Source organism: Metasolibacillus sp. FSL K6-0083 (assembly GCF_038630865.1).
In the GTDB taxonomy this organism is placed as follows: Bacteria; Bacillota; Bacilli; order Bacillales_A; family Planococcaceae; genus Metasolibacillus; species Metasolibacillus fluoroglycofenilyticus.
Genome location: NZ_CP152046.1, coordinates 1,268,774 through 1,326,444, shown reverse-complemented (window position 1 = coordinate 1,326,444; position 57,671 = coordinate 1,268,774). Strand labels below are relative to the sequence as shown.

Annotated in this window: 52 protein-coding genes and 1 pseudogene (2 of these 53 running past the window's edge); 40 read left to right on the top strand and 13 right to left on the bottom strand. The window is 38.5% G+C overall.

What is annotated here, in order from left to right:
* The 13 genes from MHB51_RS06360 to MHB51_RS06300 form a co-directional block, all read left to right on the top strand.
* Nucleotides 1-384 carry the end of a methyl-accepting chemotaxis protein gene (locus MHB51_RS06360; protein ID WP_342472824.1) on the top strand. 1,137 nt of this gene lie to the left of the window's left edge, so only the last 384 of its 1,521 coding nucleotides appear in the window; its start codon lies beyond the left edge, outside the window; it ends in the stop codon at nt 382-384.
* 35 nt (nt 385-419) lie between these two features.
* Nucleotides 420-773: a 2-oxoglutarate ferredoxin oxidoreductase subunit beta gene (locus MHB51_RS06355; RefSeq protein ID WP_342559247.1), complete on the top strand. Its 354-nt coding sequence runs from the start codon at nt 420-422 to the stop codon at nt 771-773.
* Between the two features lie 512 nt (nt 774-1,285).
* Nucleotides 1,286-2,824: a tRNA (N6-isopentenyl adenosine(37)-C2)-methylthiotransferase MiaB gene (gene miaB, locus MHB51_RS06350; RefSeq protein WP_066170255.1), complete on the top strand. Its 1,539-nt coding sequence runs from the start codon at nt 1,286-1,288 to the stop codon at nt 2,822-2,824.
* Nucleotides 2,824-3,258: a RicAFT regulatory complex protein RicA family protein gene (locus MHB51_RS06345; protein WP_066170257.1), complete on the top strand. Its 435-nt coding sequence runs from the start codon at nt 2,824-2,826 to the stop codon at nt 3,256-3,258. The genes miaB and MHB51_RS06345 overlap by 1 nt, the downstream gene beginning before the upstream one ends.
* 311 nt (nt 3,259-3,569) lie before the next feature.
* A complete protein-coding gene (locus MHB51_RS06340; RefSeq protein WP_066171246.1) occupies nt 3,570-5,747 on the top strand; it encodes an EAL domain-containing protein in 2,178 nt (725 codons plus the stop codon).
* A gap of 363 nt (nt 5,748-6,110) precedes the next feature.
* Nucleotides 6,111-7,532: an aspartate ammonia-lyase gene (gene aspA / locus MHB51_RS06335; protein ID WP_066171243.1), complete on the top strand. Its 1,422-nt coding sequence runs from the start codon at nt 6,111-6,113 to the stop codon at nt 7,530-7,532.
* A gap of 97 nt (nt 7,533-7,629) precedes the next feature.
* Nucleotides 7,630-8,205, top strand: a complete 576-nt coding sequence (gene cotE, locus MHB51_RS06330) for an outer spore coat protein CotE (protein WP_066171240.1) — start codon at nt 7,630-7,632, stop codon at nt 8,203-8,205.
* A 270-nt stretch (nt 8,206-8,475) separates the two neighbouring features.
* Nucleotides 8,476-11,034: a DNA mismatch repair protein MutS gene (gene mutS, locus MHB51_RS06325; protein WP_342559246.1), complete on the top strand. Its 2,559-nt coding sequence runs from the start codon at nt 8,476-8,478 to the stop codon at nt 11,032-11,034.
* A gap of 6 nt (nt 11,035-11,040) precedes the next feature.
* Complete coding sequence (gene mutL, locus MHB51_RS06320; RefSeq protein WP_342472822.1) at nt 11,041-12,891, top strand: DNA mismatch repair endonuclease MutL; 1,851 nt, start codon at nt 11,041-11,043, stop codon at nt 12,889-12,891.
* Nucleotides 12,892-12,912: 21 nt separating this feature from the next.
* Nucleotides 12,913-13,830 carry an alpha/beta hydrolase gene (locus tag MHB51_RS06315; protein ID WP_342559245.1) on the top strand — a complete coding sequence of 306 codons (918 nt, stop codon included), beginning with the start codon at nt 12,913-12,915 and terminating at the stop codon, nt 13,828-13,830.
* Nucleotides 13,811-14,725: a tRNA (adenosine(37)-N6)-dimethylallyltransferase MiaA gene (gene miaA, locus MHB51_RS06310; protein WP_342559244.1), complete on the top strand. Its 915-nt coding sequence runs from the start codon at nt 13,811-13,813 to the stop codon at nt 14,723-14,725. The genes MHB51_RS06315 and miaA overlap by 20 nt, the downstream gene beginning before the upstream one ends.
* Before the next feature lie 126 nt (nt 14,726-14,851).
* A complete protein-coding gene (gene hfq / locus MHB51_RS06305) occupies nt 14,852-15,079 on the top strand; it encodes an RNA chaperone Hfq (RefSeq protein ID WP_066171225.1) in 228 nt (75 codons plus the stop codon).
* A 56-nt stretch (nt 15,080-15,135) separates the two neighbouring features.
* Nucleotides 15,136-15,438, top strand: coding sequence for a rhodanese-like domain-containing protein (locus tag MHB51_RS06300; RefSeq protein WP_107942324.1), 303 nt, complete (start codon nt 15,136-15,138; stop codon nt 15,436-15,438).
* Between the two features lie 426 nt (nt 15,439-15,864).
* Here MHB51_RS06300 and MHB51_RS06295 read toward each other — a convergent pair whose 3' ends face one another.
* Complete coding sequence (locus tag MHB51_RS06295) at nt 15,865-16,470, bottom strand: trimeric intracellular cation channel family protein (protein ID WP_066171219.1); 606 nt, start codon at nt 16,468-16,470, stop codon at nt 15,865-15,867.
* Between the two features lie 160 nt (nt 16,471-16,630).
* On the opposite strand from MHB51_RS06295, the gene MHB51_RS06290 reads away from it, so the two are divergent.
* From MHB51_RS06290 to glnA, 3 genes are all read left to right on the top strand, one after another.
* Nucleotides 16,631-17,875, top strand: a complete 1,245-nt coding sequence (locus MHB51_RS06290) for a methionine gamma-lyase family protein (protein ID WP_066171216.1) — start codon at nt 16,631-16,633, stop codon at nt 17,873-17,875.
* 181 nt (nt 17,876-18,056) lie between these two features.
* A complete protein-coding gene (locus MHB51_RS06285) occupies nt 18,057-18,431 on the top strand; it encodes a MerR family transcriptional regulator (RefSeq protein WP_107942326.1) in 375 nt (124 codons plus the stop codon).
* 33 nt (nt 18,432-18,464) lie between these two features.
* A complete protein-coding gene (glnA, locus tag MHB51_RS06280; protein ID WP_066171211.1) occupies nt 18,465-19,799 on the top strand; it encodes a type I glutamate--ammonia ligase in 1,335 nt (444 codons plus the stop codon).
* Between the two features lie 12 nt (nt 19,800-19,811).
* On the opposite strand, the pseudogene MHB51_RS06275 reads toward glnA, so the two are convergent.
* Nucleotides 19,812-20,153 (bottom strand): annotated as a pseudogene (locus MHB51_RS06275) (sulfite exporter TauE/SafE family protein); the annotation flags it as partial.
* A 473-nt stretch (nt 20,154-20,626) separates the two neighbouring features.
* On the opposite strand from MHB51_RS06275, the gene MHB51_RS06270 reads away from it, so the two are divergent.
* The 5 genes from MHB51_RS06270 (at nt 20,627) to MHB51_RS06250 (ending at nt 25,642) form a co-directional block, all read left to right on the top strand.
* Nucleotides 20,627-21,037 carry a helix-turn-helix transcriptional regulator gene (locus tag MHB51_RS06270; protein ID WP_342559243.1) on the top strand — a complete coding sequence of 137 codons (411 nt, stop codon included), beginning with the start codon at nt 20,627-20,629 and terminating at the stop codon, nt 21,035-21,037.
* A 12-nt stretch (nt 21,038-21,049) separates the two neighbouring features.
* Nucleotides 21,050-21,757, top strand: a complete 708-nt coding sequence (locus tag MHB51_RS06265) for a DNA alkylation repair protein (RefSeq protein ID WP_342472814.1) — start codon at nt 21,050-21,052, stop codon at nt 21,755-21,757.
* A 91-nt stretch (nt 21,758-21,848) separates the two neighbouring features.
* Nucleotides 21,849-22,391, top strand: coding sequence for a 5'-3'-deoxyribonucleotidase (locus MHB51_RS06260; RefSeq protein WP_342559242.1), 543 nt, complete (start codon nt 21,849-21,851; stop codon nt 22,389-22,391).
* 422 nt (nt 22,392-22,813) lie between these two features.
* Nucleotides 22,814-24,922 carry a DUF2339 domain-containing protein gene (locus MHB51_RS06255; protein ID WP_342559241.1) on the top strand — a complete coding sequence of 703 codons (2,109 nt, stop codon included), beginning with the start codon at nt 22,814-22,816 and terminating at the stop codon, nt 24,920-24,922.
* 111 nt (nt 24,923-25,033) lie between these two features.
* Nucleotides 25,034-25,642 (top strand): PD-(D/E)XK nuclease family transposase, encoded by a 609-nt coding sequence (locus tag MHB51_RS06250; protein WP_342559240.1) that lies wholly within the window; start codon nt 25,034-25,036, stop codon nt 25,640-25,642.
* A 785-nt stretch (nt 25,643-26,427) separates the two neighbouring features.
* Here MHB51_RS06250 and MHB51_RS06245 read toward each other — a convergent pair.
* From MHB51_RS06245 to MHB51_RS06235, 3 genes are read right to left on the bottom strand one after another with little or no spacing between them, the layout of a single operon-like run.
* Nucleotides 26,428-28,011 (bottom strand): pilus assembly PilX N-terminal domain-containing protein, encoded by a 1,584-nt coding sequence (locus MHB51_RS06245; protein ID WP_342559239.1) that lies wholly within the window; start codon nt 28,009-28,011, stop codon nt 26,428-26,430.
* Nucleotides 28,008-28,448: a prepilin-type N-terminal cleavage/methylation domain-containing protein gene (locus tag MHB51_RS06240; RefSeq protein WP_342559238.1), complete on the bottom strand. Its 441-nt coding sequence runs from the start codon at nt 28,446-28,448 to the stop codon at nt 28,008-28,010. The genes MHB51_RS06245 and MHB51_RS06240 overlap by 4 nt, the downstream gene beginning before the upstream one ends.
* 1 nt (nt 28,449) lies before the next feature.
* A complete protein-coding gene (locus MHB51_RS06235) occupies nt 28,450-28,908 on the bottom strand; it encodes a prepilin-type N-terminal cleavage/methylation domain-containing protein (RefSeq protein WP_342559237.1) in 459 nt (152 codons plus the stop codon).
* A gap of 590 nt (nt 28,909-29,498) precedes the next feature.
* Between MHB51_RS06235 and MHB51_RS06230 the strand changes: the two genes are divergently transcribed.
* From MHB51_RS06230 to MHB51_RS06185, 10 genes are all read left to right on the top strand, one after another.
* Nucleotides 29,499-30,764: a VanW family protein gene (locus tag MHB51_RS06230; RefSeq protein WP_342559236.1), complete on the top strand. Its 1,266-nt coding sequence runs from the start codon at nt 29,499-29,501 to the stop codon at nt 30,762-30,764.
* An 18-nt stretch (nt 30,765-30,782) separates the two neighbouring features.
* The gene (locus MHB51_RS06225; protein WP_342559235.1) at nt 30,783-32,453 is read left to right on the top strand and encodes an ATPase, T2SS/T4P/T4SS family; all 1,671 of its coding nucleotides are present in this window, start codon (nt 30,783-30,785) and stop codon (nt 32,451-32,453) included.
* Between the two features lie 12 nt (nt 32,454-32,465).
* Entirely contained in the window at nt 32,466-33,509 is a 1,044-nt protein-coding gene (locus MHB51_RS06220) for a type IV pilus twitching motility protein PilT (protein WP_107942337.1), read from the top strand.
* Nucleotides 33,506-34,711, top strand: a complete 1,206-nt coding sequence (locus tag MHB51_RS06215) for a type II secretion system F family protein (RefSeq protein WP_066171175.1) — start codon at nt 33,506-33,508, stop codon at nt 34,709-34,711. Before MHB51_RS06220 ends, MHB51_RS06215 begins: the two co-directional genes overlap by 4 nt.
* A 100-nt stretch (nt 34,712-34,811) precedes the next feature.
* Nucleotides 34,812-35,249 (top strand): prepilin-type N-terminal cleavage/methylation domain-containing protein, encoded by a 438-nt coding sequence (locus MHB51_RS06210; RefSeq protein WP_342559234.1) that lies wholly within the window; start codon nt 34,812-34,814, stop codon nt 35,247-35,249.
* Between the two features lie 450 nt (nt 35,250-35,699).
* Nucleotides 35,700-36,677, top strand: coding sequence for a pilus assembly protein PilM (gene pilM / locus MHB51_RS06205; protein ID WP_342559233.1), 978 nt, complete (start codon nt 35,700-35,702; stop codon nt 36,675-36,677).
* Complete coding sequence (locus MHB51_RS06200; RefSeq protein ID WP_066171168.1) at nt 36,674-37,273, top strand: hypothetical protein; 600 nt, start codon at nt 36,674-36,676, stop codon at nt 37,271-37,273. Before pilM ends, MHB51_RS06200 begins: the two co-directional genes overlap by 4 nt.
* Nucleotides 37,273-37,959 (top strand): potassium transporter, encoded by a 687-nt coding sequence (locus tag MHB51_RS06195; RefSeq protein WP_342559232.1) that lies wholly within the window; start codon nt 37,273-37,275, stop codon nt 37,957-37,959. Before MHB51_RS06200 ends, MHB51_RS06195 begins: the two co-directional genes overlap by 1 nt.
* 169 nt (nt 37,960-38,128) lie before the next feature.
* Nucleotides 38,129-38,884 carry a prepilin peptidase gene (locus tag MHB51_RS06190; protein ID WP_342559231.1) on the top strand — a complete coding sequence of 252 codons (756 nt, stop codon included), beginning with the start codon at nt 38,129-38,131 and terminating at the stop codon, nt 38,882-38,884.
* A 64-nt stretch (nt 38,885-38,948) separates the two neighbouring features.
* Nucleotides 38,949-39,641 carry a gamma-glutamyl-gamma-aminobutyrate hydrolase family protein gene (locus MHB51_RS06185; RefSeq protein WP_107942343.1) on the top strand — a complete coding sequence of 231 codons (693 nt, stop codon included), beginning with the start codon at nt 38,949-38,951 and terminating at the stop codon, nt 39,639-39,641.
* Nucleotides 39,642-39,867: 226 nt separating this feature from the next.
* Here the strand turns inward: MHB51_RS06185 and MHB51_RS06180 are convergent, their stop codons facing one another.
* Together MHB51_RS06180 and MHB51_RS06175 are read right to left on the bottom strand one after the other, a co-directional pair.
* Nucleotides 39,868-41,235, bottom strand: coding sequence for an MFS transporter (locus MHB51_RS06180; RefSeq protein ID WP_342559230.1), 1,368 nt, complete (start codon nt 41,233-41,235; stop codon nt 39,868-39,870).
* Nucleotides 41,236-41,778: 543 nt separating this feature from the next.
* The gene (locus MHB51_RS06175) at nt 41,779-42,582 is read right to left on the bottom strand and encodes an IclR family transcriptional regulator (protein ID WP_342559229.1); all 804 of its coding nucleotides are present in this window, start codon (nt 42,580-42,582) and stop codon (nt 41,779-41,781) included.
* 393 nt (nt 42,583-42,975) lie between these two features.
* Here MHB51_RS06175 and MHB51_RS06170 point away from each other — a divergent pair, with 393 nt between their 5' ends.
* The 5 genes from MHB51_RS06170 (at nt 42,976) to MHB51_RS06150 (ending at nt 49,225) form a co-directional block, all read left to right on the top strand.
* Complete coding sequence (locus MHB51_RS06170) at nt 42,976-44,271, top strand: lyase family protein (RefSeq protein ID WP_342559228.1); 1,296 nt, start codon at nt 42,976-42,978, stop codon at nt 44,269-44,271.
* A complete protein-coding gene (locus MHB51_RS06165; RefSeq protein ID WP_342559227.1) occupies nt 44,268-45,776 on the top strand; it encodes an aldehyde dehydrogenase family protein in 1,509 nt (502 codons plus the stop codon). The genes MHB51_RS06170 and MHB51_RS06165 overlap by 4 nt, the downstream gene beginning before the upstream one ends.
* Nucleotides 45,777-45,801: 25 nt before the next feature.
* The gene (locus MHB51_RS06160) at nt 45,802-46,914 is read left to right on the top strand and encodes a Zn-dependent alcohol dehydrogenase (protein WP_342472796.1); all 1,113 of its coding nucleotides are present in this window, start codon (nt 45,802-45,804) and stop codon (nt 46,912-46,914) included.
* A gap of 34 nt (nt 46,915-46,948) precedes the next feature.
* A complete protein-coding gene (locus MHB51_RS06155) occupies nt 46,949-48,349 on the top strand; it encodes an aspartate ammonia-lyase (RefSeq protein ID WP_342559226.1) in 1,401 nt (466 codons plus the stop codon).
* A gap of 351 nt (nt 48,350-48,700) precedes the next feature.
* Nucleotides 48,701-49,225 carry a DUF2179 domain-containing protein gene (locus MHB51_RS06150; RefSeq protein WP_107942349.1) on the top strand — a complete coding sequence of 175 codons (525 nt, stop codon included), beginning with the start codon at nt 48,701-48,703 and terminating at the stop codon, nt 49,223-49,225.
* A gap of 355 nt (nt 49,226-49,580) precedes the next feature.
* Here MHB51_RS06150 and lexA read toward each other — a convergent pair whose 3' ends face one another.
* Nucleotides 49,581-50,204, bottom strand: coding sequence for a transcriptional repressor LexA (gene lexA / locus MHB51_RS06145; RefSeq protein WP_066171139.1), 624 nt, complete (start codon nt 50,202-50,204; stop codon nt 49,581-49,583).
* Nucleotides 50,205-50,553: 349 nt separating this feature from the next.
* Here lexA and MHB51_RS06140 point away from each other — a divergent pair, with 349 nt between their 5' ends.
* From MHB51_RS06140 to tkt, 4 genes are all read left to right on the top strand, one after another.
* Complete coding sequence (locus MHB51_RS06140; protein WP_066171133.1) at nt 50,554-50,883, top strand: LysM peptidoglycan-binding domain-containing protein; 330 nt, start codon at nt 50,554-50,556, stop codon at nt 50,881-50,883.
* Nucleotides 50,883-51,539 (top strand): recombinase family protein, encoded by a 657-nt coding sequence (locus MHB51_RS06135; RefSeq protein WP_066171130.1) that lies wholly within the window; start codon nt 50,883-50,885, stop codon nt 51,537-51,539. Before MHB51_RS06140 ends, MHB51_RS06135 begins: the two co-directional genes overlap by 1 nt.
* 99 nt (nt 51,540-51,638) lie before the next feature.
* Nucleotides 51,639-51,875: a DUF896 domain-containing protein gene (locus MHB51_RS06130; RefSeq protein WP_066171129.1), complete on the top strand. Its 237-nt coding sequence runs from the start codon at nt 51,639-51,641 to the stop codon at nt 51,873-51,875.
* A 143-nt stretch (nt 51,876-52,018) separates the two neighbouring features.
* Nucleotides 52,019-54,013, top strand: coding sequence for a transketolase (tkt, locus tag MHB51_RS06125; protein WP_066171127.1), 1,995 nt, complete (start codon nt 52,019-52,021; stop codon nt 54,011-54,013).
* A 291-nt stretch (nt 54,014-54,304) separates the two neighbouring features.
* On the opposite strand, the gene MHB51_RS06120 is transcribed toward tkt, so the two are convergent.
* The 5 genes from MHB51_RS06120 to MHB51_RS06100 all read right to left on the bottom strand — a co-directional run.
* On the bottom strand, nt 54,305-54,937 hold the full coding sequence (locus MHB51_RS06120; protein WP_342559225.1) for a response regulator transcription factor: 633 nt from the start codon (nt 54,935-54,937) through the stop codon (nt 54,305-54,307).
* Complete coding sequence (locus MHB51_RS06115; protein ID WP_107942353.1) at nt 54,930-55,955, bottom strand: sensor histidine kinase; 1,026 nt, start codon at nt 55,953-55,955, stop codon at nt 54,930-54,932. Before MHB51_RS06115 ends, MHB51_RS06120 begins: the two co-directional genes overlap by 8 nt.
* The gene (gene liaF, locus MHB51_RS06110; RefSeq protein ID WP_066171117.1) at nt 55,952-56,629 is read right to left on the bottom strand and encodes a cell wall-active antibiotics response protein LiaF; all 678 of its coding nucleotides are present in this window, start codon (nt 56,627-56,629) and stop codon (nt 55,952-55,954) included. Before liaF ends, MHB51_RS06115 begins: the two co-directional genes overlap by 4 nt.
* Before the next feature lie 111 nt (nt 56,630-56,740).
* Nucleotides 56,741-57,394, bottom strand: a complete 654-nt coding sequence (locus MHB51_RS06105) for a PspA/IM30 family protein (protein ID WP_107942354.1) — start codon at nt 57,392-57,394, stop codon at nt 56,741-56,743.
* Between the two features lie 20 nt (nt 57,395-57,414).
* Nucleotides 57,415-57,671 carry the 3' portion of an ABC transporter permease gene (locus MHB51_RS06100; protein WP_066171112.1) on the bottom strand. It continues 85 nt past the right edge of the window, so 257 of the gene's 342 nt are visible here — the last part of the coding sequence; its start codon lies off the right edge, out of view; the stop codon is at nt 57,415-57,417.

The window sequence follows — 57,671 nt, the reverse complement described above, 5'->3', positions numbered from 1 at the left end:
GCAATTGTTAAAACGATACAGGAAGATACAAAAGATGCTGTAGGAATGATGGAAGTGGCAAATGAAGCAGTTCATTCAGGAATTCAAGTAACAACACAAACGGCTAATAATTTCCGAACAATCGCAGCGCGTATCGAGCATATTGAGCCACATATCGCAGATGTCTCTGCCACAATTGAAAAAATGTCACAATATGCTCAAAACGTAGCAGACCAATCAAGGGAGCTAACGCAAATATCTGAAGAAAATAGTGCGCAAGTGGAACAAATTGCCCAGCAAACAGCACAACAGCTAGAAATTACAACAAATATGAATGAGCAAATTAAGCAAATTTCTAGAAATACACGCTCCTTATCGCATGCACTAAACAAATTCATTGTATAATAAAAGCTATAGCAATGAATTGAGGTGTGATGGAATTGACGAACGTTATAGATTTTATTACAAGGTACGAGCAAAAGGAATTGACCCAATTACAGCGTTCAGTGGAAGGCAGCTATTATAAGGCACAGCAATTAGAACGTTTAATCAATAAGCAGCAGCTCCAAGTCAAGGACCACACATTATTTTTAGGCTTTTTAGTTTACTTGCAGGAGCGGGGCATTGATGCACTAACCATTTTTAAAGATGTCTTTTCAATGTCACGCTACAAATTTGAGCATCATTATAATATGAAATGGTGGTCAGTTGTCCAACTCGGCTTTACATTTTTAGCGATTTTAAAGGACAACAAACCACAGGAATACAAGCGTTTTTGGGGGAACGAGGAATAAACCCAAGAAACGGAGTTGTGCGAAAGGTCCATTTTGTTTTGACACCGCATTGAAATAAATGTTTTCATCGCTTCCCCTTTACTGAATCTCTTGCCGTTTGTGTAGCTTCCCTGTCAGTAATATGAACAAAGTCTGCAATTAAATTTTTATCTAATAGTGGCAAGTCCATTAAATAGCCACCGCCTTGGATTTTGTGATTTTGATTCGTTAATGGCCTGCCAGAATAAAACGCTGCGGAATCGGATTCTACTAAATAGCAACGAATATTTTAAAGTGAAAAGTGAAGATTCGATTATTTTTGTCGGAGCTAGCCAACATATATATAGGAATAATGGAAAAGACACTGTAAAATGCACTGTTTTAATACATTATGCGTAGTGTATAAACCAAAAAATTCACACAAAGTCCTTAACAATTGAAGCCTGAATAGTGTTCTTTCTTAGGAAATTCGTTATAATAGTGTAATGGATATTCGTATGCACGAAATCAATTGAAAGGAGTATATGGGCTCGATGAATGAGGAACAACGATTAGCAGGCAAACAAGTAAATCAACCAAAGCCAGCTGCTGAAAAGGATTATAGCAAATATTTTGAAAAAGTATTCACAGCTCCTTCTTTAAAAGATGCGAAAAAGCGTGGTAAAGAAGAGATAAAATATCATAAGGATTTTACGATTGACGAGCAGTTTTTAAATATGGGTCATGGGCGCAAATTTTATATTCGCACATATGGCTGTCAAATGAACGAGCACGATACAGAAGTAATGGCAGGTATTTTCATGCAACTTGGCTACGAGCCGACAGAGAACATTGAAGAAGCTGATGTCGTATTATTAAACACTTGTGCGATTCGTGAAAATGCAGAAAATAAAGTGTTTGGTGAGCTTGGCTTCTTAATGAAATACAAGCGCCGCAATCCAGAAATGCTAATCGGCGTGTGTGGCTGTATGTCACAGGAGGAATCGGTCGTTAATAAGATTTTAACGACGTATCAACATGTGGATATGGTATTCGGTACGCATAATATCCATCGACTACCAAACATTTTAACAGAAGCGTATATGTCGAAGGAAATGGTCATTGAAGTTTGGTCAAAGGAAGGCGATGTAATCGAAAACTTACCGAAGCAGCGTCTTGGTTCGATTAAAGCATGGGTTAATATTATGTATGGCTGTGATAAATTTTGTACGTACTGTATTGTACCATACACACGTGGGAAAGAGCGCTCTCGTCGACCAGAAGAAATTATTGCAGAAGTGCGTGAATTAGCAGCAAGTGGCTATAAAGAAATTATGCTACTAGGTCAAAATGTCAATGCCTACGGTAAAGATTTCACAGATATTGACTACCGTCTAGGTGATTTGATGGACGAGCTGCGGAAAATTGATATTCCACGCATTCGCTTTACGACAAGCCATCCACGTGATTTCGATGATTATTTAATCGAAGTTTTAGCGAAAGGTGGCAATTTAGTAGAACATATTCACTTACCTGTACAATCAGGTTCGAATGAAATTTTGAAAATTATGGCACGCAAATATACACGAGAGCATTTCCTTGATTTAGTGCGTAAAATTAAAGAAGCGATGCCAGATGTTGCTTTATCCACAGATATTATTGTTGGCTATCCGAATGAAACGGAGGAGCAGTTCCAAGAGACGCTAGACTTATATCGCGAAGTAGGCTTTGAAATGGCCTACACGTATATTTATTCGCCACGTGAAGGAACACCTGCTGCGAAAATGGTTGACAATGTACCTATGGAAGTAAAAAAACAACGTTTGCAGCGTTTAAATGCAGTTGTTGAAGAGTTTTCGAGTGCAGCATTGCAAAAGCTTGAAGGTGAATTTGTTGAGGTGCTTGTAGAAGGTAGCAGTAAAAAACGCGATGATGTGTTAGCTGGTTATACACGTAAAAATAAACTTGTAAACTTTGAAGGTCCTATGGATTTAGTAGGGCAGTTAGTAAAAGTGAAAATTATGGAAGCAAAAAGCTATTCATTACGCGGAGAGTTTGTAGAAATTGTAAAACGACATGAGGTGCATAGTTAATGACAACATATTATACAAAAGATGAAATCGTCGCAAAGGCAAAAGAGATTGCCAATATGATTGCCAATACAGAGGAAGTAGAGTTTTTCAAAAAAGCAGAGGCACAAATCAATGAAAACCAATTTGTGCGAGAAAAAATCGCTTCATTAAAAACATTACAAAAGCAAGCTGTAAATTTCCAACATTTAGGTAAAGAAAAGGCGCTAAATATGATTGAAGGTAAAATTGAGGGCATTGAGCAGGAAATCGACGAAATCCCTGTAGTGCAACAATTTAAGCAGTCACAAATGGATGTAAATGATTTGCTGCAATTAGTTTCCAATGCTATTGCCAATGAGGTAACAAACGAAATTATTGCCTCAACAGGCGGCGATTTACTGCGCGGTGAAACAGGCTCAAAGGTTGAAAATAGCGTGCCGGGTAGTTGCTCATAATAATATAGTATATGTGTAAAGGGATACGAGAAAGGCAGAGGAAAATCTGTTTTTATCGTATCCCTTTGTTTTTATTCATAAATTGTCATCAATAATGCAGGATAGTACATAATTAATTTCAAATGGTTTGTCGAACAGAGTGGAACATGTTATAAATAAGTAAAATGGACTAATGAAATTTGTGGAAGTCTGATACATTTATCTTGATTCAGCGAAAAATGGATGCTCGCTGGGAAGCTTTTCGAGCTCGGAAAAAATCTAATCATAATTATGTAGAGGCATAATTGATTAAACGAAAAGAAGGGTAGCCAATGTATATAAATAACAATAACACAGTTGATAGAGGACAATTGTATTTTGGGTTATGCCAAGTAGCAAAGCAATTTGAATCAGGATTAGTTATTTTAGATGCACAGCAGCAACATCGGATTATATTTGCCAATAATATTTTTGTGAGTATGACTGAATATAGTCATGATGAGCTCATTGGCTCTACATTAACAATACTGAAAGGTCCATTAACAGATGCAAACAGTGAGGCACTTATTTTAGAAAGTCTCCAACTAGGTTTATCGTTGAAATTATCAATATTCCATTATCGCAAGGATCAAACGGCCTTTTGGAATGAATTATCCATTCTCCCTATAAGAGATAATGAAAGTGTTGTACAATTTTACATAGTTGCTACTAGAGATATTACAGATTCTATTAATGTAGAGGCTTTAATTGCTGTTGAGCGTGAGGCTTATTCAGAGCTAGAGCAGGGGGCGAATATTGCAGAGGTTTTTGAGCATCTTTGCCGACATATTTCTACAACATTACAAAAGAAAAGTTATACATGTATATTTTTAATTGAGGATAACCGTTTGAACTTAGTGGCTACAAATACATTGCCGAAAAAAATAAGGAAAATTTTTAATTCGGTCGATCAAATGAATTTAGACTATAGTCATTTTCTGCAAAATATTATGACAGAGCGTTATGTTATTCAAGATTTAACGAAGCAATCAGGTGACTGGGTAAATATATTACGACAAAATGGGGTAGAAGCAATTTGGCATCAGGCAATCAAAACGCCTGAAGGAGAGCTTGCAGGCATATTCTCGTTATTTTTTATCGAGCCTATAAAGTTTCCGCGTCCAAATGAGCTTAAATTTTTAGATAGAGTGGCACCAATTGTTACACTTGCATTGAAATATTTCAATCAAAAAAAGGAAATTTTACAGCTAGCCTATTATGATGAAAAGACAGGATTACCAAATTTTACACTGTTCCAAAACGAGTTGAATCAATTTTATCATGAAGACTACAATGGGGTTATTTGTATCATCGAGCCGGGGGAGTATCAGAGAGTTGTAGATTTATACGGAAGACAAGGGGGCGATGCGCTATTATTGCAACTGGCGCAACGAGCAATGCTAATACCCGCATTTGAAAATGCACTCATTGCCCGATACACGAACTCTTCCGTTATTTTAGCAAGCAAATATGCAATCGATGATGAGCTAGACAAGCTTTTACAGGAAATCATTGTGGAGCCTTTTACAATTGAAGGGAAAAGCGTTTATATTACATTGAAAATTGGCACATCCAACTATGGTAAAACTATTTTAAGCACCGAGGCGGTAAAGCACGCGGATACGGCCTTATCTGTTGCTTTAAAAAGTGCAGGTACAACGATGAAAGTGTATGATGAATCTCGCGTGCAAACGCTACAACTTGAAATGGACGTTCTTTCATCTTTTTCATATGCATTAAAAAATCAAGAATTTATGCCTGTACTTCAGCCAAAGATAAATATTCAAACAGGGCAAATTGAAGGCTTTGAAGCATTAGCTCGATGGTTTTCAGAAAGCCTTGGCTTTGTATCGCCTGCAATATTTATTCCTGTTGCAGAAAACACCGGTAATATTCATAAAGTCGACCGCCTAATTTTAAGAAGGATTTTAGCTTGGCAAAAAGCGAGACAAGATGCAGGTAAAAAAATGTATCAAATTGCAGTTAATATATCACCAAGCCATTTTTATGATCCGTATTTTGTAGAAAACATGAAGCAACTTATTACTGAATATGGCGTCGAGCCACGCTACATTAAATTTGAAATTACCGAAAGTGTAGAGCTTGAAAATATGATGCGGGCGAAGAAGATTATTAACGAGCTGAAATCTTTTGGTATTGCGATGTCAATTGATGATTTTGGTGTAGGCTATTCATCTTTAGGCTATTTAAAAGAACTGCCATTTGATGAAATAAAAATCGATAAAAGCTTTATCGATCATTTATCAGATGAAAGAATGAATGCAGTTGTGCGTACAATCATTCAATTATCAGCAAATTTATATATGAAATCTGTTGCTGAAGGGATTGAAACAGAGGAGCAACATTTAGAGCTACAAAAAATAGGTTGCCAAGTAGGACAAGGCTATTATTACTACAAGCCGATGACTTTAGCAGAGGTAGAGCAACTGCTAGATTCACAGGAAAACTAAGAGAAGAGGTGTCTGAAGGGCGTGCGAATGCATTGCTTTTCAGGCAATTTTTTTGAAAAGACTCATCTTTGAAATTTTGCGAACACTGATTTAAAACGACAATTTCAGTTGTGGCTGCCTATAAGGTCACTGGTTTTGAAGGAGGACCAGTGTAATGCAGGTTAGTAGGGCGTGACGGTTCCACCGAACAGCTCAAAAAAATCTAGACGCAATTATACCTCGGTGTAATTGTTAATGCGTACAAAAAATTACGAATTAAAGCGAAATACTGTTTACAACGTAATAAAAATTGGCTACTATCATGTTAAATAGATATCAAAATTAGATGAAACAGATATCGAAATTAGATAAAGGGGATACTTTATGGAACAGCAAATGCGTGTAGAGAAAGATTTTCTAGGAGAACGTGAATTACCGAGAGATGCGTACTATGGCATCCAAACATTACGTGCAACCGAAAACTTTCCTATTACAGGTTTATCACTACATACTTCGTTAATTCGTGCAATGGGGATTGTCAAAAAAGCAGCAGCTTTAGGTAATATGGAAGTTGAATTATTACCAAAGGAACTAGGTGTAGCCATCGTTGTGGCTGCAGATGAGGTTATCGAAGGAAAATGGGATAAGCAATTTATTGTAGACCCAATTCAAGGTGGAGCCGGAACGTCGATTAATATGAATGCCAACGAAGTAATTGCGAACCGTGCATTGGAGATTTTAGGTAAGGAAAAAGGCGATTATGCAACGATTAGTCCGAACAGCCATGTCAATATGTCACAATCGACAAATGATGCCTTCCCAACAGCCATTCATATCGCAATTTTAAGCTTAATTGAAGAATTACTTGCAACAATGCAGCATATGCAAAATACATTTGAAATGAAGGCTGAGCAATTCGCACATGTCATTAAAATGGGACGTACACATTTACAAGACGCCGTTCCAATCCGACTTGGACAAGAGTTTGAAGCATATAGCCGTGTGATTAGCCGCGATATTAAACGTATTGCTGCAACACGTGAGCATTTATATGAAGTGAATATGGGAGCAACAGCAGTAGGAACAGGCTTAAATGCTGTGCCTAATTACATTTTAGCTGTAGACCGCCATCTGGCAGAGCTTTCTAGCTTCCCATTAACAGGTGCAACACATTTAGTTGATGCAACACAAAATACAGATGCGTATACAGAAGTATCAAGCGCATTAAAAATTTGTATGGTTAATATGTCGAAAATCTCAAATGATTTACGTTTAATGGCTTCTGGACCACGTGCAGGGCTTGGCGAAATCTTTTTGCCAGCACGCCAGCCAGGCTCTTCGATTATGCCGGGTAAAGTGAATCCAGTTATGCCAGAAGTATTAAACCAAGTAGCTTTCCAAGTCATTGGTAACGACCATACAATTTCAATGGCTTCAGAAGCTGGACAATTAGAATTAAACGTAATGGAGCCAGTATTAGTATTCAATTTAATCCAATCATTAAGCATTATGAATAATGTATTCGAAGCATTCACGGAGCATTGCTTAAAAGATATTAAAGCCAATGAAGAGCGCATGAAAGAATATGTAGAAAAAAGCGTCGGTATTTTAACAGCGGTGAATCCACATATCGGTTATGAAACAGCAGCCCGCCTAGCGAATGAAGCAATTTTAACAGGGCGTTCTATTCGCGAGCTATGTATTGAAGCAGGTGTATTAACGGCTGAGCAACTCGACCTTATTTTAGACCCGTATGAAATGACACATCCAGGTATAGCGGGCTCAAGTATTTTGAAACATCGCTAAAGAGAATTTTCAAAATGAACATTTCCCCCCTTCCTAGCACCATTTAGGCGAGTGCCGCATAAACTATGGCGAGCCACATAGGAAGGGGGATTTTTCGTTGAAACGATTACGTCAAATTGTGACAAAGGCTGTTGTAGCGAAGGGAAAGAAGCGTACTGAGAGTGTTGAAACGCTATGTCCGCCAAATGTTCCAACGAGTATTTTAGGATGCTGGGTAATCAATCACCATTACCAAGCGAAAAAGAATGGAAATTTTGTTGAGGTGTCAGGGAAATTTGATATTAATGTATGGTATGCTTACAATCAACATTCGAAAACGGCTGTTTACACAGAAACAATAACATATCGTGACCGCATTAAATTACATTATCGCGATGAAAAGGTGCAGGACACGAATGATGTTCATACACATGTGTTACAGCAACCAAACTGTGTTGAGGCAATTATTGTAAGTGGTGATAAGTTCCAAGTAACAATTGAACGGGAGTTTTTAGTCGAGCTAATTGGTGAAACGACTGTCTGCATCCATGTTCATCCATTAGAGTTTGAGGATGAATGGGAGATTGCAGAATCATCCTCCTCTAGCTCATCCTCCTCAAGTTCATCATCATTGCTAGGAAGCTCAAGCTCCTCACACATCCGTCACATAAAAGAATCATCATCTTTCCAATAAACGAAGTAGGGAGGCTGTTTGAAAAGTAGGCGAATATGCCACTTTTCAAACAGCCATTGTTTGTTTTTTGAAGCATTTAGTTGTGGAAAATCGCAGATAAGTCATGAAAATTTGCAAAAACCATATAAAAACCCCTTCCCTCTATACTCCAACCTCAACAGATAATCGTGCATTTTTCTTCTTAATAAAGGGGTGAGCATGCACAACAGATGTTTTTTTTATATAATAGAAGTAATGACTATAGAAATTGATTAAAAGAGGGTTTTTTACATGACTACATACACGCCGATGATGCAACAATATTTAATGATAAAAGAAGATTATAAGGACGCGTTTTTATTTTTTCGCTTAGGCGATTTTTATGAGCTGTTTTTTGAGGATGCAGAGAAGGCATCACAATTATTGGAAATTACGTTGACGAGCCGTGATGCGGGGAGTAAGGAGCGAATTCCAATGTGTGGTGTGCCCCATCATTCTGCTAAAAACTATATTGAAACACTTGTTTCAAAAGGTTATAAAGTAGCGATTTGTGAACAGACAGAAGACCCCAAAGTAGCTAAAGGTGTCGTGAAGCGAGAGGTTGTCCAGCTTATTACACCGGGGACAATTACAGAGGGAAAAACGATTGATGGTAAAACGAATCATTTTATTGCGGCAGCAGAATATATAACGGAGCAGCAAATTGCCTTTGCGACATTAGATATTTCAACAGGTGAGTCGACAGCGACAGTTATTGAAGGCGATATTAAAGCATTATTTCAGCAACTGCAATCCTACGCGATTCGTGAATTAATTGTCGGAGAGGCTTTGAATTTAGAGGCTGCTGAAATGGCGCAAACTTTAAATATTGTGCTATCCGTTGAGCATGAGGAAATGCAACAGGCGGAGCAATTTACCGCAGGTTTACCGCAAAATGTGAAGCCTATTGCCAGCAAGCTTTTACGCTATATTGAACGCACACAAATGCGTTCGCTTACACATATTCAATCATTCCAATTTACTGAAATGAATCATTATTTATCGATTGATGCGAATTCAAAGCGTAATTTAGAGCTTATGCAATCAATCCGTGGGGGCGACCAAAAGGGTACACTTTTATGGTTGCTTGATGAAACTGTCACTGCGATGGGGGGGCGGAAATTAAAGCAATGGCTGCATCAGCCCCTTGTTCAGCGGGCTAAAATTGAGAAGCGTTTAACAATTGTAGAGCATTTATTAGAAGATTTTTTCATCCGTGAGGAGCTGCGGGAGCGTTTAAAGCTAGTGTATGATTTAGAGCGTTTAGCGGGGCGCGTCGCATTTGGTAATGTTGGTGGACGAGATTTAGCACAGCTACGTGAATCATTGCGCCAAGTACCCGCCATTCGTGAACAGCTATTGGTAAGTACAAAGGAGCCGTTACGTCAGCTAGGTGAAGCGCTTGATTTATGCGAGGAAGTGGAGCAGTTACTAGGAGAAGCGATTACTGACCATCCACCGATTGCCATTAAAGAGGGGGATGTTATTCGGGATGGCTACAATGAAAAGCTAGATGAGTTGCGCTATGCTTCACGCAATGGCAAGGATTGGATTGCTCAGCTTGAGCAAAAGGAACGTGAGCTAACAGGGATTAAAAACTTAAAAATCGGCTATAACCGCATTTTTGGCTATTATATTGAAATTACGAAATCGAATTACAGCAATGTTGATTTAACGCGCTATGAGCGCAAGCAAACATTAGCGAATGCAGAGCGTTATATTACGCAGGAGCTGAAAGAAAAAGAGGCTTTGATTTTAAATGCTGAAGAGCAAAGCTTGGCGCTCGAATATGATTTATTCGTTGCATTGCGCGACGAATTAAAGGCATATATTCCACGTGTACAAGCACTGGCGGCTGAAATAAGTGAATTAGATGTATTTATCAGCTTCGCCCTTATTTCTGAAAAATACCATTTTACTCGTCCGACATTCCATGACGGGCGCGCATTGACAATTAAAGAGGGACGTCATCCGGTTGTTGAAAAAATGTTGAATAAGCAATTATACGTGCCGAATGATTGTGTATTGCCAGATGCACGAAATATGATGCTTATTACAGGGCCGAATATGTCTGGTAAAAGTACGTATATGAGGCAAGTTGCCATAACCGTTATTTTGGCGCAAATGGGCTGTTACGTACCAGCAAAAGAGGCACATTTACCGATTACTGACCAAATTTTCACGCGTATCGGTGCAGCGGATGATTTAGCAGCAGGACAATCGACCTTTATGGTAGAAATGCTGGAATCTCAATATGCCATTACCCATGCAACAAAAAATAGCTTGCTATTATTTGATGAGATAGGGCGTGGGACATCAACATATGATGGTATGAGCTTAGCACAGGCAATGATGGAATATATTCATCGGGAAATCGGCGCAAATACACTATTCTCGACACATTATCATGAATTAACAGAGCTCGAGCGTGACTTAGAGCGTCTACAAAATGTCCATGTAAGTGCGACGGAGCGCGATGGTAAAGTGGTCTTTTTGCATAAAGTTAAAGAAGGAGCGGCAGATAAAAGTTATGGTGTGCATGTCGCAGAATTAGCAGAAATGCCTAAGCCTATTATTGAACGCGCAAGAGTGCTACTAACACAATTTGAGGCACAGGAAATAAACGCGGTGAAGGAGGAAGTTGCTACGCCACCAGTAGTAGCAGAGCAGTTATCGCTTTTCATAGAGCAGCAGGAAGAACAGGAAGTGCTAGAAACGTTAGCTAAAGTAAATATAATGGGGACAACCCCGCTACAAGCAATGACATTATTGCATGAATTACAACAAAAATTATTGAATAAGCAGAGGTGAGCGCGAATGGGGAAAATCCATATTATGGATGAATGGCTGTCCAATAAAATTGCGGCGGGGGAAGTAGTAGAGCGTCCTGCATCTGTTGTCAAAGAGCTTGTAGAAAATGCGATTGATGCGGGTGCAACAACGATTGAAGTGTTTTTAGAGGAGGCTGGATTAACGTCAATCCAAGTCGTCGATAATGGCAGTGGGATGAATGAGGAGGACGCGTTGAAATCCTTCCAGCGACATGCTACCTCAAAAATCGAAAAGGAGCAGGATTTATTCCGCATTCGCACACTTGGTTTCCGTGGTGAGGCATTGGCCTCTATTTCATCTGTTTGCAAAATGACGATGAACACATCTGACGGTCAGAACGGGGCACAATTATATATTGAAGGTGGACATATTAAAAGTCAGCAGCCTGCGGCATTACGACAAGGAACTGATATTACAGTAGCGCAATTATTTTACAATACACCAGCACGATTAAAATATTTAAAAACTGTGCAAACGGAGCTTGGTCATTCGCTTGATTTGTTAAATCGCTTGGCCTTAGGTAATCCACATATCGCCTTTAAGCTTGTGCATAATGGACAAGTACAGCTACAAACAAATGGACGAGGGCATGTTCAACAGGTGTTAGCGGCAATTTACGGGGCGCATAATGCGAAGAAAATGTTTGCGTTCAAAGGAGAAACAAATGATTATAAAATTTATGGCTTTGCTACATTGCCAGAGCTGACACGCGCTTCGAAAAACTATATTTCAGTATTTGTAAACGGGCGCTGGGTTAAGCATTATTTAGTACAGAAGGCAGTCGTTGATGCATTTCACACGTATTTACCTATCGAACGCTACCCGATTGCAGTATTATTCATTGAAGGTGATCCGCAGCTAACAGATGTCAATGTTCACCCAGCAAAGCATCAAATTCGTTTAAGTAAGGAAGCTGAGCTTTTACAATTAGTGGAGCAAACAATCCGTGAAGCAGTGCGTGAGGTTGTTCGTGTTCCGTTGGCAACAAAGCCGAAAAAACTTGAAAAATTACCTAGTGAGCAGTTGAATATGTGGAAGCCAGCTCCGTCATTTAATGAAGAAAAGATGGCGGCAATTGTAGGTCAATTAAATGACAATAGATTGGAGCAGGCTCCATTAAAAGGCGAACCTATTCAATTGAAGGAAAGTCAGGAGCCCTTAACAATAGAGCCAGTTATAGAGGAGCATATAACAGAGTTAACGATTGAAGAGCCTGTAGTGGAGCTGCAGCTACCTAAAGAGGAAAAGACACCGTTTCCGCAGCTTGATGTTATCGGGCAAATCCATGGCACATATATTGTTGCACAAATGGAGGACGGCTTTTATTTAATTGACCAGCATGCTGCTCAAGAGCGAATAAAATATGAATATTATCGAGAGAAAGTAGGCGAGGTCAATGCTAATGAGCGTCAAGCACTACTTCTACCATTAACCTTTCATTATTCAGCGGATGAGGCGCTACGTTTAATGGAGCATCAGCAAGGCTTACAGGAAATCGGTATTTATTTAGAGCCGTTTGGGCAAAATTCCTTCGTAGTGCGTGAGCATCCGACTTGGTTCCCTCAAGGCTTTGAGCAAGAAATTATCGAGGAATTAATCGAGCAAGTGCTTACGACACGTAAGGCAGATATTAAAAAATTGCGTGAGGAAGCAGCCATTATGATGAGCTGCAAAAAGTCGATTAAAGCAAACTATTATTTAACAAATGAACAGATGGTCCAGCTGTTGCATGATTTAAGAGAGGCGGAAAATCCATTTACATGCCCACATGGACGTCCTGTCTTAATTCACTTTTCGACATATGAGCTAGAAAAAATGTTCAAGCGTGTAATGTAATAATTAACAAGGGGGAATTTTATGGAACAGCAACAGCGATTTTTAACGATGCGAGATGGGCAACAAATTTTCGTTCGTACATTTGAGCCAGAGCATGTCATTGGACATGTCCATATTTTACATGGGATGGGTGAACATTCAGGACGCTATGAGGAGTTTGCCAAGATGCTTTGTACAGAAGGTTATTATGTGTCAATGCATGACCACAGGGGGCATGGACACACGGCACAAGGTACTTACGGGCATTTTGCGGATGAACGTGGCTTTCACCATGTTGTTGTAGATGTACTAGAGGTGCTACTAATCTTACGCAAAACAGTTACAGCGCCACTTACGCTATTTGGACATAGCATGGGCTCGTTTATTGCACGCCGTTTTATTCAGCTATATAGCGACCAAATTACGGCTTGTATTATTTGTGGAACAGGTGTTACATCAGCAACACATTTAGCAGGCAATCAGCTTGCTAACACGCTAGCGAAGGCACAAGGAAAGCAAATAGCTAGCCCTTTAATGAATAGCCTTAGCTTTGGTAGCTTTAATAAAGCATTTTCGGATACGACAACGGAGTTCGACTGGCTTTCTCGTGACATAGACGAAGTGCAAAAATATATCGAGGATGAAATGTGTGGCTTTATCCCATCACATCAATTTTATGCTGATTTAACAGAAGGTCTATTACTTATTCATCGCAAAGATGAGATGGCACGCACACGTACAGATTTACCTGTGCTATTTATTAGCGGCAGCGATGACCCAGTTGGTAATTTCGGTAAAGGTGTATTCAAAGTTGCTAAAAGAATGGTAGAGGTCGGAATGGAAAATGTAACGGTGCACCTATTCGAAGAAATGCGTCATGAAATTTTAAATGAAAAAAATAAACAGCATGTACACGATGTTGTTTTACGGTGGTTAAAAAATGTTGAAAACAAACTATGATGTTGTCGCAATTATTGGTCCGACAGCATCGGGCAAGACAGCATTAAGTATTCGATTAGCTAAGTTAATAGATGGAGAAATTATTAATGGTGACTCCATGCAAGTTTATAAAGGGCTAGATATAGGAACAGCTAAAATTACAGCGGCTGAAATGGAGGGAATCCCCCATCATTTACTCGATATAAAGGAGCCGACAGATCGTTTTTCAGTTGCGGAATATCAGCAGCTCGTGCGCGCTAAAATTGCAGAAATTGCAACGCGCGGCAAAGTGCCAATTATTGTAGGTGGGACAGGCTTATATGTGCAATCTGTGCTCTATGATTTTCAATTTATAAAAGAGGAAGTAAATGAAGAGGCTCGCACCTCCTACTACAAGGAACTAGAAAAAAACGGCCCTGATGCGATGCATGCCAAGCTAGCAGCCTTAGATGCAGAAACAGCCAGTATGATTCATCCGAACAATACAAGAAGGGTCATTAGGGCATTAGAAATGCTAGAGCTAAGTGGTACATCAAAGGCGGCTGAGGAGCATAACAGGGGGCATATCCCATTATACAATCATTTAATTATCGGTTTAGATATGGAGCGTGAAAAATTGTATGAGCGTATTAATTTGCGCGTCGATTTGATGATTCAACAAGGCTTAGAGCAAGAGGTCAGAGGTTTATATGACGCGGGTATTCGTGACGTGCAGGCGATGAAAGCAATCGGTTACAAGGAGCTATGTGCTTATTTTGACGGGCTCCTTTCATATGAGGACGCAGTGCAGCAAATTAAACAAAATTCGCGCCGCTATGCTAAACGTCAGCTCACGTATTTCCGCAATAAGATGGAAGTTCATTGGATTGGTACGGACTGGGAGCAAGTCAAAGCATATTTTACTGAAGGTTTTTGAAAAAATAGAAGGGAATTTAGAAGATATACCGAATACTTATTAATGGTTATAAAATAACTTGGTATTGGTCAAAGCTATGTTAAGATAAAAGCAAATACCATATAAATGACAAGGGCGGGTGCTTACGTGAAACCAATTAATTTGCAAGATACGTTTTTAAACCAACTACGCAAAAATAATATATTTGTAACGGTCTTTTTATTAAACGGCTTTCAACTCAAAGGTTTAATAAAATCATATGATAATTTTACCGTATTGTTAGAAGTAGAAGGTAAGCAGCATTTGATTTATAAACATGCGATTTCCACATTTGCTCCAGCAAGTACTGTAGATATTACGAAAGAAGATGCATAATTCGATATTAATCATATATAATAGCGAATGAATGGATAAATCGGAGGTTTACTGCAATGAAAACAATGACAACAGAAGAACTAATTAATTTATTAGATGCAAACGAAGATTTACACATCCTTGATGTACGTGAAGACTTTGAAGTGGCAGAAGGTGTAATCCCTGGTGCAGTGCATATTCCACTTGGGGAAATTCCAAACAGCCTAGAGCAGCTTGACCAATCAGTACAATACATCGTTGTATGTAAAGGCGGTGTGCGCAGTGCAAATGCCTGTGAATACTTAGCAGAGCAGGGCTACGACGTAACAAATCTAGAGGGCGGCATGTTAGCCTATGATGGAGAATTAGAATTTAACTAAGTAGAGGCGTCCAAAAGGCCGTGCAGTTGCCGGCTTTTTGGACGCTTTTGGTGTTATTTTGGTAAAATGTTTGCCGATTAAAATAGAGAAGGCTTTCTTTGAAAAGGAGGAGGCTGTCTGAAAAGTATATTTTGCTTTGACGACGCATTGAAATAAAAGTTTTCATCTCTTCTCTTTTATCTGGCGAGAGCACTGAAAAACTATAGGAAAAGTATTTTTCGCAATATAAATCCTTTCTTTCCATCGAATTTAGCTACAAAAAAATCGATTTGTAACACGTTTGTAGGAAATTGATTTTTTCAGTGTCATTTTTTCATCATTCATTATAAATGAAATTGATAGCTCAAAAGTGGAAACCGCAAATACCTCAGCGAAAATCACAGATGACCTCGCAGAAACCGTAAATAAAGACTCTCGGATGTCTATTTATTTCACTGATAATTTTTTACGTGGTAAGCGCCAGCCGCGTAAATAAGATAAAATCCGCAAAGCAGTAACTGCTGCGAACATTACATATAAAAACAAATCGCCTGTAAAAATTTGAAGCCCAATAATTAAGCCAGCACTAGCTGCCCACATCGCGTAAATTTCATCGCGCAATACGGTTGGTTTACGACGTGCGAGCAAATCTCGCACGATGCCACCACCAGAACCAGTTAGCACCGCGGCAACAATAACTGCGCTAAGAGGGAGCTCTAATTTAACTGCAAACATCGCCCCTTGTACTGCAAAAGCAGCGAGACCAATCGCATCAGATAAATTGCCCCAGCGATTCCAATGTTTCATAAATCGATAGGGCACTAAGAAAAACAATGTAATTGCTGCAAGCGCAATTTGAAACATCATTTCTTGACTCCATAAAGTAGTTACCGGTAAGCCAATTAATAAATTGCGGATAGCTCCACCGCCGAATGCCGTTACAACGCCGAGTAAATAAACCCCGAACAAATCATACTCCTCTTCCATTGCAACAATGGCGCCAGACAATGCAAAGGCGATTGTCCCGATAATACTAAAAACTTCCCAAGCCATTTTCAAACTCCTTTAAACGTATGTAATAAATATTTTAGTTAGCAAAATCGAGCATAACAATTAATGAAACAATAGTAAAGGGTAAATAGTTGACGTGATAAATATAGTTGATAAGATGGGAGAGGACTAAAAACTATCAATGAAAAATAAGGAGATACCTATGTTTACGTCAAATTTAACAGAACAAACATTAACGCTTGCTGCGCAAATTGAAAATAAAGTAGCAGCATTTCATAAACACGCAGACGAAAATGCTTTTTTTAATCAACAAAAGGTATTAGCGGCCTTTAAAGAAAATCAAGTATCTGATTATCATTTACAGCCCTCAAACGGTTACGGCTATGATGATGAAGGGCGTGATAATTTAGAGCGTGTATATGCTCAAGTATTCGGAGCAGAGGCGGCGATTGTACGACCGCAAATTATTTCAGGGACTCATGCCATTACACTTAGCTTATTCGGCGTTTTGCGTCCGGGTGACGAACTTCTGTATATTACAGGTAAGCCGTATGACACGCTTCAATCCATTGTTGATGGTGGCGATAAGGATACGGGCTCATTGAAGGATTTTGGCATTAAATATAGTCATATTGATTTAATTGATAATAAAGATATTGATTGGCATGGTGTGCGCCAAGCAGTAAATGAAAAAACAAAAATGATTGCGATTCAGCGTTCAAAGGGATATGCAAGCCGTCCATCGTTCACAGTTGCTGAAATTGGCGCAATGGTGGAGCAAATTCGTCTAGTTGCACCTCATGCAGTCATTTTTGTAGATAATTGCTATGGGGAATTTGTTGAACAGCTTGAACCGACAGAGGTTGGTGTTGATTTAATGGCGGGTTCCTTAATAAAAAATCCTGGTGCTGGGCTTGCGAAAATTGGTGGTTACATTGCAGGGCGTGCTGACTTAGTAGAAAAATGCGCGTATCGCATGACATCTCCGGGTATCGGTGCAGAGGCGGGTGCAACACTAAATACGTTAGCAGACTTTTACCAAGGCTTTTTCCTAGCGCCACATACTGTTGCCCAAGCATTAAAAGGAGCCATTTTCACTTCCGCTATGCTAGAGGAAATCGGCATGACAACATCGCCGCATTATAGCGAACCACGTACAGATTTAATTCAATCTGTTTCATTCCAAACAGCCGAACAAATGGTGGCATTTTGTCGTGAAATTCAAGCGGCATCCCCAATTAATGCCCACTTTGCTCCAGAGCCGGCTTATATGCCGGGCTATGAGGATGATGTAATTATGGCAGCAGGGACGTTTGTTCAAGGTTCGAGTATTGAATTAACGGCGGATGGTCCGATTCGTCCACCATTTACAGCCTTTGTGCAAGGCGGTTTAACATATGAGCACGTGAAATATGCGATATGCAGTGCTGTTCAAAAATTAGTATAAGCAAGAAAGAGGCGTCTGAAAAAACATTTCGAGCCAAGGTTCGTTACAATACCGCATAAAACTGCCCGAAAAAGTATTGTTTTCGGGCAGTTTTTTTAGAAAAAAACCATGTGAGGTTTCCTTACATGAGCGTTGACATGAAAAAAAGGGAGGCGTATTATAAAAAACGGAGGTGAATTAAATGGGTAGTGAAATTCGACGAACTATGCCAGTGTTACCAATTAGCATTGTGATGCAGCTAACCGACTTAACAGCGCGCCAAATCCGCTATTATGAAGAGCACAATTTAATTCAACCACATCGCACAGAGGGAAATAGACGAATGTTTTCATTAAATGATGTTGATGTATTGTTAGAAATAAAAGAATTGCTTGAGCGAGGCACGAATATGGCAGGTATAAAAAAAGTATTCGAGAGAAAAAACCAGCTTACTTTAGAGCAAAAGGAAATTTCAGATCGTGAATTACGCCGTATTATGCGAGAGGAGATGCTCCAAGCACGTAGCATGCAAAAAACATCTATTCGTCAAGGGAATTTTTCGCGTTTTTATCAATAGGTGGGGATAAACTAATTTAGGAGAGTGGTACATTTGGGTAAGTACACAAAAGAAGACATTAAAAAACTGGTACATGAGCAAGAAGTAAAATTTATAAGATTACAGTTCACTGATATTTTAGGAACAATTAAAAATGTTGAAATTCCAGTTAGTCAATTAGATAAGGCGTTAGACAATAAGATGATGTTTGATGGCTCTTCAATAGAAGGCTTCGTGCGCATCGAGGAGTCAGATATGTATTTATTCCCTGACTATGATTCGTTTATGATTTTCCCATGGACTGCTGAAAAAGGGAAAGTAGCACGCTTTATTTGTGATATCGCAAACCCAGATGGTACACCTTTTGCTGGCGACCCACGCTCAAATTTAAAACGTGTATTAAAAGAAATGGAAGAAATGGGCTTCACTAATTTTAACTTAGGACCAGAGCCAGAGTTTTTCTTATTTAAGCTTGATCAAAGAGGCGAGCCTACTTTAGAGGTAAATGACCATGGAGGTTATTTTGATTTAGCACCAACCGATTTAGGTGAAAATTGTCGTCGTGACATTGTGCTTGAACTTGAGGGAATGGGCTTTGAAGTTGAAGCATCCCACCACGAAGTAGCACCGGGCCAGCATGAAATCGATTTTAAATATGCTGATGCTATAAAAGCATGTGATAATATCCAAACGTTTAAATTAGTAGTTAAAACCATTGCCCGAAAGCATGGCTTACATGCAACGTTTATGCCAAAGCCACTATTTGGTGAAGCGGGTTCAGGCATGCACTTTAATGTTTCTTTATTTAAAGGAAATGAGAATGCCTTTTATGATGAAGCGACGACGCTTGGCTTATCCGAAACAGCGATGCAATTTATGGCAGGTGTGTTAGAGCATGTACAAGGCTTCACAGCGATAACAAATCCAACTGTTAACTCTTATAAACGTCTAGTACCAGGCTATGAAGCCCCTTGCTATGTTGCATGGTCAGCGCAAAACCGTTCACCATTAATTCGTATTCCATCATCACGTGGCATTTCAACACGTATAGAAGTACGTTCTGTCGACCCATCAGCGAATCCATACTTAGCAATGGCTGTTATTTTAGAAGCTGGTTTAGAAGGCATCCGTAAAAAAATGACACCACCAGCAGCGGTGAATCGCAATATTTATGTGATGACGGAGGAAGAGCGCCAAGCAAATGGCATTGTAAACCTACCCGCTGCATTAGACGATGCACTCACATTACTAGCAAAAGATGCGGTTGTACAAAAAGCATTAGGCGAGCATATTTATGCAAACTTCAAAGAAGCGAAAGAAATCGAATTTGAAATGTATCGCTCCACTGTGCACCAATGGGAGCTAGACCATTATTTGAAGTCTTATTAAATATAATTATGACTGTAGGGAAATAGATGCAATCCCTACAGTTTTTATATTTTAGCTAATTCAAACTATTGAGGTACTGTCAATCGTAATAAAAAATAAAATACCAAAAGGTACACCAACCATACTTCCAATAACAAGTCTTTTTAAAATATCAAAATCAACATTTTCCCTTATTTTCCATATTAAAGAAATTGAAATAAATAGAGATATGATGATGTTTATTTGTATTGCTTCTTGTGGAAGAAATAACATCAATAAAAAAGGTGTTGCCATGATAGAAAATCCAAACCCAGTGCTTGTTTGTAAAATAGAAGCTACTAATATAATACATACAAAAAATATGATTGTTTCCAAATTGTCCTCCTTATGAAGCTATTGCATTCATTCGCTGTACCCTATATTGTCCTTTTGTCAAATCATCTATAACGGATTTAATTTATCCAAACACCCACTGAATCATAGGAACTCAGTCCAAAAATATCGCATGCTAAGATAACGACTGAGTGACCAACATTGTGTGGGCATAAGGCTTCACGGGTTTTGAAGAAATTACTCGCGCTTGCTCAAAAATTTAAAGCGGTGTTAGCCTTAGTGTAATTGAAGGCGACATTTCTTCATTGGTGGGAAATGAAAATGATAAACTATTTAATATATACGTTTATCCCGCATTAACGAGCAGTAAGACGCCCGCTTCAAGACTTGAGTGAACATTCCCACTGATTGAAGTTTCACTTAATCTATAATTTATTGTACAATGAAAGGGTACTTAAGTAAAGAGAGTTAGTTCTCGTTTGTTGTCATTTTGTTAGGAAGGGGTGTAATAAAACTTGGACGTTAACTTTCAAGGCGTTGGTAAAAGAATTATAGCAAAACTCCGAGAGAGAAATTTAAAGCAAGTAGATGTTGCAAGGGCAACTGGTATTTCCAAAAATGCAATTAGCAATTATATTAGCGGCAATCGAATTCCTGATACAGAGGCAATCTATAAGCTAGCTAGCTTTTTCTCCGTGTCGATTGAATGGTTGTTAGTAGGAAAAGAATATTACCCGACTAAATCAGAAAATTTAATAGGTGCAGAAGATACCGCACAATTTGACGTAATCAATGTGGAAGATAAGGCAATGATTCAAAAGCTACTTTTGTTAAACGAAAGACAAAAAGGGAGGTTGGAAGAGCGGATTGATATGCTACTTTTGGAGGCAATGGGCGATAAAAATCCAACAATAGAGGACAATTAAGGAGGCAATTTGATGGATTATCAAGCAGTGATGCAGGAACTAGAGGCATTAGGAAAAGAGCGTACGAAAAAAATTTATTGCTCGAATGGTGCAACTGAGCCTGTTTTTGGCGTGGCGACTGGTGCAATGAAGCCAATGGCGAAAAAAATTAAAACGAATCAAGAACTTGCAGAGCAGTTATATGCGACAGGCAATTATGATGCGATGTATTTTGCAGGTGTGATTGCAGAGCCAAATACGATGACTGAGGCTGATTATGACCGTTGGATTGAGAAGGCCTATTTTTACATGCTGTCTGATTATGTTGTCGCTGTCACATTAGCGGAGGCCACTATTGCACAGCAAGTAGCAGATAAATGGATTGCAAGTGATGAGGAGCTGAAAATGTCCGCGGGCTATAGCTGTTATTGCTGGCTACTTGGCAATCGTAAGGATGAGGAATTTTCGAAAAGTAAGCTTTTAACGATGTTAGAAGTGGTAAAGGAGACGATTCATCATGCACCAGAGCGAGCAAAATCTGCCATGAATAATTTTGTAACAACTGTCGGCGTGTCTTTTAAGCCGTTGCACGAGGAGGCACTTGCTATTGCAAAACAAATTGGTGTTGTTGAGATGAAGAGGGACAATAAAAAAAGCAGTATGTTAAACGCGTTACAAAACATTGAAAAAGAGATAGAGAAAGACCGCATTGGTTTTAAACGTAAATATGTAAGGTGTTGACTTTGTAAAATTTGTTAAGTTCCTTGGATGCGCTTGTTTCTAGTTCACAAGTTGATTACACTAAAGTTAGGAACTAGAGGGAGGGCATATAATGAGAAAAAGTATCGCGATTGATATGGATCAAGTGTTAGCAAATTTTTATAAAAAACTGTGTAAAACAGTGAATGAAAATTTCAATACAAATTATACAGATGAAGAATTTATTGCAGGGACACGACGTGACTTACCTGAAGAACAGACTAGAAAGTTATATGAGTGCATGAATGAGCCACATTTCTTTGGCGACTTAGAAGTGCTGGATACAGATGCTATTGAAGTTGTACAAAAATTGCAGGAGGATTACGATATTTTTATTGCGACAGCAGCAATGGAAGTACCGGGCTCCTTTAATGCAAAATATGAATGGCTAGAGCGTCATTTCCCATTTATAAATAAGCAAAACATCGTATTTTGTGGGACAAAGGCAGTTATTCATACAGATTATTTAATTGACGATAGCCCTTATCAGCTAGAGGCATTTAAAGGAACAGGCATTTTATATTCAATGCCATACAATCTGTCAACAGAAGGCTTTATTCGCGTAAATAATTGGAAAGAGATTGAGGCATATTTCCAAGAACAATTAGTAAAATAGAGAAGAAAAGGTTGTCTGAAAGTGGGCTAGTGCGCCGCTTCCAGGCAATTTTTTTAATTAATTATACCTCGGTGTAATTGATAAAGGTGGCAAGCGGGGCTGTCCGAAAAGTACATTTTGTTTTGCCACCGCATTGAAATCAATGTTTTCATCGCTTCACTTTTACTGAAAGCTAACACTGCTAAAGCCAATGTTCATCCCATTTTTAAAAGAGGCGCTTTCTGTTTATATGAATCAACATTTTGTGAAACATCATTGCTACTGTCCAAAATGCCGGCTATGCACGGCTTTTTGGACAGCCTTATCCTGAAAATCAATACTTTATACCTAATTAAAGCAAGGCAAAATGATTGTAATACCAGATGTCACCATTCTGTACGACTATGCTAAAATAGAAAAAAGGCAAAAGGTAGGTGGGATGGATGGAGCGAGAGTGGCAAGAAAGGGTGGAAAAGCTAGAGCGGGAAGTACAGCAATTAACAAAGGAACTAGCTGAGCTAAAGCAGCAAAATAGACAGCAGCCGAAGGAGCAGCCTTCTGCAATACGCCAGCTAGTGCCACAGTTTGAACGCAATGCTGTAGAGAAGCCAGCGCCTGAAATGATTAGTGGGCTAGAAACAAAGGCTGTGCAGGAAAAACAGGCGGTGACACCGAAGCCGAAACGTTCCTTTGAGGAAAGAATAACGACTATTTTACCGAAAGTTTTTATGATTATTTTAGTGCTTGGTATATTATGGGGATTAAAATTAGCGAGTGATTTTGGACTTTTATCGGACACTTTGAAAGTATTTGCAGCATATATCGTGTCAATTGCAATTGGCATTTATGCATGGCGCTCTGAAAAGAACAAAGTAACACTTAGCCCAATGCTTGTCGCATTATATGGTGGCTCCTTTATAATCGGGATTTTAGCGACGGCAGCAGGTGCTATTTTATACGAAATATTTACTTTAACATTTGCACTTATTATTGCTGTACTATACGTTGCATACGGTATTGTAATTAGCTATGTGAAAGGAAGCGAGGCATTATCAAGCTTCGTTGTATTCACATCTTTATTATTACCATATTTATTGGAGTTTATGGATTTTAGTAAGCTATTTATTTTAATTTATGTTGTCCTTATTTTTATGGCAATGCAGCTTGTTATAATGAAGCATAATCAACATATTGCCCTCTATATCGGGATGTTTTTCTCATTGCTTGCAATACAAATTATTTGGTTTACACAATTCAAGCAAACGCCGTATTTCGCAATGAGCTATATCGTTGTATTGGCGCTATTTTTAAAGAGCTGGTGGCAGTTATTTAAACGAAGCGAGAAGTGGAAGCTCCTGCAGCAAGGTGCGTTGTTTAGTATAAGTAGCTTTACCCTATTACTACTTAACCTCATTATTTTTGATGAGCCGTATCAAATTATTTATTTATTCATTGTGTTTGCCCTCTATGCTTTTATGGCTTTTGTCGTATACAAAAATAGTGAGCGTCAAGTTTTCGATATTAGCGCGACTATCGCAATGCTATTAACATTTAACATCGTACTTACATTCGATTTCGCAGCTGGCTATAGCAGGGTAGCTCTTGTTTTATCTGCTGTGGCAGGCATAATGCTAGCGATTCGCTTGCGTGCGCCATTAATGAAAGTTACCTATACTGCATTGCTATTTCTGATGGCTTTTGCGTTATACTTCACAACTGATGTTCGACCTTTTTGGCATGTAGAAAATATCGCATTGCTTGTTTTAATTATCAGCATTGTTTCAGCTTATATTTATGCGAAAATGCCGAAGGAAGAGCCAACGCACTTTGAACAATTGATAGAAAAATATTATATAATTGATAGCATTGCAGCAGCTATTGTACTGTTTTTAATGCTTTATATGACGAAACTGGACTATGCTTATATTTCAACAGCACAGTACATTCCGTATATCGTCTTTAGTGTAACTGCTATTTCTATGCTTATAGCTTTCATTGTGAATCACCGCTGGATAGGCAATTTCGTACCAATTATTTTAATTGTTTGCTATTTAACGCAAGGCATTACATTGCTATCAACAGGGCTTGTAGATGATACGCATGTTTTCTTGCAGCTTGTAACGCGCGGCATCTTTATTTTAACACTGCTCGCACTACTTGCAGATTTATATGAAGAAGGACGCATTTATCAAAAATGGCAAAAGTTCATTGAAAAATATATTGAAATATACATGATTTCTGGTATTTTCATCATCACACTTTATTTCATCAACCTTATTTCTTATTTAGAAATGATTGATGTATTCACGTGGGGTATTGCAATTATGCTAAAAACACTAACACTCTTCACTATCGCAAGCCTCACAATCATTATTGGCCGAAGGAAACAATGGAAAAAGGTTGCGGCAGCAGGCTTCATCCTATTGCTCATTGCGATATTAAAGCTTATTTTCTTCGACTTAGCAACATTAAATCTACTAATTCGTGCAATTCTCTTTATCGTCGTTGGTGCAGCAGGAATGCTGTTGTCGGGGAGATTGTTGAGGAAATAGACATGGGGAAAAGTCCATTTTATTTTGACGCCGCATTGAAATAAAGGCTTTCATCGCTCCATTTTTATTGAAAGTAAACACTCTTTTGTCAAACGTTACACGCTGTCCAATATGCAGGCTGTGTATGGCTTTTTGGACAGCTCCTTGTTAACGGATGTCATGGAATTTCATTTTATCGAGATACCCAAACTGCTGAGAGACTGGAAAGAGCAAAAACTTGACCCATGGAATGATGTACTAGCAAGATGGTTACTTCTATTAGGGGTAGTCAATCATCGGAAAGAGAAGGAAATATATGAGGACATTTATAAAGAGCTGGAGGTGATTGCAATGAGAGATGAGCAATTATTTGATGCACTAACTCAGTGGAGAGAACTAAGCTTAACAGATGCGCAATACCATGCCTACGAGGGACGCTTAAAACATATTTTAGATGAGGAAGCTGCAATAGAAGAGGCGAAAATGCGCGAACAAGAGGCGATGGAAAAAGGTATTGAAATAGGTAGAGAAGAAGGTATGGAAATAGGCAAAGAAGAAGGAGCGACAAATGCCCTCTTTGAGACAGCGCTACAGCTACTTCAAAATCGTTTTGCAGCAATCCCAACTGAAGTAGTGGAGAGTATTGGACGGATGAATGCTGAAAATTTGCAGCTATTGATTATAAATAGTACTACATTTACTAGTATTGAGGATGTGGAGCGGTATCTTCAATCGTTGTGAAGCACCTTATTTGAGCGAAATGATTGTGGTAATTATGTGCTATGTTAGCCTAGTGGGGAAAACTTCGTTTAACGAATCGGCGATACTTTGTTTATAAAGGGAACATAAAACTAATTTTAGATGAAGGTGCCATCATTGCTAAAGTTATGCGGATGAGAGGGAAGGGCAATAGGTACAAATTCAAAAATATCTACTATTGCACGACATAAACAGTAAATAGCCAGTTTTCAGAAGATTTCTTTTCAGAAAGTTGGCCCTTGTGTTGCTTTATCGTTTCATAATATAAAAAATGAAAACCGCACGCTTCGCTCTGTGATTTCCTCAGCGACGAAGACTTGTTTTTTTTGAGATTATGTCCTTAATATTCAGAAATACAGGCTCTTTTTTCGTAGTTTACTATGTACCTGTACCTGTTGTTTCATTTGGCACAAAAAAAAGATTCTAAGGACTATGTTGTAGAAAATATTCAGGAGTTGTATGGTGTTTGGCTGATAGCCCCTCAAGAATCTTCGTAAAGCTGATTTCGACATACACTTTACGGCATGCAAAAGCTGGCGTAAAACTGGTTTAAAAAAGTGGCAAGTTCCATACTTGAAAATCATTATAAATTTGTTACTAGTGTGTTAAACAAGCCATCAGACAAATGTGCTCCTTTGGTAGAAGGTTGTGTGAGAACTTTTATATTAACCAAAAGAGCAGATTTTGTCTTTTTACATTATTATATAGAACCTCTCTGATGTGAATATGAGGTATAATTAACCATTTATTAGAATACCATCTAGCTTTTAATTTTCAATCATATTGGTGTAAAATAAATCAAATTCCTCCATCTCAAGAATCTGCTCAAAATCTTTAAATGCGTTATTAGAACCAGGTAATGGAATAAGAGGCTCACCATAGGTTATTTTACCTGAGCCAACCACCTTAACACTTTTCGCAACAACAGTACCGACGACCCTTGCAGAGCCAGCGACATCAACATGGGCATTAGGAGCTATGATAAATTGACCAGTAGTAGGTGTTGAGCCACTGATAGTTACACTGTTTCCATTAGTAAAAATATTACCATGCAATCTAGTGCTGTTACCTATTGACACAGGCGCGCTTTTGTTATAGATTGAACCTTTAATATCTCGATTACCATTAAGATTTAAATGGCTAATACCATTATAAAATAAGTTGAATTTTGATGGATCCCCTTTACTATTTATGCTACTAGCATCGTGTCTTAAACTTACTTTAGGAGTATAAAGATTTAATGTTCCATTTCCTATTAACTCGATATGACCTTGATCTTCATATTTTAAATGAGAGATATATAAATTAATGTTTTGATCCCCCACATCGATGTAGAGTGTTCGATTACCCTTAAAATTTAGAAGGTCTAATTTTGTGTCTCCTATAAGTGTTAAAATGCTTCCATCAGTTTTGTCTACCATATCTAAGGAACCATTTTTAACTAAATGAATACCTTTATCTGTGGTATAGTTATTCAGTGTTGCCAAGTTATTTAATTCAATAAATTTGTCATCTGGAAAGGGGGGGGAATAGTCTGCTGTATCAAAATTTATTGGATCAAGTATTTTATTAGGACGGGCATTGGGAGATATAAGTTTTTTATTTGGATTAAGGTTTATATCACCTGTAATACTCGTGCTCCAACCAAAAGTAATATCTCCATTGGCAGCAACTTTTCCATCTATTACAGAACTGCCTGTAAGTTCAATATCACCAGAGGTTATAGCTCCGTACTTTTCTAAAACACTACTTGTTTCATTGTTAGGAGGGTCAACCTCCCCGCTAGTACCGTCATCATCCCCTATATTAATCCAAGGCTCTTGCATTTGGATAATTTGAGTTACTTCCCGTGAGCTAGCATTTTGAATTTCACCTTTTGATATTATTTGAACTTGATAAAATTTTTTTTCATCTATAATTGTCTCGGAAATTTTCGATACAGAAATTATTGCTTCTTTTCCTGAAGAGATGTCATATGAATCTATAGAAAAATCAAAATCTTCATATTTTGTTTGAAAGATTTCTTTGTATTTAATATTAACTTCTGATTTTTTTAAACTAGGTTTCTTTTCAATTCTTCTAGTAGTATTCTCACTGTCAATCCATAGATTGAGATCATCGAGTGCCGCTTTTCGAATAGATTTAAGGTCATCTATTACATCTAATTTGGCTAAGTTTACTCCAGCTTCAGCAATATAAAAAACAGCTTGGTCAGTACGTTCATAGTCTACTTGTTTTAAACTATTTGAAGAAATGGAGAGCAAAGAGATACCTAGAATTGAAATAATTACAACTAAGAATAAAGCGATAACAAGTGCAGAACCTTCATTATTTTTAATGTACTTTATCAATTTGAACCCTCCCTAAAATTTATTTCGGTATTTACAATTTGATCATTTAAACTTTCGATTTGTATTGAATTAGAGGTAATCGATAAGTCTTTAATATTTGTTGCGATAATTTGTGAGTTTCGGAAAATTTGATTATCCTCTAATCTATATGTTGCAAACTCCGCATCATTTAATATAAATTTGTATGATTTAATCTGAGGATTCATTGACTCATCAGATTCATCTTTAAAATCATCGCTTTTCCTAAAATCCTTCGTAATCACCTTTAAAGCATAAGAAATCTCTTTAATATCATGATTATGTGTACTCTGCTCGATTTGCTGCTTTGTTGCAGAAGTAACGAGGCTAATGCTTAGCATCGACACGATAGCGAGGATAACAATGACAGCTAACACTTCAAACAATGTAAAGCCTTTACTGTTTCGGAGTAAACGCATATTAGTTTGCCCCCCCTAGTATATAAACATTTTCCATGGTTGCTTTACTATTTGTCCTGTTTTCAACAACTTCAAGATGTACATAGACCGCATTTTCATAGGTAGAGCCTTCTGCGAAAGTTTGTAATGTTAAGTAATACGTAAAATTACCTTCTTCGCGTGGTAAGTAAGTATATGTTTTTTCCGGCAATGAAGAATAGGAGGTACCAGGTTCCTCACTCAGTTCGTAAAGGCTAGCAAGATTTTCATAGGAGCTAGCAGCACCACTTGCATTATAAAACTTTTCCATTTCCATCTGAGCCACATAGGTAGCGTCCATAATATCATTTGATTTATGTGTTGTTTTATTTGATTGGATAAGCAGCCCGAAAAAGGAGATTAACACAATGCCAATTAATACAAGAGCAGCTATCACTTCAATTAAAGTCATACCCTTATAATTATTTAAGTGCTTTATCAAAAAGTTCTCCTCCTTCACATTCATGAAATAAATTTAGTTGAAATACTGCTTAACAGTCGAAAGAAAATTTGGAAAACAATCTGCAAATTCCTAATTTAGCCCTAGTTGCTTTCATATAAAAAAAGGGTATTTAATAATTAGGGATATAATTTAATTCTTTTTTATTAGAAGTAAATTGAAATAGGTTATTATGCTTATTTTAACCTAGAAATTAAATGAAAAAAAGCTTTATAATAAATATATTAGCTACTTTATTCGTTATCGCTAGACAAGATGTGACTATTTATTCCGAATAAATTAGGTTTCAATTAATTTATTTGAATCTATTATATAGGTATATTTTCGTCTTTTTAATAGAAAAGTGAAGTGTTAATATTATTTTTTTGAAAAAAATAATGTAAAAGTCATGAAAAATATTTTAATTTATTGAAAATAGGTCGAATAGTATATACAAAGGGGCTATTACTAGTGTATTCTAAAGGCAATAGATGGTAGGAGAAAATTGACTTTGAAAAATAAGTGAGGTGTTATGTGTGAGGATTAGTTTAAAAGTATGCCTTCTCGTGACTTCAGTAGTTCTTCTTATCTATATGATTTATCCTACTAATTTATCCTACGCTGATTCAAATAGTGGACAATCCACAATCGGTGGAATAGTAGTAGATGATTTGAAAACGGATGATATTAGAGAAAAGGTGCAGGAAGCGGTCAATCAATGGACGAGTGAGCCGATTATCGTGTCGGGTGCTGGTACAACGCTTAGCTTCAATGCGGCAGCCATTCATTTTGATGTTGACAGCACAATTGTCACATACGAGCAAATGACGAAAAAATCGTGGTTTTCATTTTGGAAGCCAAAGCGCATCGTACAGCTACCGCTACAAATTACGGTAAATGAAGCGTTGATGGCAGAAATTGAAAAAGTGAAAGTTTGGGAAGCTGATTCTACCTATCATAAGGTATTGGCACAGGCCACTAATTTGGCCTCTCATGAAATAGAAGCGGACGTTAAAAATTTAAACGCATATGACACTGAGCGTATCGCATTAGAAATTCAACCAATTCCAGAAGCGGCGGCGGGTCTATCTGATTTAGTACAAGCAATAAATGAGCAGCTGGTTATACCAGGACAACCCTTTTCTTTAGTGGAAGCATTAGGAGAAGAGAAAGACCGTGCTAATGGTGAAGCGTTAAATTTCATTGCATCGATGCTTTATAGCATTGCGTTAAAAACGAATAGTGAGATTTATGAAAGAGCATCCCAAAATAGCATACCCTCCTATTTGGAACCGGGCATAGAGGCGGCTATAACACGTAACGGTTCAAAGGATTTGAAATTTTTAAATACAACGGATTATGCAATAGAGTTAAAAATGACGCTTGAAGGCGACAATTTAAAAGCAGAGGCTTACGGTCCTAAAAATAGTCAAAATGTTGGTGTGCAAGTAACGAGAGATTACGAAATTTCTCCACGTGTTATTACACGCTATTCCAAAAATTTACCTGTAGGACAGGAGCAGCTTATCGAGGAAGGACGAGCAGGCTTGCGTGTTTCCGTAATGCGCTATAGCGCGGATGAGCCAGAGGGGGAGCTTATTAGTAAAGATTATTATGCACCAGCACATCGCGTTATTTTAAAGTCGACAAAGCAGCCGGAAGCTACATCAACTTCGGTGGACTATTCAGAGCAGAGCCCGGGGCAATCTTTGAGAGAAAAGCCGAAGCTTGATTTGAATGGCGATGGTTTAGCTGATTATGATAATGGGATAGGGCAACTCCCCACATTGCCACAGGGTGAAAAGGATTTACCAGCAGGTAGCTATTACGATAAAGGAGGCAATTTAGTTACGCCTTAGAGGGAGGAAGAGTATAGCGTGAAGGGAACAGCTAGAAAACGTCTTGGAGATTTACTTGTCGAAGCAGGGGTTATTACAGATGAACAATTGAATCATGCACTCGAAACGAAAAATCGTGATGAGAAGCTTGGCGACTTCCTTATTAAAGAAAACTTTTTGACAGAGCAGCAATTAATTGAAGTGCTTGAATTTCAATTAGGTATTCCGCATATTCATCTAAATCAGTATGCTATAGAGCCGGAATTAATCAAGCTTGTGCCTGCTGAATTAGCAAAGCGCGCGAGCATTATGCCAATTCGACGTGATAAAAATAAATTGTTTATCGCGATGGCAGACCCGATGGATTATTTTGCAATCGAAGAAGTGCGCATGGCGACAGGCTGTCAAATTGAAGTGAGTATTGCCGCAAAAGACGATTTGTATCGCACAATTACAAAATATTATGATTTGCAGGAGTCGATGGAAGCAGCATTATCTGACTTAGGAGATGCAGCGACACGCGCGGAGGCGCAGCAGGAAATTACAGATGATGATTCGCCTATCGTACGTCTCGTTAACCAAATTATTGCTAACGGTGTTGCACAGCGCGCCTCAGATATTCATTTTGACCCACATGAAACGGAATTTCGCGTGCGCTATCGTGTAGACGGCGTATTACGGACAGAGCGCTCTTTACCAAAGCATATGCAAAATATTATTACTGCTCGTATTAAAATCATGGGCAACTTAAATATTACAGAAAACCGTATACCGCAGGATGGTCGCATTAAAATTCAAGTGAATTTTAAGCCCGTTGATATTCGTTTATCAACGCTTCCGGGAATTTACGGTGAAAAAATCGTGATGCGTTTGCTTGATTTAAGCAATGCACCAACTGATATTGATCAAATTGGTTTTACAGAGCAAAACGAAGCGCTTTTCCGCTCAATGATACAACGTCCAAATGGTATTGTTTTAATTACTGGTCCTACAGGTTCAGGGAAATCCAGCACATTATATGCTGCTCTTTCTAATTTGAATGATGAGGCAGTCAATATTATTACAGTGGAAGACCCAGTGGAATATCAGCTTGCAGGTATTAACCAAGTGCAAGTGAAAGAGGAAGTAGGACTCACTTTTGCAACAGGTCTTCGTTCGATTTTACGTCAAGACCCCGATATCGTGATGATTGGGGAAATACGAGATTTTGAAACAGCACAAATTGCGGTACGTGCTTCTTTAACAGGTCACTTAGTGCTTAGCACATTGCACACAAATAGCGCAGTTGAGTCTATTTCACGCTTGAAGGATATGGGGATTGAGCCGTTTTTAATTTCTTCCTCATTAGTTGGTGTGATGGCACAGCGTTTAGTGCGCAGAGTGTGTCGAGATTGCAAGCAGACGGTTGAAGCAACAGCGCGTGAAAAAGCCATTTTTGTAGAAAACGGTTTAACTGTAGAAACAGTTGCACGTGGACGCGGCTGCCCATCTTGTAGCAATACAGGCTACAGGGGGCGTATGGCGATTCATGAGCTACTTTTAGTAGACCGTCAACTAAAGGAACATATTTTAAACAGTCAAAATGTAAGTGTCATAGCAAATTATATGAAGGAAAAGGGCTATAACACATTGCTGAAGGACGGCTTACTAAAGGTGCTGGAAGGTGTAACAACAACTGAGGAAGTGCTACGAGTAGCAACTGTAGAGTAGGGGAGTGAGACGATGACACACTCAATTCGAGAATTATTAATGCATGCTTATGAGCAAAAGGCATCCGATTTACATTTAACTGTCGGTATTCCACCAATGTATCGTATTGACGGCAAGCTAGCTCCTTACGGTAATGACATGATTACACATGAGCAATTAAATACGATGGTTCAGGAACTAATTCCAAACCATAAGGCGCAGGAATATAAGGATAAGGGGGAAACGGATTTTAATTATTCGTTAGAAAGCCTCTGCCGATTTCGTGTGAATGCATATCATCAACGCAATACAAGTGCTGTTGCAGCTCGTTTAATTTCAAGTGAAATCCCAACAATCGACTCTTTAAATATGCCGAGTGTACTGTTCGATTTGGCGGACAAGCCTCAAGGTTTGATTTTAGTAACAGGTCCTACAGGCTCCGGGAAATCAACAACTTTAGCAGCAATGATTGACTATATTAATACGAATAAAGCGAAGCATATTATTACGCTTGAAGACCCGATTGAGTATTTGCATACACATAAAAAATCAGTCGTCAATCAACGCGAAGTCGGTGTGGATACGGAAAGCTTTGCAAACGGCTTGCGTGCATCATTACGTCAAGACCCTGATATTATTTTAGTCGGGGAGATGCGTGACTTAGAAACGATTTCGACTGCTATTACCGCGGCAGAAACTGGGCATCTCGTTTTTGGCACATTGCATACATCAAGTGCTCCAACGACGATTGACCGCATTATTGACGTATTTCCACCGCATCAGCAGGGACAAATACGCATTCAGCTAGCCAATGTTTTACAAGGTATTATTTCCCAACGTCTATTTGTGCGCAAAGGTAAAAAGGGGCGTGTGGCAGCAACGGAAATACTTGTTGCAATTCCCGCTGTGACAAATTTAATTCGCAATGAGAAAATTCATCAAATTCCAAGTGTGATGCAAACGAATCGAGCACTTGGCATGCATACGCTGGAAACGTCAATCCAAGGGCTTGTGTCCGCTGGGCAAATTGCGTTGGAGGATGCGCGTCCATTTATGAATGTAGGTGAATACATTTGACGGTTTTTAAGTATACGGGTCGCACTTCAGCAGGTGTCACGAAAAAGGGCACAATTGAGGCGGCAAATCAAAATGCAGCCATTGCCAAACTGCGTGAGCGTGGCATTAATCCACGTGAGATTAGCGAATCTTCAAGTATCATGCATATGGAGATTAATATTGGTGCTAAAGTAAAAAACCAAGATTTTGTTATTTACTGTAGGCAATTTGCGACATTAATACGCGCAGGTGTTTCAATTGTAGAGGCAACAAATATTTTGGCTCGTCAATCCACTTCAAAGCCGTTAAAAAGAGCGCTAGAGCAAGTGGAGGATGATGTGCGCTCAGGTATCGCCTTCTCAGGGGCTGTGAGCAAGCATCCGAAAGTATTTCCAGAGCTATTCATCAATATGATGCGCTCTGGGGAAGCAACAGGGAATATTGATAGCACGCTTGAACGCTTAGCTAATATGTTTGAAAAGCAATACAATTTGAAGAAAAAAGTGCAATCGACGTTAGCTTACCCAGCCGTTTTAACTGTTTTAATTATCGTCGTTGTCGCATTTCTACTTATTGTCATTGTCCCAAGCTTTGTTACATCCTTTGAAGATATGGGGGCAGAGCTACCGACAATTACAGTGATTACTGTCGCCTTTAGTGCATGGCTCCAAAAGTTTTGGTGGCTTGTTTTACTTGTCGTCATTGTAGCTATTGCTGTATTCGCTTATTTATTCAAAAATAATAAGCAATTTCATTTCAATGTTCATTACATGCTATTGAAATTGCCACTTTTCGGGCCATTGCTTCAAAAAACAGCTATCGCGCGTTTAATGCGTACACTGGCATCACTTTTCAGCGCAGCAGTGCCAATTTTACAAGCATTAACAATTTCTGAAAAGGTAAGTGGTAACCCCGTCGTCGGAAAAGTGATGCTTGATGCAAGAGCTAGCCTCGAGCGCGGAAGTACACTATCAGAGCCGCTTGAGCAAAGCTGGATTTTCCCACCAATGGTCACGAGTATGACGCAAATCGGTGAAACGACAGGCTCACTTGACTTTATGCTTGAGAAAATTGCCGACTTTTACGAGGAAGAGGTTGATCGTTCAGTCGACACATTAAAATCATTGATTGAACCATTAATGATTGTTTTTTTAGCAGCTGCGGTAGGCATTATAGTGGCAGCCATTTTTATGCCAATGTTTAGCCTTTACGAACAAATGTAAAGGCAATGGACGTTTTGCAAGGAGGTGAACTAAGGTGCAACAAACGTCCGAGCAAAAGCAAAACACTACCCAATACATTGAAAAACAAGGAGGAAATAATATGTTTCAAACACTAAAAAAACGTATTAAAAACGAGAAAGGTTTAACACTAATTGAGCTATTAGCAGTAATTGTGATTTTAGCAATTGTTGCTGCAATTGCTGTTCCGGCGATTGGGAATATTATTGCTAAGTCACAGGACCGTGCTATTTTAGCAGAAGCATCAAATATTTTATCAGGCGCAAAAATTGCTGCTGTTGATGGTGCATGTGGAGATGATAATATATGTAGCAACAGCGAATTAGGAGCTTATGTGGATGGTGTTACACTAGATACTACTGATAATGCTACTTATAATGCAACAGCGAAAGAGTGGTCAATCACTTATGGAAAATTAGATGAGATTAAACTAGATGAATATAAGGTAGGTACCACAGCTACAGAAACAGCAATTAATACAGCATTGAAAAATGCAGGTGGTTCAGTGACAACACCATAATTAACCCCTCATCGAACACCTAACCTAGCAATAGCTTAGGTGTTCCATTGAAGGATTAATTGTTGCATTTATTGAAATTGAATCATTAGAGCAAGTCTGTTGATTATGTAAATAATATATTAATTATCGTGTTCTATAGGGGGAAATGCTTTTCTACTAGCCATACACTCGTTGATTGTAGTGAAGGGGGCGACTCCATCGGGATCAGAGGTAGGGAGGCTAAAATCGCCGCGTCCTGCGGCAACGCCTCCATGACCAACTTCGTGTTGGCCTCGAGCTGAAAATCCATTTATTTCGGCGAATGCCGAAATAAATTAGTTGAAGCCACACCCCGAGGAAAGCGTCCACCGTAACGGAAATCAACGAATTGCTAGGCATTCTCTATAAAATAAAGGCTAATCAACACGCTTGTCATCTTAGCATAGAACGCACAAAAAGGAGCTGCATCATATGTTCAAATTTAAAAAGAAGTCACATGTAGCAATGGAACTAAATGATTACATATTGCGTGTGCTCGTGAAAAAAGGTGAGCAGGTAACGCAATGGGAAACATATGATATTTTGCTTGCACAAGGAATTGTTCAGGAGGGCGTTATCGTAGATGAGGTGGCGCTCTATAAAATTATGAAAGAAAATATGGAGCTGTTTGGTGGGAAAAAGCAGCTTGTGCGCACATTTGTGCCAGATACTTCGGTTTTATTGAAAAACTTTGAGCATCCAGATGATGTGACGGGGAGCAAGCTGAAGCCTTATGTGCAAATGGAGCTAGGGCGTACAGTGCATTTGCCGTTTCATGAGCCTTTAATTGACGTTTATGACCCGATTGAAGGGGATGGGCAGGCGACATTGTTTGCAGCGCCTTCAGAGGAAGTGACGAAGCTTGTTAATTTATTGTTAGATGCACCACTCACGCCAGAGGCTATTGATATTCGGGCACTATGTCATTTGAGATTACTAGAAAAAATGGAGCAATTACAAAATAATAAAACATATATGATTACGAATTGGTTGATTAACGAATTAACGGTTTGTATTTATTCGAATGGGCATGTTGATTTTTTACGCTTCCAAACAATCGACACAGATTTGACAAAATGGCATGGGGTAGTTGATAGTCAAAATGAAGTGACATTCTCCTATACAGGGGAGGAAGAGGACTATCGAATGCTCCTTATCGACCGTGTAATGGAGCTTGACCGAATTATGAATTTCTTTAGGTTCTCTCTGCATAAAGGTGAAAAAATGATTGATGAAATTATAGTTATGGGCGATAATCCATGGCTTCCTATTATCAGTGAGCTAATTTCTGAAAGCTTGCCGATAGCGCTTAAAATAGTTGATGATAAAGCGATTCAGCAACATTATCCGAATATGAAAGGCAAATATACGGCGCTTATGGGACTTGCTTTGAAGGAGGTACAGACATGATACCAGATATAAATCTGTTACCTCACGTTAGTAGAACCGAATCAAATTTTAAAATTTTTTATAGCATTTTAGCAATCGCTACGTTGCTTCTATTAAGTTTAATTGTATGGCAGTCTTTTGCGACACAGGCAGAAGTTACAAAGCTTACGAACGAGCAGCAAGCACTGCAAGCGCAAAGAGACCAGCTTCAAAATGACTATAATGCACTGTTAAATGCGAATACTGGCTCTATAGAACAGGCGGTTATATTTGTTGAAAAAGTATCTTACCCTGTATCGCCTTTAGTTGATGAGGTGCGTGCATTACTGCTACCGAACAGCTATTTACGTAACTACATGTTTGGTGAGGAAAAAGTAACTGTTAGAGCTGATTTTGAAACATTTACAGACATTTCAAAATATGTGGCACTACTAGAACAAAGCGAATATTTTAATGATGTTCAGCTAGGTACGGTTGCAGATTTCGAAGTGAATCCAAGTGGTGCTAATGATACGATTAATGAAAATGAAGTGGATTTTGGCAGCGTATCTCGCTACTCTGTTCAAATCGAGCTATATATTGATAAAATATATTTAGCTAACGGGGGTGTTCAGTAATGTTTAGCAATAAAAATTCAGCCCCAATTTTGTTGACAGCGCTTATCGCACTGATTTTGTTCGCAAGCTATTATTATTTTGTTTTACCAAAAAAGCAGGAGGCAGAGCGTTTGAACAGCTCTGTATCTAGTCTTCAGCAGGAAATTATAAGCTTACAATCGCAAATTGCGCTGAAGCAAAATGAAGAGAGAAAAGCTCCAGAAAATCTTTATGCACTGCAAAAGAAAGTACCAGCGCATAAAGATATTGTGAATTTATTATTAAATATGGAAGAAATTGAATTGCTATCCACATCTAAAATTACAGGAATGCAATTTAATAATTATGATGCTTTAGTAAGTGAGTCTGAGCTACAGGACCCAATTGATACAGAAGCTGACTCAGCAACAGAAGAACAAGCGACTGAGGAGTTACCAACCTCTTCAATTGCTAAGGAAACATTGCCACCAGAGCTGCAAATGGTCACATTTAATATTGAATTAGAATCGAAGAATGAAGCGGATTTGACTATATTTTTGAAAGAATTAGAGTCCTTGCAGCGTGTTATTCGGGTTGATCAAATTGATTTACAAGTTCCCGGAGAAGCGGATTTAGTAGAAGATGGTACACCTAAAACAGTTTCTGCTACAATACAAGCAACAACATTCTATTATGATTCAGCAGAAAACTCCTACCACTATAAATAATTTGATGAATGCTTCATTGTTTTTGATACAGCGAGCGGTTGTACTCTTGCTGTATCAAAATAAAGCCTCCGGCGGATGTCACAGATTTTGAGGAGGAGTTTTCGAGCAAGCTCGAAAAAATCTGGACCAATTATACCAAGGCGTAATTGGTTATGTAGGTGAGTAAATAATGACAATCACATATACCATATTTTCTTTTTTACTAGGGCTTATACTCGGCTCTTTTTATAATGTTGTAGGCTTACGTATTCCAAAAAATGAATCCATTGTTTATCCAGGCTCTCATTGTACAAATTGTCGCCGCTCATTAACTGCTATAGATTTAGTGCCAGTACTTTCCTATGTTTTATTGCGCGGGAAATGTCGTACATGTAAAGTGCGCATTTCCCCAATATATATGATTATGGAGCTTCTAACAGGGCTCTTTTTTGCCTTTTCCTATTGGCAGCTTGGGCTTTCGTTAGAGCTTATTGTTGCTTGGCTTTTTATTTCGTTACTCATTATTATTACAGTGTCAGATACCGCTTATATGCTAATACCAAACAAAATATTATTGTTCTTTTTACCTTTATTAGTATTAGGACGAGTTCTATCACCTTTAGAGCCTTGGTGGGATAGCTTGCTCGGTGCAGCAATTGGCTTTGGAGTTTTGCTACTCATTGCAGTTGTTTCCAAAGGAGGCATGGGCGGGGGCGATATAAAGCTATTTTTCGTTATAGGGCTTGTTCTCGGTACAGTTAATACATTATTAACATTATTTTTAGCAGCAGTTATCGGCATGATTGTCGGTCTTGTCATTCTTAAAAGACAAAATAAAGGTCGTAAAACCCCCATTCCATTTGGGCCATCTATTGCATTGGCAGCTATTATCGTCTACTTTTTTGGTGATAGCATGATGGATTGGTATATAAATTTATTCCTCTAGCGTTGCTAACAATAAATAATTAGCATACTATAATACTAATTACTTAGAAGTGGAGGGAATATTTATGAAGCCAATTATTGCACTGACAATGCATACAGGAGATAAGAAGCTCGAAATTAATGAAACATACATACAATCGGTAGAGCTAGCTGGGGGAATACCTTTATGCATCCCACATCTTGCCGCACAGGATGTAGAGGCAGTATTAAATAAAGTAGATGGCTTGCTATTAATTGGAGGACATGATGTGAATCCTTACTTATACGCACAGGAGCCACATGAAAAGCTAGGTATGTTCCATACGAAGCGAGATAATAGTGATTTAGCGATTTTACAAAGTGCCTTAACTAGAAAAATGCCAATACTTGCGATTTGTCGTGGACATCAAGTATTGAATGTGGCATTTGGTGGTACGTTGATTCAAGATATTCCATCACAATGGGAGCAGCCCATTGCCCATGTGCAAACTTCTATAAGAGATGAGGCAACACACACCGTCAAAATTCAGGGGGAGCAATTGCGTGGAATTTTTGGGGCAGAACAAATTCGAACAAACTCCTTCCATCATCAAGCAATCGACCAACTAGGTGAGGGGTTAGTAGCTGCTGGTACGGCACTGGATGGTGTCAATGAGGCAGTCGAACATAGTGAGCACCCATTTTGCATCGGTGTACAATGGCATCCAGAGGCAATGGCTCCATCTGGAGATGCGCACTCCATTAAACTTTTTAAAGCCTTCATTGAAGCATGTAAATAATAGAATTTATTAATCATCAAATGGGTCGTCTGAAAAATCATTTTGAGACGGCTCGTTTTGCGATGAGGATAGTGACAATTTATTGTGGCTACCGCAGGAGTAAATGTTTTTTGCCGAAAGCGAAGTGTCAGGTATAAGCATATTTAGAGAAGATTTAATATAGAAGTAAGGGGCTGTCGAAAAGATATACACTTTTCGAACAGCCCCTATTTATCGTTTAATTCAATTATTCGTTAGTATTACCAGCCTCAGTTAATGATAAAGTTTTTGTTTCAGGAGCCCACGCTACAGAAACAACTAGACCGATAACTAAAATAACCGTTAAGCAAAGCATTGTATTTTGTACACCTATATTTGCCATGCTCATTGGAAGTAAGAAAGTACTTGCTGCTGAGCCAAGTCGGCTAATAGAAGTAGCAAAGCCTACCCCAGAAGAGCGAATATCCGTAGGGAAGCTTTCCGCAGGGAATACCCCTACTAAATTACTTACCGCTGATAAAATTAAAGTAAATATAGAGAAGGCGATAATCATTAAAACAGTTAAATTACTCGGTAAAATACTTAATAAGCCAAGTGCAATAATTAGTACAACGAACGAAGAAATTAAGAATCCACGTCTAGTAAATTTAATTGTGAACCAAATACCTAATAATGCACCAATAATTAGTAAACCATTTAATAATAAGTCAACGCCAAAGCCTTGCTGCAAGCCAATTTCATCTAAAATAATTGGTAAGAATGTATAAATAGCAAAGTAAGGCATTACTAAACATACCCAGAAAATACTATTAAATAATGTACGTTTTATCATATCTTTATGGAATAATGCCATAAAACCTTTTTTCTCTCCGACATGCTCTGTTTGGTCATCTAAAATAACGTTTGGACCAAAATGCTTTTGAACAATTTGTAAAGCCTCTTCATGTCGCCCCTTACTTGCTAGCCATCTCGGAGATTCTGGTGTACCCATACGTGCAAATAAAATAATTAATGCTGGAATAGCAGAAGAAGCAAGCATCCATTTCCAAGCATCTGGAGAAGCGCTTGTCGCATAAATACCGACAATATTTGCTGCTACGTAACCGAATGTCCAAATAACACTAAACGAACCTAATAAAGGACCGCGATATTTACGTGGTGAAATTTCAGCTAATAATGTATGTCCTACACTGTAATCTCCGCCTAGGCCAATACCGATTAAAATGCGGTAAATTACTAATTCTGTTGGAGTTTCAGCGAAAAATTGTAAGACCGATGCAACTGTAATTAAAATAAAGCTAAGCACAAATATTTTTTGTCTTCCGATATGGTCAGAAATCCAGCCTAAAATAAGACTCCCTAAAAAAAGGCCGAATAAAGCTGAACTACCAATTAAGCCAATCCAAAAAGAAGATAACTCCATTTGAGGTGCTAAAAGTGTAAGTGCAAATCCAACAATCCCTAAAATGTATCCATCTGTAAAGTGAGCACCAAAAGTTAATCCTGCAATTTTAATATGAAATTTATTTAATGGTACATCATCGAGCTTAATCTGCTTTGTGTTGTTTATAGTTGTCGTACCCATAGAACGGTAATCCCCCATCTCTTTTGTCATTTTGTCTGTAATGTTTAACCTTTTTCAGCAAAGGTCTTTCATCTCTATAGGTGACGAGATGAATACTAGTATTAAACTGACACCTACAGAAAGAAGTTAGCCTCCGACGAATGTCACAGATTTTGAAAAGAGGCCTGCATAATGTAGGTCAGTTAACCGTTGTCACAGGACGTGACGGCTTAAGTTAACTTGCACTAAGCAAGCTTGAAAAAATCTGAATGCCATTACACCGGGGTGAAATTGATTTAAACGTAGAGGAAAGATATTAATTTCGTTCTTATTGTGAACAAAGAATTCATAATGCGAATATTTAAAATATATTTGATGTTCACGTCATTGTCAATTGTTTTTTGAAAACGTTCTCTAAATGAGGAATATTCAGAAAAATAAAAAACCACCCAGAAAGTTAATCTTTCTGGGCAGTCAAAGCTTTTAGATTAACATAATGTTAATCACTCAGTTTAATAAACGCATCCATTTTGCCACCAATAAAGGTGGGGGACTACTGTCCATATACCTTTTGCCTTGCTATCGGCACAAAAATCATTTGCCGAAAGAAGTTAAATTTTGCTCTATTTCCTTTGCCGCTTGAAGTAAAGTCCCCTTTAAATTCAATAAATCCTCCTTCGTTAATCTAAAGCCAGGGCCTCCAATCGTAATAAATGCTACTAAGTTTTGATGCGTGTCGAATACTGGAGCAGACATGGCATTTTCATTTTCACCATATTCACCAATTGAAAGACCTACTTTGTTATGGCGTGTCCAATTAATTTGTTCTATCAGCTGCGCTTTGTCTGTAATGGTGTGCGTGGTTTTTGCAATTAACTCCTTACTTAAATATTGTTCTAACTCATTTTCTGAAAATGTACTCAGCAGTACTTTGCCGTTTGACGTGCAATGATGGAGCGGGGTGATTGTATTTGTGTAGTCCACTAGTCGAACGCTTTGTGATGGGTCGAGCTGATTGATTGTGTATATCCCATCCATTTTAGGGACGCTTAAAATCACTGTTTCATCAATGGCATCTCGCAATGCTTCTAAAGTGTTTTTTGCTCGATGAATTAATGAATTATACGGATTATTTTGCATCGCTAGTCGGTAAAATAAAAAGCCAAGACGATAGCCATTTGTCATAGGGTCTTTTTCAACTAAGCCCTCATTTTCTAAGCTTCCAATCAAGCGCCATACAGTTGTTCGATTTAATCCGCAGCTCGCTACTAAGTCCTTTAAAGATATTGGACTCTTACTTTCTCCTATAAGCTTTAATAGCATCAATGCTCGGTCAACTGCTTGAACAGTTGAACCATCCCTACTATTTTTGTTTGTCGATAAAGTATTTGTATTCATAACTTTATTATACCTATTTCAATTTAAAACATCTAGCAATTGAAAAGAGTAGAGTCAATATCAATTACGCCTCGGCGTAATTGGTCCAGATTTTTTCAAGCTTGCTTGAAAACCCCCCTTCAAAATCTGTGACATCCGCCAGAGGCTTTAACTTCTTTCATAGGGTGTTTGGACACCCACTGAAACTGGTCTAACGCCTGCATTCATCTCACCACCTATAGAGGTGGGAGACTTCTGCTGAAAGAAGTTAAAAAATCAAAAAATTTAATATTGACTTTCAAAAAACAGGAATATATACTTGCTGTAAAGTTCTTTATGTGAATAAAGTGTTCGTTATATGAACTTTTGGTGGTGTAGAGGTCATCAATTGTTATGAAAAGGAGGCGAACGTTTATGCGAGTAGAGAAGGACAGTTTTGGAACAGTTGAGATTCCTAATGCCGCTTTGTACGGAATACAAACTGTTCGAACAAAGGAGAATTTATCCTTTTCTAAAAATGTACTAAAAGAGTACAAAGAGTATATTACAAGCTTAGCGCATGTGAAAAAAGCAGCGGCGCTAGCCAATTTTGATGCTAAGACAATTTCTGAAATAGTGAAGGAAAAAATCTTGGGAGCCTGTAACGAATTATTGCAGGGAAAATATTTAGAGCATTTCGTCGTCGATGTATATCACGGTGGGGGCGGAATAGGGATTAATATGAACGTCAATGAGGTCATTGCCAATTTATGCAATGAGGAAAAAGGCATTTATTCAGCGGTTCACCCAATTGACCATGTTAATGCATCACAATCGACAGCCGATGTGTGTCATACCGCAATTCGTTTAGCGATTTACGAGGCATATCAGCAATTGCATGGTGAAATTGTCGAGCTGATAGCTGTAATGAATCAAAAGACGAATGAATTCATGCCTGTTGCAACGATTTCACGTACTTGCTTACAAGATGCATCACGTATGCAATTAGGCGAAAAGTTTAGCGGCTTTGAAGCGGTAATAAAAAGAAGGCATATAAAGCTATGTCATGCAGTCGACGAGCTATTAACAGTCAATCTAGGTGGCACTGTTATCGGAAAAGGTGAGGGGGCAAATGAGCTCTACAGGCGGATTATTATGCAGAAATTGCAGGAAGTGACCAATCTACCTGTTAAAAGAAGAGAGAATTTATTTGATGCAGCTCAAAATATTGATGATTTAGTAGAGGTTTCGAAGCAATTTAGTTTATTTGCGAGTGCTTTATTAAAAATCGCAAAGGATTTACGATTGCTATCTTCTGGTCCCGAGGCTGGCTTTTCAGAAATATCATTACCAGCTATTCAAGCAGGCTCATCGTTTTTCCCGGGGAAGGTTAATCCTGTTATCCCTGAAACCGTCATCCAATGCTGCGCGGAAATAATCGGTATAGAGCGAATTATTCAAGTTACATTTGAGCATGGTGATTTAGATTTAAACGTATTCGAAAACTTTGCAGGGATTCATCTATTAGATGGGATATATATGATGGTCAACTGTGTTCGTAGTTTTACTGAGCTTTGCTTCCAAGGAATAATGGCAAATGAAGATAGATGTAAGGAGCTTGCGAATTCACGTATACCTCAAATTTGCGACTTGAAAGAAAAATTTGGCTATAGTGAAACGATGCGATTGCTGAAAGGGCAAGCAACTATTAAGGAGGATGAAAATAGATGACACAAAAAATTTTCGAGGGTATTCAACAACCGCAATTACAGTGGGCTGAAAAATGGCTTGAGGAAACGAAAAAAAGCTACATCAATGGAAAATGGGTAAGCAATGAAAAAACAATTGAATCAATTAACCCAGCCAATGGAAGAGTATTAGGGCAATTTTTCTGCGCTAGTAAAGAAGATGTTGATGAGGCCGTAGTAGCAGCAAAAGCAGGCTTGAAAAATGTGACTTGGAAAAATATGAGCAATAAAGAGCGTGGTCGCGTACTGCGTAAAATTGCTGACTTAATTGCAAAGCATCATGCTGAACTTGCTACTTTAGAGGCACTCGATAACGGCAAGCTTTATACAGAGGCATACAACGATGATGTACAAGAAGCGCATGATTTATTTGAATATTATTCCGGTTGGACAGACAAGTATTACGGGGAAAACAACCCTGTTGATGGCAATTTTTTAAGTGTAACGACGCGTGATCCAATTGGCGTTTGCGGGCAAATAGTGCCATTTAATTTCCCATTACAAATGGCTGTACTAAAAATGGCTCCAGCATTGGCAACTGGTAACACAGTTATTTTAAAGCCTGCTGATAAAACATCTTTTTCAGCTATTCGTCTATTTGAAATTATTGATGAATCAGGCTTATTACCAAAGGGTGTTATTAATTTAGTTCTAGGTAATGGAGAAGTAGGGGCTTATATTAGCAAGCATATGGGGATTGATAAGCTGTCGTTTACTGGAAGCACAAAAATTGGAAAGCAATTAGTGCGTGATTCTGCAGATAGCAATTTAAAGCCAGTAACGCTAGAGCTTGGTGGTAAATCGCCAAATATTATTTTTGATGATGTAAAGGATTTAGATGCTGCAATCGACCGTTCGTTTATTGGTTTATTCACACATAAGGCAGAAAAATGCTCATCTCCAACTCGTTTATTCGTTCAAAAATCAATTTACGATATAGTGGTGAAGAAAATCGCTGAGATGGCGGAAAATTACAAATGTGGTGACCCATTTGACCCGGAAAGCGACCAAGGAGCACAAGTATCAAAAGAGCATATGGAATCAATTTTAGCTTACATTAAAAGCGGTAAGGAGCAAGGAGCACGTATCGTTGCAGGTGGTGAGCGCGATGTAACAGGTACAAATGCTAACGGCTATTTTGTAAAACCAACTATTTTTGCTGATGTGACAAATGATATGAAAATTGCGCAGGAAGAAATTTTTGGTCCAGTGCTTTGTGTCATTCCATTCGAAACAGAGGAAGAGGTTATCGAAATGGCCAATGATACAATTTACGGCTTAGCTGCTGGTTTATGGACGGGAGATACGTCACGTGCTCATCGCGTAGCAAATCAATTAGATGCAGGCATGGTCTTTGTGAATCGTTATGGCTGCTACGATTTTGCAAGCCCATTCGGTGGGGTGAAGCAAAGTGGCTGGGGTAGAGAATACGCCATCCATTCTTTAGCTGCGTTTACAAAACAACGAGCAATTTGGTTTGCTTATTAATCTGATAAAATAAGGGGAATTATTTATGAAAATGAAAGCTGCTGTAATGACAGAAATCAACAAACCACTATCAATTTTAAATGTAGAATTAGCAGAGCCAAGACATAACGAGGTGCTTGTCAAAATTGCTGCTACAGGCGTATGCCACAGTGACTTAAATGCATTAGGCGACAAAACGACGCCAACACCAACAATTTTAGGGCATGAAGGTGCAGGCATTGTTGTAAAAGTAGGCTCAAACGTAACGAATGTTAAAGTGGGCGATAAAGTAGCATTGAGCTGGGTTCCATATTGTGGTACTTGTGAATTTTGCGTGACAGGTAAAGTTCATTTATGTGAATCAGCTTTCGGTCCAATGTTTGATGGTACTTTATTAGACGGTACATCTCGCCTCAGCATTGATGGCGATAGAGTATATCACAATTCATTGCTATCAACATTTGCAGAATATGCGGTTGTTCCTGAAATGTCATGTGTAAAAATTCCAGATGAAATGCCATTAGCACAAGCGTCGTTAATTGGCTGTGGGGTGGCAACAGGTTACGGTGCTGCAGTAAATGCGGCAGGTGTAAAGCCTGGTTCAACAGTAGCTATTTTCGGTATCGGCGGTGTAGGTGTAAACGCAATTCAAGGTGCAGCAATTGCCGGTGCAGCGAAAATCATTGCAATTGATGTTAAGGATGCAAACCTAGAAATCGCGAAGAAATTCGGTGCAACACATACAGTAAACTCTAGAACGGAAGATTTAAAGGAAATTATTAAAGAGATTACAAACGGCGTAGGTGTACATTATGCAATTGATTGCTCAGGTCATACAATTTGTACGGAAAGCGCTTGGGAAATTACACGTAAAGGTGGCACAATCGTTGTTGTTGGTGCATTTAACCCAGAGCAAAAATTGAGCTTACCAGCTGGCGGATTCCACCGTGTTGGGAAGGTTTTAAAAGGGAGCTTCTATGGCGATACACAGCCGTTCCGTGATTTCCCAATGATTGCACAGCTTTATTTAGACGGCAAATTCAAGTTGGATGAGCTCATATTAGAACGTATTAAATTGGAGGATATTAATAAGGCATTCGATTCATTCCATGATGCTTGCTGTATCAACGTAGGTCGTGCAGTAATTGAATTTGAATAACAGTGACTAATGAAACGAAGGAACGGGATACGAGATGAGAATAGAAAAAGATTTCCTAGGTGAAATGAAGCTTAGCCCTGATGTATATTACGGTATTCAAACGATGCGGTCAATAATTAATTTTCCTATTTCAGGAAAAACAATCGAAGGTTATCCTTATTTAATGAAATCATTAGCATACATTAAAAAAGCAGCGGCGCTTTCCAATTTCGAAGTTGGAGAGCTCGCTGCTTCTCTTAAAGATGCGATTATTACTGCGGCGGATGAAATGATTGATGGAAAGTTTAAAAATCAATTTCCAGTAGATATTTATCAAGGTGGCGGGGGTCTTTCAATTAATATGAATGTCAACGAAGTGCTCGCCAATCGCGCTAATGAAATTATAACAGGAAATAAGGGCTATACGCATGTGCATCCAAATGAACATGTCAATATGTCTCAATCTACAAATGATGTGCTACCAAGTGCGATGAAGCTAGCATGCTTTTTTTATATGCAGGATTTAATTAACTGTTTAACACAGTTTGAGAAAACCCTTCAGCACAAGGAAGATGAATTTCAACTGCTCGTTAAAGTTTCCAGAACGTGTTTACAAGACGCATTGCCGATTACATTTGGTCAGCAATTTAGCGCATACCGTTCATTTATTGCCAGACAAATAAATGAGTTGAAGAGGTTACAGGAAGGTTGCTTACAGCTTGTTATTGGGGCAACAGCAGTAGGTACGGGCTTAGGTGCTTCGACAGACTATGTCGAGGGGATGTATCGAAATTTATATGATGTAACAGGGCTGACAGTGCGAAAAGTAGAAAATTATTTTGATGGTCTACAACACGCGGACGAGTATGTTAGAATTTCTAGCTGCTTAAAGGGGTTATGTACAGGACTTTCCAAAATGGCAAGTGATTTTAGAATACTCTCTTCGGGACCAATAGCGGGATTAGGTGAAATTGAGCTTCCAGCAGTTCAATCGGGTTCATCTATTATGCCTGGAAAAATCAATCCATGTATTCCTGAAATGATGATGCAAGTTTGCTTTGATATTTATGGCAAAGATCAGGCAATTACATTTGCGGCAGATAGAGGCGAGCTTGAATTGAATATTTGGGAAGCCATTATTATGAAAAATCTGTTTGAGCAATTTTCATTGTTAATAGCAAGCATTCCAGTGTTTCGAGAGAAGTGTGTAGCAGGAGTTCAAGTGAAAAAAGAAATAAATCAGCTTCGCGCGGAAAGCTCCTACGCTCTATCGGTCGCAATTTCAAAACAATTTAGTTACGAAATTGCTAATGAAATAGTAGCGGAAGCGCAAAGCAAAAAAACAACGGTAAAACAGATTGTTGTTGAAAAAGGTTTATTAAGTGTGGACGAAGCTGAAAAATTACTCGATCCAATCCATTTAACCTCTTTAAGCAGAAGTCTTCCATCTCTATAGGTGGCAAAATGAATGCAAGCATTAGACCGATTTCAGCGGGTTTTCAAACACTTGCTGATAAAGAGGAACTCAGTCTAAGAACATCGCATCTTGCGATAATGACTGAGTGACCAACATCCGGATGTCACAGATTTTAAAGGGAGGTTTGCATGATGCAAATCAGTTAACCGTTGTCACAGGACGTGACGGTTTCAGGTTAACTTCCACCAAATAGCTTGAAAGAATCTGGACACAATTACGTCAAGGCGTAATTGATTAAACGTGAAATAATAACTTGATAATCGAGTATTATTATATAGTTATACGATAGCAGAAAAATACCATTATAAAAGATTATGAAAGGTCCTGCGTATGAATAATATTTTATTAATTATTATTTTACAACTTATTTATGTGCCTTTATTAACGCTTCGTACAATCTTTTTAGTAAAAAATATTACGGTTTTAGCATCAATTATAGGTATGGTTGAAGTACTGATTTATGTGTTTGGTTTGTCCCTTGTATTCAGTGGAAATCAGAGCGTATTAGCGATGGTTGTTTATGCAGTTGGCTTTGGGCTAGGTATTTTTTTAGGTACGATGATTGAGCGTAAATTAGCAGTAGGCTATGTTTTTGCTGCGATTAATACGCAAAATAAAAACAATGAACTAGTGGAGTTTTTAAGGAATGAAGGTTTTGCAGTTACAATTTACAAGGGCGAAGGACGCGATAGTGAGCGCTATAAATATGAAATTTTAACGAAGCGTAATCGTGAACACGAACTGTTTCAAATTGTCGAGCGATTTGAGCCAAATGCCTTTATTATGTCATATGAGCCGAAGTCGTTTAAAGGCGGTTTTTTAGTTACACGTATGAAACAAAAGAAAAATAGATGAAGTGTCAAATAACAGGTATTTATAGACAGGCAATATTCTGAGATTTCTTATATAAAAAGCATAATTTTGTTGCAAACAGCGCTGGAAATCATCAAAATACGGCTTTTTACGAAAATTATACGTCATTTATAAACATTCACAATTTTTCAAAGCGGATGTAAAATAGCACTAATACCTCGCTAGCATGCTTTTACATATGAATGAACCTCATAGGACATCACGAAAATTTCCAATAATATTCCTCGTTTTTCTCCACAATTAATGATGTGAAAATCATGCTAGCTTTTAAAAAATGAATAGTATATTCAAAGTAAAAAACTGAGCTGTCCCAAAAATCCGGTGCTCAGTTTTTGTATTATTGTATTTTACGATATAGACCGACAACCTGCCCTAAAATCGTTACTTGATTTACTAAAATCGGGTCCATTGAAGAGTTTTCAGGCTGTAAACGAAAATGTGTTTTTTCTTTATAAAAACGCTTTACTGTTGCCTCATCATCTTCCGTCATCGCAACGACAATTTCACCATTGTTTGCAGTTGATTTTTGCTTAACAATTACATAGTCTCCATCTAAAATTCCAGCTTCAATCATTGATTCTCCCATAATTTCTAACATAAATAGCTGATCCTCAGAAGTGCCATATGAGTTTGGAAGAGGAAAGTATTCCTCGATATTCTCGATGGCTGAAATAGGAAGTCCCGCCGTTACTTTGCCAATCAAAGGAACATGGATAACACCTTGTTGTTCTATCTCACTATCATTATTGTTGTCTAAAATTTCAATAGCGCGTGGCTTTGTTGGGTCTCGACGAATAAGTCCCTTGCTTTCTAAACGAGCTAAATGGCCATGTACAGTAGAACTAGATGCTAAACCAACCGCTTCACCGATTTCACGAACTGACGGTGGATAACCTTTTGTTTTAACTTCTTCTTTAATAAAAGCTAAAATTGCTTCTTGGCGTTTTGATACTTTTGTCAACTCATTCACCTCTTTTATCTTGTTTTAGTAAACTACTCTCACCATTCATAGATGATGGAAGGGACGCTATATTGGACCTTGTTCAGCATATGTAAAGTTGCTCGCTAAACAAAGATAAGCCTCCGACGATAATCACAGATTTTTAAAACGAGTTTGAAGGCGCTTCAAAAAACTGGATGTAATTACGCCGAGGCGTAATTGATAGAACAAATTTTCTTATTTTCAGTATAACAAAAGAGAAAAATAAATGCAAACATTAGTTCGAAAATAATTGTTGACAAAAACGTTTGTTCGTTTTAATATGAGAACATACATTCCGAACTAACATTCTATTCCAGGAGGCGTTACTATGAATTGGTTGAAAAAAAATAGTTATATTGCAGTTTTTGTCGCATTTACGGTATTTGTCATTTCAGTGTTAGTTATTACTGATGAGGATATTGAACAATATGAAGAAATAGTCATTGAACATGGAGATACGCTTTGGTCTTTAGCCGAACAGTACCGAGGTAAAATGTCAACGGAGCAATGGATTGGCTTTGTGAAAAAATCAAATTACCTTTCTGATGAAAAAATAGTGATTGGACAACAGCTGCTAGTACCAATTGAAAAACGCTCTATTATTGCCAAGCAAATGACAGAGGATAGCCATTCGCGTGAAGTGGCGAATAACAATTAATGGTTACACAAACTGCGGTCATATATGTGAGGGTAAGCACCGAGAAATCAACCCAATATACATCTCTTGCAAGGCAAAAAGAAGAGCTAAAAGCATATGCAAGCAGCTTGCATTTTCATATAGTTGAAATATTCGAGGACCAACAGAGCGGCTTCGATGTGGAAAGAGATGGCTTGCTAGATATGTTAGATTATATGAAGGAAAATAATATGACAACTTTGTTCGTCCAAGATGAAACACGATTAGGACGAGGCAATGCACGCGTAGCAGTGTTACATCTTTTACAAAAGCAAGGTATCTCGGTCATATCTTTAAATGATGCTGGTCCACTAGCATTAAATGAGATGGATACAATGCTTTTAGAAATTTTAGCAATAGTAGAGGAGTATCAGCGCAAGCTGCACAATGCTAAAATACGACGCGGAATGCGACGCGCAGTAAATAACGGATATCGTCCAGAATACAATTTGAAAAACCGTGGCAATCCAGAGGGGCGCGAGCGAATTGACGTGCCTATCGAAGAAATTTTAAAGTTGCGGGCGAAGGGCTTTACCTTTGAAGAAATTGCCACTACATTAAGAGGCTTAGGATTCAATATTAGCAAAGCAACAGTTCACCGCCGCTTTGTAGAATATCAAAAAGAGAGTAGTATGTAAGCAGTCTATTCAAAACGTAAAGTACAAGATAAATCACTTGCGCTTTACGTTTTTTTCTCATACCTTTGTATTATGGAGTTTTAGAAAGGTGAGAAAAATATGTTATCCAAACAAAAATTAGCTCGAATTAATGCACTAGCAAAAAAAGCGAAGGAAGGTACGCTGACAGAGGCGGAAGCGAAAGAACGTACAGCACTTCGTAAAGAATACTTAGACACATTCCGCGCAACGATGCGCGATACGATTGAGCATGTGAAAATAGTAGATCCGGAAGGCAATGATGTAACGCCAGAAAAACTAAAAGATATAAAAAGACAGAAGGGCTTTCTAAACTAAATTTACACAATTTTATACAATGTGACACATTTAGCATTTAGTATGTGGAATTTCAAAGAAAACACCTGCTAACCATTGTTTTCTTTAACATTCTTGACTACACTATAAAGGTAGACTATATAGCACGAGAAAGGATGTCAAAAATGACTCAAACTCCGGATCAACTTGCAATTAATGCAATCCGTACATTGTCAATTGATGCAATTGAAAAAGCAAATTCTGGCCACCCTGGTTTACCAATGGGGGCAGCTCCAATGGCTTATACGCTATGGACAAAGCATTTACGCCATAACCCACAAAATCCAAATTGGTATAACCGCGATCGTTTTGTGTTATCTGCTGGTCATGGCTCTATGCTACTTTATAGCTTATTACATTTAGGAGGCTATGATTTACCAATGGAAGAAATTAAAAACTTCCGTCAATGGGATTCATTAACGCCTGGTCACCCAGAGTACGGTCATACTGCTGGTGTTGAAGCAACAACAGGACCTCTTGGACAAGGTATCGCCATGACTGTCGGTATGGCGATGGCTGAGGCGCATCTTGCGGCTAAATATAATAAAGATGGGCATAAAATTGTAGATCACTACACATATGCTCTATGTGGTGATGGCGATTTAATGGAAGGTGTAGCTGCAGAAGCAATTTCATTAGCAGGTCATCTGCAATTAGAAAAATTAATCGTGCTTTACGACAGTAATGATATTTCACTAGATGGCGAGCTAGGCATGTCATTCTCTGAAAACGTTCAAAAGCGCTTTGAATCATATGGCTGGAACTATTTACGCGTTGATGATGGGAACGATGTAGCGGATTTAAGTGCTAAAATCGAAGAGGCGAAGCAACTAAAAGGCAAGCCAACATTAATCGAAGTGAAAACTGTCATCGGCTATGGTTCACCGAATAAATCAGGTAAATCAGATTCGCATGGTGCACCTCTTGGAGCAGATGAGGTAGTATTAACAAAAACACATTACGGTTGGGAGCACGAGCCATTCAGCATCCCACAAGAAGTATATGAAACATTTAAAAAAGCAGCAGAACGTCAAGGTGTTGCAGCGGAAAATGCTTGGAACGAACAATTCGAAGCTTATCGAACTGCATATCCAGAGTTAGCTGCGGAATTTGAAAATGCTATGGAAGGCGATTTACCAGCAGACTTTGCAGCGGAAGTACCAGTATATGAAGCAGGTAAGTCTGTCGCAACACGCTCATCTTCAGGTGATGTAATTAACGCTTTAGCGAAAAAATTACCATCATTCTTCGGAGGTAGTGCTGACTTAGCAAGCTCAAATAAAACGACAATTAAAGGCGCAGGCGATTTCTCAGCAGAAAACTATGCAGGTCGCAATATTTGGTTTGGCGTACGCGAGTTTGCAATGGGTGCAGCATTAAATGGTATGGCATTACACGGTGGGTTAAATGTATTCGGTGCGACATTCTTCGTCTTCTCCGACTATGTTCGTCCGGCGGTGCGTCTATCTGCATTAATGGGCTTACCCGTAACATACGTCTTTACACATGATTCAATTGCTGTTGGTGAAGATGGTCCAACACATGAGCCAATTGAACATTTAGCATCATTACGCGCAATGCCAAACTTAAATGTGATTCGTCCAGCAGATGCAAATGAGTCGGCAGAGGCATGGAAGCAAGCAATATTATCACCGAGTACACCAACTGCTTTAGTATTATCACGTCAAAACTTACCAGTGTTAGACACAACAGCGGAGTTAGCAGCTGAAGGTGTAGCTCGTGGTGGTTATGTAATTTCATCAGCAACAAAAGCAACGCCAGATGCAATTTTAATTGCTGCAGGCTCTGAGGTTGCTTTAGCAGTGGATGCGCAAAAAGCTTTACTTGCTGATGGTATTGACGTATCAGTTGTATCAATGCCATCAACATTTGCTTTTGATCAACAGGATGCAGCATATAGAGAAACTGTATTACCAAAGGCTGTTACAAAGCGTTTGGCAATTGAAATGGGAGCTACACAAAGCTGGTATAAATATGTTGGCCTAGACGGTGATGTATTAGGTATCGACACATTCGGCGCATCAGCACCTGGTGACCTAGTAATCGAAAAATTCGGCTTCACAGTTGAGAATGTAGTCAATAAAGTAAAAGCACTATAAGCTTTGCATAAAAGAAGGTGTCTGAAAGCATGCGATTGCATTGCTTTTTAGACACCTTCTTTCTATTTTGTTGAGATAATCACTATAAATAGCTACATTTTATAAATTGTTGAGAGTACTAAATTTACAGCTACTTCTTTTCAACTTTAAATTGAGTAAGTAGCTATGGTAAGGATTAGATAGCCACACAAAAAACCCCGAACCATCTAATGAAACGCTAACTTTTTAGTGATTCGTGATAGTTCGGGGGTTCTATTTAGTTAGTTTATAAATTATATAAATGCAGTCTTCTTATTTTGCTAGCCCATTTTGGAAGGCGTAAACGACTGCTTGTGTACGGTCTTGTACGTCGAGTTTACTTAAAATATTGCTAACATGTGTTTTCACTGTTTTTAATGCGATAAAAAGTTCATCTGCGATTTCTTGGTTTGCCTTGCCTTGTGCCATTAAAAGAAGGACTTCCATTTCGCGCTCAGTTAAGCTTTCATGTAATGGGATAGCAGTGCCACCGCGCATTCTTGAAATCATTTTTGTCGTCACTTCAGGTTCTAAAACCGTTTCGCCGTTTATCGTTTTGCGAATAGCGTCTGCGATTTGCTTGGCATTTGATGTTTTCAAAATATAGCTTACAGCGCCTGCTTCAAGGGCAGGATATACTTTGTCATCGTCTAAAAAACTTGTTACCATCATGACCTTGGCAGCAGGCCATTGCTGTAAAATTTTTTCTGTTGCTTCTGCGCCTGTCATAATAGGCATTACATTATCCATTAAAATTAAGTCGGGTCGTAAAGATAATGCTTTTTCGATTGCTTCTAAGCCGTTTTCTGCCTCGCCAATAACTTCGATATCAGGCTGCGCAGATAAGTAGGCTGCTACACCGATACGCACCATTTCATGGTCATCTACAAGTAATACTTTAATCAAGCTGTTCACCTTTCTTTCTCGGAACTTTTACTTCGACAATTGTCCCTTCATTTGGAACGGAAACAATTTTATATAGGCAGCCAATTTCAACTGCGCGCTCTGCAATATTATTTAAGCCATATGAGGTACTTTTACCGGATTGGTTATCAAAGCCAATACCGTTATCTTGAATACGTAAAATCGCATAATCATCTCTTGCTACAAATAATAGCTCGACTTCCGTTGCTTTCGCATGGCGCAATGTGTTGGAAAGTGCCTCCTGTGCAATGCGGAATAGATGGTCTTCCTCTGCTTTTGTAAGCTCAATTTCTTCTAATTTATAATCTATATGAAAGTACACCTTTTGCTGTAATTCTTGAATTAAATCGTTTAGCCCTTCTGCCAATGTTTTGTTGCGCAATGCGATAGGGCGCAGATGTAAAAGAAGTGCACGCATCTCAAGCTGTGTTTGTTGGACAATTTTTTCAATTTGCCCAATCTGTAGCTTGGATTGCGGATTTTCTTCTTGTTCAGTTAAAGCAGAGAGCAGCATGGAGGCTGCAAAAAGCTGCTGCGATACAGAGTCGTGCAGCTCACGTGCTAAACGCTGGCGCTCTTCAATTAATCTTTCCTGCACAATTTTATCGTTTGTTTCGGCTTTTTCATTTGATAAACGCTGTAATGCTGCGCGCTGAGATTCGATTAAAGCTCCTGCCTCATTGATTGCCTTTTTCATTGGGCGTGAGATGCCGCGTTTTTTTAGCGGCTTAAATTCTGGGTCAATTAATTTATTAATTGTGCGTGTCGTGGAAATTTCACGTGTTTTTGTTAAGACGGACATCCATAGACTAATAAAAAACGAAATTGTAAATATGGCACTTACAATCGTGAAAACAAGGGGTAACTCGCCAAGCTTCTCATCGATAAAGAAGCGCCATTTTTCCTCTGTAGGCTCACCTAAAATAAAAACTAAAAAACTAAAGGTTGTTGATGATAAAAGGGTGAAAAGTACAATAATACGAAAAATAAATCCAATCATGCACGCGTCACCTCCACATCGCCAAACCATGTTGAAACATTGATTACGAGGAGGCGTTTTTCATCGGGCTGACCATCCTCAAATTTTAGGCTTTCGTTTATTAACTGTTTAGGAGGCTCATGCAAGCAACAAGCTTGCCCATAAAATGTCGTATAGTGCAGGCGAAGCGAGACTTCATAAGGTACAATTATATGAACTTTACCGATAGCCTGCTGAATTGTAATAACTGATTTGCCCGCTGGAAGTATCGTCTGTGTCGCATCGACAACAATATCGCCAATAAAACGCTTTAGCAGTATGTCCTCCCATTTATACGGTTCTAAAGCTCCATTCGTTGCTCCAATTAATTGATTTTTAGTTGTAGAGGAAGTCCAGCCTTGATTTGTTATTTCTACAGTTACCTCCTCTTTTGTAAGCTGTTTATAAAGCAAATAACCAATGAGAACAATGAAATAAAGCTTTAAGCTCCATAATGTGAAAAGAGCGATAATAATAAATAATGCACCTGTCCATAGTAAAAATTTGCGCTGTTTTTTCATGCCAAAATACAGAGAGATTATACCGAAAAATAGTACAAAAACCGCTCCATTATGAAATAGCGAAAGCTCAATTAGCATGATTAATAATAAACCTAGAAGAAAATAAGTAAATTGATCGGTTGTTAGCCGTTTCATAGAAGTGGTCTCCTTTCAAAATGTAAACTCTTTTATCTTGATTCAACAGATGTACAAACATCTGTTGAATCAAGATAAAAGGGAGAGGATGTGTACCCTCTCCGACTATGGCTATTCTACTATAGCATGATTTTGCTGTTGTTCGTTAGCTGCAATTGCTTTTTGTTCTTTCTCCAGCTTTGCTAGTCGTGATTCAAATGTTGTTACTTCATATTTATGGTCAATTTTTGCTGCGATATCATCAAAATAGCTAGATAGTTCCTCGAAGCTGCCTGCATCTTGAGTGTTAAGAACTTTATCCATTTGATGGTGTGCTCGTACAACATTTTCTTTGCCCATTAATTGCAACTGACGCACCTTCATATCTTTAATTTTATGTTTCATTGTTTCAAACTTACGCTCTAATTCAAAGTATTCAGTTGTGCATGCATCGATGCTAGAAAGTAACCCAACTTTACGCGCTGTGTATGCTTCCACTTCACCTTGTGCAAAGGCGATTAAGTCGTTCTCGTTGCTCAAGATAGCAAGGTTTAATTGTTGCTCACGTTTTGCTAGCATTGTTTCTGCTTCTTTTAATTGTGCTTCTAGCTCTTGTTTTAGTTGCCCTTGACGCGCTAATAATTTACCTGTTTGCTCGGTTTGCTGCTCTGCCTCACGGATATATTGATTTAAAAGGGCGATTGGATTTTTGCGCTCCTTTTTATCAAAGAAATCATGTAAATCTGCCTGTAATTGATGTTTAAAACGTGTGAATAAGTTTGTCATTATAAATCCGCTCCTTCTTATTATTTAGAGATTTTTGCCCATTCTTTTTCAAAGTTATTGAATGGGTCATCACTTGCTTCCACAACATTTGCTTCTTTTTTCCAATTTTTAGCGATATAATAAAGTGCAATAATCGCAATTAATCCGATAAATGCTGGGATGTTTGATGCAGCGCTAAGGACACCTACTAATGCAACTGTCGCACTCATAATTTTTCCAAATACCGATGTACATTTTGTGTAGTAGTGTAAACCTGCTGCCACAAGTAGTCCTGAGA

Excerpts from the sequence above, each read along its gene's own strand:
- MHB51_RS06150 (WP_107942349.1), top strand. The coding sequence starts at position 48,701 with ATGAATAATATTTTATTAATTATTATTTTACAACTTATTTATGTGCCT.
- MHB51_RS06260 (WP_342559242.1), top strand. The coding sequence starts at position 21,849 with ATGAGAAAAAGTATCGCGATTGATATGGATCAAGTGTTAGCAAATTTT.
- MHB51_RS06300 (WP_107942324.1), top strand. The coding sequence starts at position 15,136 with ATGAAAACAATGACAACAGAAGAACTAATTAATTTATTAGATGCAAAC.
- MHB51_RS06240 (WP_342559238.1), bottom strand. The coding sequence starts at position 28,448 with ATGCGTTTACTCCGAAACAGTAAAGGCTTTACATTGTTTGAAGTGTTA.
- MHB51_RS06210 (WP_342559234.1), top strand. The coding sequence starts at position 34,812 with ATGTTTCAAACACTAAAAAAACGTATTAAAAACGAGAAAGGTTTAACA.
- MHB51_RS06285 (WP_107942326.1), top strand. The coding sequence starts at position 18,057 with ATGGGTAGTGAAATTCGACGAACTATGCCAGTGTTACCAATTAGCATT.
- MHB51_RS06170 (WP_342559228.1), top strand. The coding sequence starts at position 42,976 with ATGCGAGTAGAGAAGGACAGTTTTGGAACAGTTGAGATTCCTAATGCC.
- MHB51_RS06195 (WP_342559232.1), top strand. The coding sequence starts at position 37,273 with ATGTTTAGCAATAAAAATTCAGCCCCAATTTTGTTGACAGCGCTTATC.
- MHB51_RS06140 (WP_066171133.1), top strand. The coding sequence starts at position 50,554 with ATGAATTGGTTGAAAAAAAATAGTTATATTGCAGTTTTTGTCGCATTT.
- MHB51_RS06340 (WP_066171246.1), top strand. The coding sequence starts at position 3,570 with ATGTATATAAATAACAATAACACAGTTGATAGAGGACAATTGTATTTT.
- MHB51_RS06155 (WP_342559226.1), top strand. The coding sequence starts at position 46,949 with ATGAGAATAGAAAAAGATTTCCTAGGTGAAATGAAGCTTAGCCCTGAT.
- MHB51_RS06175 (WP_342559229.1), bottom strand. The coding sequence starts at position 42,582 with ATGAATACAAATACTTTATCGACAAACAAAAATAGTAGGGATGGTTCA.
- miaA (WP_342559244.1), top strand. The coding sequence starts at position 13,811 with ATGTTGAAAACAAACTATGATGTTGTCGCAATTATTGGTCCGACAGCA.
- MHB51_RS06255 (WP_342559241.1), top strand. The coding sequence starts at position 22,814 with ATGGAGCGAGAGTGGCAAGAAAGGGTGGAAAAGCTAGAGCGGGAAGTA.
- MHB51_RS06180 (WP_342559230.1), bottom strand. The coding sequence starts at position 41,235 with ATGACAAAAGAGATGGGGGATTACCGTTCTATGGGTACGACAACTATA.
- aspA (WP_066171243.1), top strand. The coding sequence starts at position 6,111 with ATGGAACAGCAAATGCGTGTAGAGAAAGATTTTCTAGGAGAACGTGAA.
- MHB51_RS06200 (WP_066171168.1), top strand. The coding sequence starts at position 36,674 with ATGATACCAGATATAAATCTGTTACCTCACGTTAGTAGAACCGAATCA.
- MHB51_RS06265 (WP_342472814.1), top strand. The coding sequence starts at position 21,050 with ATGGATTATCAAGCAGTGATGCAGGAACTAGAGGCATTAGGAAAAGAG.
- MHB51_RS06135 (WP_066171130.1), top strand. The coding sequence starts at position 50,883 with ATGGTTACACAAACTGCGGTCATATATGTGAGGGTAAGCACCGAGAAA.
- MHB51_RS06250 (WP_342559240.1), top strand. The coding sequence starts at position 25,034 with ATGCAGGCTGTGTATGGCTTTTTGGACAGCTCCTTGTTAACGGATGTC.
- liaF (WP_066171117.1), bottom strand. The coding sequence starts at position 56,629 with ATGAAACGGCTAACAACCGATCAATTTACTTATTTTCTTCTAGGTTTA.
- MHB51_RS06185 (WP_107942343.1), top strand. The coding sequence starts at position 38,949 with ATGAAGCCAATTATTGCACTGACAATGCATACAGGAGATAAGAAGCTC.
- MHB51_RS06165 (WP_342559227.1), top strand. The coding sequence starts at position 44,268 with ATGACACAAAAAATTTTCGAGGGTATTCAACAACCGCAATTACAGTGG.
- MHB51_RS06295 (WP_066171219.1), bottom strand. The coding sequence starts at position 16,470 with ATGGCTTGGGAAGTTTTTAGTATTATCGGGACAATCGCCTTTGCATTG.
- MHB51_RS06105 (WP_107942354.1), bottom strand. The coding sequence starts at position 57,394 with ATGACAAACTTATTCACACGTTTTAAACATCAATTACAGGCAGATTTA.
- MHB51_RS06190 (WP_342559231.1), top strand. The coding sequence starts at position 38,129 with ATGACAATCACATATACCATATTTTCTTTTTTACTAGGGCTTATACTC.
- miaB (WP_066170255.1), top strand. The coding sequence starts at position 1,286 with ATGAATGAGGAACAACGATTAGCAGGCAAACAAGTAAATCAACCAAAG.
- MHB51_RS06345 (WP_066170257.1), top strand. The coding sequence starts at position 2,824 with ATGACAACATATTATACAAAAGATGAAATCGTCGCAAAGGCAAAAGAG.
- mutL (WP_342472822.1), top strand. The coding sequence starts at position 11,041 with ATGGGGAAAATCCATATTATGGATGAATGGCTGTCCAATAAAATTGCG.
- MHB51_RS06315 (WP_342559245.1), top strand. The coding sequence starts at position 12,913 with ATGGAACAGCAACAGCGATTTTTAACGATGCGAGATGGGCAACAAATT.
- pilM (WP_342559233.1), top strand. The coding sequence starts at position 35,700 with ATGTTCAAATTTAAAAAGAAGTCACATGTAGCAATGGAACTAAATGAT.
- tkt (WP_066171127.1), top strand. The coding sequence starts at position 52,019 with ATGACTCAAACTCCGGATCAACTTGCAATTAATGCAATCCGTACATTG.
- MHB51_RS06230 (WP_342559236.1), top strand. The coding sequence starts at position 29,499 with ATGATTTATCCTACTAATTTATCCTACGCTGATTCAAATAGTGGACAA.
- MHB51_RS06220 (WP_107942337.1), top strand. The coding sequence starts at position 32,466 with ATGACACACTCAATTCGAGAATTATTAATGCATGCTTATGAGCAAAAG.
- mutS (WP_342559246.1), top strand. The coding sequence starts at position 8,476 with ATGACTACATACACGCCGATGATGCAACAATATTTAATGATAAAAGAA.
- MHB51_RS06290 (WP_066171216.1), top strand. The coding sequence starts at position 16,631 with ATGTTTACGTCAAATTTAACAGAACAAACATTAACGCTTGCTGCGCAA.
- MHB51_RS06160 (WP_342472796.1), top strand. The coding sequence starts at position 45,802 with ATGAAAATGAAAGCTGCTGTAATGACAGAAATCAACAAACCACTATCA.
- MHB51_RS06130 (WP_066171129.1), top strand. The coding sequence starts at position 51,639 with ATGTTATCCAAACAAAAATTAGCTCGAATTAATGCACTAGCAAAAAAA.
- MHB51_RS06115 (WP_107942353.1), bottom strand. The coding sequence starts at position 55,955 with ATGATTGGATTTATTTTTCGTATTATTGTACTTTTCACCCTTTTATCA.